This is a genomic window from Sphaerisporangium album, assembly GCF_003323745.1.
Classification (GTDB): Bacteria; Actinomycetota; Actinomycetes; order Streptosporangiales; family Streptosporangiaceae; genus Sphaerisporangium; species Sphaerisporangium album.
Window position 1 is genome coordinate 166,478 of sequence record NZ_QOIL01000003.1, and the last position, 56,231, is coordinate 222,708.

General features: G+C 69.7%; 53 protein-coding genes and 1 tRNA gene (2 of these 54 running past the window's edge). 32 read left to right on the plus strand and 22 right to left on the minus strand.

The window, feature by feature from the left end; genetic code table 11:
- Positions 1-361, minus strand: partial view of an SDR family oxidoreductase gene (locus DQ384_RS05955; protein ID WP_220182817.1) — the beginning only. The gene continues 524 nt to the left of window position 1, outside the view; the window shows 361 of its 885 coding nt (coding positions 1-361); the start codon lies at positions 359-361; the stop codon falls past the left edge of the window.
- A gap of 229 nt (positions 362-590) precedes the next feature.
- Positions 591-664 (minus strand) — tRNA-Lys (locus DQ384_RS05960).
- A 221-nt stretch (positions 665-885) separates the two neighbouring features.
- On the opposite strand from DQ384_RS05960, the gene DQ384_RS05965 reads away from it, so the two are divergent.
- Entirely contained in the window at positions 886-1,254 is a 369-nt protein-coding gene (locus DQ384_RS05965; RefSeq protein ID WP_114027684.1) for a PRC-barrel domain containing protein, read from the plus strand.
- A gap of 250 nt (positions 1,255-1,504) precedes the next feature.
- Here DQ384_RS05965 and DQ384_RS05970 read toward each other — a convergent pair whose 3' ends face one another.
- Positions 1,505-2,107 carry a nucleotidyltransferase family protein gene (locus DQ384_RS05970; RefSeq protein WP_114027685.1) on the minus strand — a complete coding sequence of 201 codons (603 nt, stop codon included), beginning with the start codon at positions 2,105-2,107 and terminating at the stop codon, positions 1,505-1,507.
- Between the two features lie 115 nt (positions 2,108-2,222).
- Between DQ384_RS05970 and DQ384_RS05975 the strand changes: the two genes are divergently transcribed.
- From DQ384_RS05975 to DQ384_RS41035, 4 genes are all read left to right on the plus strand, one after another.
- Positions 2,223-2,738: a DUF1360 domain-containing protein gene (locus DQ384_RS05975; protein ID WP_425451417.1), complete on the plus strand. Its 516-nt coding sequence runs from the start codon at positions 2,223-2,225 to the stop codon at positions 2,736-2,738.
- Entirely contained in the window at positions 2,735-3,070 is a 336-nt protein-coding gene (locus tag DQ384_RS05980) for a hypothetical protein (protein WP_114027687.1), read from the plus strand. The genes DQ384_RS05975 and DQ384_RS05980 overlap by 4 nt, the downstream gene beginning before the upstream one ends.
- Positions 3,067-3,567, plus strand: coding sequence for a DUF6328 family protein (locus DQ384_RS05985; protein ID WP_114027688.1), 501 nt, complete (start codon positions 3,067-3,069; stop codon positions 3,565-3,567). The genes DQ384_RS05980 and DQ384_RS05985 overlap by 4 nt, the downstream gene beginning before the upstream one ends.
- A 242-nt stretch (positions 3,568-3,809) precedes the next feature.
- On the plus strand, positions 3,810-3,959 hold the full coding sequence (locus DQ384_RS41035; RefSeq protein WP_181871055.1) for a GPGG-motif small membrane protein: 150 nt from the start codon (positions 3,810-3,812) through the stop codon (positions 3,957-3,959).
- 259 nt (positions 3,960-4,218) lie between these two features.
- On the opposite strand, the gene DQ384_RS05990 is transcribed toward DQ384_RS41035, so the two are convergent.
- Together DQ384_RS05990 and DQ384_RS05995 are read right to left on the minus strand one after the other, a co-directional pair.
- A complete protein-coding gene (locus tag DQ384_RS05990) occupies positions 4,219-4,953 on the minus strand; it encodes a metallophosphoesterase family protein (RefSeq protein ID WP_114027689.1) in 735 nt (244 codons plus the stop codon).
- A complete protein-coding gene (locus tag DQ384_RS05995; protein ID WP_114027690.1) occupies positions 4,950-5,231 on the minus strand; it encodes a BON domain-containing protein in 282 nt (93 codons plus the stop codon). The genes DQ384_RS05990 and DQ384_RS05995 overlap by 4 nt, the downstream gene beginning before the upstream one ends.
- A 460-nt stretch (positions 5,232-5,691) precedes the next feature.
- Here DQ384_RS05995 and DQ384_RS06000 point away from each other — a divergent pair, with 460 nt between their 5' ends.
- The 4 genes from DQ384_RS06000 (at position 5,692) to DQ384_RS06015 (ending at position 9,442) form a co-directional block, all read left to right on the plus strand.
- On the plus strand, positions 5,692-6,921 hold the full coding sequence (locus DQ384_RS06000; protein WP_114027691.1) for a glycosyltransferase: 1,230 nt from the start codon (positions 5,692-5,694) through the stop codon (positions 6,919-6,921).
- 112 nt (positions 6,922-7,033) lie between these two features.
- A complete protein-coding gene (locus DQ384_RS06005; protein WP_114027692.1) occupies positions 7,034-7,930 on the plus strand; it encodes a glycosyltransferase family 9 protein in 897 nt (298 codons plus the stop codon).
- A 238-nt stretch (positions 7,931-8,168) separates the two neighbouring features.
- The gene (locus DQ384_RS06010) at positions 8,169-8,423 is read left to right on the plus strand and encodes a hypothetical protein (RefSeq protein ID WP_147268666.1); all 255 of its coding nucleotides are present in this window, start codon (positions 8,169-8,171) and stop codon (positions 8,421-8,423) included.
- Positions 8,424-8,434: 11 nt separating this feature from the next.
- Entirely contained in the window at positions 8,435-9,442 is a 1,008-nt protein-coding gene (locus DQ384_RS06015; protein WP_114027694.1) for an SDR family oxidoreductase, read from the plus strand.
- Between the two features lie 365 nt (positions 9,443-9,807).
- Here the strand turns inward: DQ384_RS06015 and DQ384_RS06020 are convergent, their stop codons facing one another.
- The 4 genes from DQ384_RS06020 to DQ384_RS06035 form a co-directional block, all read right to left on the minus strand.
- Entirely contained in the window at positions 9,808-10,071 is a 264-nt protein-coding gene (locus tag DQ384_RS06020) for a DUF4235 domain-containing protein (RefSeq protein ID WP_114027695.1), read from the minus strand.
- Entirely contained in the window at positions 10,068-10,505 is a 438-nt protein-coding gene (locus DQ384_RS06025) for a hypothetical protein (protein WP_114027696.1), read from the minus strand. Before DQ384_RS06025 ends, DQ384_RS06020 begins: the two co-directional genes overlap by 4 nt.
- 234 nt (positions 10,506-10,739) lie before the next feature.
- Positions 10,740-11,132 (minus strand): ChaB family protein, encoded by a 393-nt coding sequence (locus DQ384_RS06030; RefSeq protein WP_114027697.1) that lies wholly within the window; start codon positions 11,130-11,132, stop codon positions 10,740-10,742.
- Between the two features lie 265 nt (positions 11,133-11,397).
- Positions 11,398-11,667 carry a DUF6458 family protein gene (locus DQ384_RS06035; protein ID WP_114027698.1) on the minus strand — a complete coding sequence of 90 codons (270 nt, stop codon included), beginning with the start codon at positions 11,665-11,667 and terminating at the stop codon, positions 11,398-11,400.
- 116 nt (positions 11,668-11,783) lie between these two features.
- Between DQ384_RS06035 and DQ384_RS06040 the strand changes: the two genes are divergently transcribed.
- From DQ384_RS06040 to DQ384_RS06065, 6 genes are all read left to right on the plus strand, one after another.
- Positions 11,784-12,347 carry a GNAT family N-acetyltransferase gene (locus DQ384_RS06040; RefSeq protein WP_114027699.1) on the plus strand — a complete coding sequence of 188 codons (564 nt, stop codon included), beginning with the start codon at positions 11,784-11,786 and terminating at the stop codon, positions 12,345-12,347.
- Positions 12,348-12,415: 68 nt separating this feature from the next.
- A complete protein-coding gene (locus DQ384_RS06045; RefSeq protein WP_425451418.1) occupies positions 12,416-13,645 on the plus strand; it encodes an ROK family protein in 1,230 nt (409 codons plus the stop codon).
- 152 nt (positions 13,646-13,797) lie between these two features.
- Positions 13,798-14,589 carry an AzlC family ABC transporter permease gene (locus DQ384_RS06050; RefSeq protein WP_114027701.1) on the plus strand — a complete coding sequence of 264 codons (792 nt, stop codon included), beginning with the start codon at positions 13,798-13,800 and terminating at the stop codon, positions 14,587-14,589.
- Complete coding sequence (locus DQ384_RS06055) at positions 14,586-14,888, plus strand: AzlD domain-containing protein (protein ID WP_114027702.1); 303 nt, start codon at positions 14,586-14,588, stop codon at positions 14,886-14,888. The genes DQ384_RS06050 and DQ384_RS06055 overlap by 4 nt, the downstream gene beginning before the upstream one ends.
- 75 nt (positions 14,889-14,963) lie before the next feature.
- Positions 14,964-16,151, plus strand: a complete 1,188-nt coding sequence (gene macS, locus DQ384_RS06060; protein ID WP_114027703.1) for a MacS family sensor histidine kinase — start codon at positions 14,964-14,966, stop codon at positions 16,149-16,151.
- A 225-nt stretch (positions 16,152-16,376) separates the two neighbouring features.
- Entirely contained in the window at positions 16,377-17,009 is a 633-nt protein-coding gene (locus tag DQ384_RS06065) for a response regulator (protein ID WP_114027704.1), read from the plus strand.
- Between the two features lie 39 nt (positions 17,010-17,048).
- Here DQ384_RS06065 and DQ384_RS06070 read toward each other — a convergent pair whose 3' ends face one another.
- The 3 genes from DQ384_RS06070 to DQ384_RS06080 all read right to left on the minus strand — a co-directional run bounded on the left by DQ384_RS06070 (position 17,049) and on the right by DQ384_RS06080 (position 19,243).
- Positions 17,049-17,339, minus strand: coding sequence for a YiaA/YiaB family inner membrane protein (locus tag DQ384_RS06070; protein ID WP_114027705.1), 291 nt, complete (start codon positions 17,337-17,339; stop codon positions 17,049-17,051).
- A 289-nt stretch (positions 17,340-17,628) separates the two neighbouring features.
- Entirely contained in the window at positions 17,629-17,841 is a 213-nt protein-coding gene (locus DQ384_RS06075; RefSeq protein ID WP_114027706.1) for a hypothetical protein, read from the minus strand.
- A gap of 109 nt (positions 17,842-17,950) precedes the next feature.
- Positions 17,951-19,243, minus strand: a complete 1,293-nt coding sequence (locus DQ384_RS06080; protein WP_220182799.1) for a PP2C family protein-serine/threonine phosphatase — start codon at positions 19,241-19,243, stop codon at positions 17,951-17,953.
- Between the two features lie 252 nt (positions 19,244-19,495).
- On the opposite strand from DQ384_RS06080, the gene DQ384_RS06085 reads away from it, so the two are divergent.
- Together DQ384_RS06085 and DQ384_RS06095 are read left to right on the plus strand one after the other, a co-directional pair.
- Positions 19,496-20,206, plus strand: a complete 711-nt coding sequence (locus DQ384_RS06085; RefSeq protein WP_114027707.1) for an MBL fold metallo-hydrolase — start codon at positions 19,496-19,498, stop codon at positions 20,204-20,206.
- Between the two features lie 312 nt (positions 20,207-20,518).
- Complete coding sequence (locus DQ384_RS06095; protein WP_114027708.1) at positions 20,519-21,859, plus strand: helix-turn-helix domain-containing protein; 1,341 nt, start codon at positions 20,519-20,521, stop codon at positions 21,857-21,859.
- A gap of 146 nt (positions 21,860-22,005) precedes the next feature.
- On the opposite strand, the gene DQ384_RS06100 is transcribed toward DQ384_RS06095, so the two are convergent.
- Positions 22,006-22,260: an NlpC/P60 family protein gene (locus tag DQ384_RS06100; RefSeq protein ID WP_147268667.1), complete on the minus strand. Its 255-nt coding sequence runs from the start codon at positions 22,258-22,260 to the stop codon at positions 22,006-22,008.
- 281 nt (positions 22,261-22,541) lie between these two features.
- Here DQ384_RS06100 and hsdR point away from each other — a divergent pair, with 281 nt between their 5' ends.
- From hsdR to DQ384_RS40285, 5 genes are all read left to right on the plus strand, one after another.
- Positions 22,542-24,983 carry an EcoAI/FtnUII family type I restriction enzme subunit R gene (gene hsdR, locus DQ384_RS06110; protein WP_114028011.1) on the plus strand — a complete coding sequence of 814 codons (2,442 nt, stop codon included), beginning with the start codon at positions 22,542-22,544 and terminating at the stop codon, positions 24,981-24,983.
- Between the two features lie 85 nt (positions 24,984-25,068).
- Positions 25,069-25,671, plus strand: a complete 603-nt coding sequence (locus DQ384_RS06115) for a type IV toxin-antitoxin system AbiEi family antitoxin domain-containing protein (RefSeq protein WP_114027711.1) — start codon at positions 25,069-25,071, stop codon at positions 25,669-25,671.
- Positions 25,668-26,537: a nucleotidyl transferase AbiEii/AbiGii toxin family protein gene (locus DQ384_RS06120; RefSeq protein ID WP_114027712.1), complete on the plus strand. Its 870-nt coding sequence runs from the start codon at positions 25,668-25,670 to the stop codon at positions 26,535-26,537. The genes DQ384_RS06115 and DQ384_RS06120 overlap by 4 nt, the downstream gene beginning before the upstream one ends.
- 6 nt (positions 26,538-26,543) lie before the next feature.
- The gene (locus DQ384_RS06125; protein ID WP_114027713.1) at positions 26,544-28,019 is read left to right on the plus strand and encodes a class I SAM-dependent DNA methyltransferase; all 1,476 of its coding nucleotides are present in this window, start codon (positions 26,544-26,546) and stop codon (positions 28,017-28,019) included.
- A complete protein-coding gene (locus DQ384_RS40285) occupies positions 28,016-29,164 on the plus strand; it encodes a hypothetical protein (protein WP_147268668.1) in 1,149 nt (382 codons plus the stop codon). The genes DQ384_RS06125 and DQ384_RS40285 overlap by 4 nt, the downstream gene beginning before the upstream one ends.
- A 7-nt stretch (positions 29,165-29,171) precedes the next feature.
- On the opposite strand, the gene DQ384_RS06130 is transcribed toward DQ384_RS40285, so the two are convergent.
- The 3 genes from DQ384_RS06130 to DQ384_RS06140 all read right to left on the minus strand — a co-directional run bounded on the left by DQ384_RS06130 (position 29,172) and on the right by DQ384_RS06140 (position 33,928).
- Positions 29,172-30,800, minus strand: coding sequence for a DUF262 domain-containing protein (locus DQ384_RS06130; RefSeq protein ID WP_181871056.1), 1,629 nt, complete (start codon positions 30,798-30,800; stop codon positions 29,172-29,174).
- A 384-nt stretch (positions 30,801-31,184) separates the two neighbouring features.
- Entirely contained in the window at positions 31,185-32,174 is a 990-nt protein-coding gene (locus DQ384_RS06135) for a C40 family peptidase (RefSeq protein WP_245966272.1), read from the minus strand.
- Between the two features lie 113 nt (positions 32,175-32,287).
- Positions 32,288-33,928, minus strand: coding sequence for an ABC-F family ATP-binding cassette domain-containing protein (locus tag DQ384_RS06140; RefSeq protein ID WP_114027715.1), 1,641 nt, complete (start codon positions 33,926-33,928; stop codon positions 32,288-32,290).
- Positions 33,929-34,188: 260 nt separating this feature from the next.
- Between DQ384_RS06140 and DQ384_RS06145 the strand changes: the two genes are divergently transcribed.
- The 3 genes from DQ384_RS06145 to DQ384_RS06155 all read left to right on the plus strand — a co-directional run bounded on the left by DQ384_RS06145 (position 34,189) and on the right by DQ384_RS06155 (position 36,271).
- Positions 34,189-35,040, plus strand: a complete 852-nt coding sequence (locus DQ384_RS06145) for a metallophosphoesterase family protein (RefSeq protein WP_220182820.1) — start codon at positions 34,189-34,191, stop codon at positions 35,038-35,040.
- Positions 35,037-35,708: a 4'-phosphopantetheinyl transferase family protein gene (locus tag DQ384_RS06150; RefSeq protein ID WP_114027716.1), complete on the plus strand. Its 672-nt coding sequence runs from the start codon at positions 35,037-35,039 to the stop codon at positions 35,706-35,708. Before DQ384_RS06145 ends, DQ384_RS06150 begins: the two co-directional genes overlap by 4 nt.
- A gap of 221 nt (positions 35,709-35,929) precedes the next feature.
- A complete protein-coding gene (locus tag DQ384_RS06155; RefSeq protein ID WP_114027717.1) occupies positions 35,930-36,271 on the plus strand; it encodes an antibiotic biosynthesis monooxygenase in 342 nt (113 codons plus the stop codon).
- Positions 36,272-36,309: 38 nt separating this feature from the next.
- On the opposite strand, the gene DQ384_RS06160 is transcribed toward DQ384_RS06155, so the two are convergent.
- The 4 genes from DQ384_RS06160 to DQ384_RS06175 all read right to left on the minus strand — a co-directional run bounded on the left by DQ384_RS06160 (position 36,310) and on the right by DQ384_RS06175 (position 40,546).
- The gene (locus DQ384_RS06160; RefSeq protein WP_114028014.1) at positions 36,310-37,347 is read right to left on the minus strand and encodes an alpha/beta hydrolase-fold protein; all 1,038 of its coding nucleotides are present in this window, start codon (positions 37,345-37,347) and stop codon (positions 36,310-36,312) included.
- 539 nt (positions 37,348-37,886) lie between these two features.
- The gene (locus DQ384_RS06165; protein WP_114027718.1) at positions 37,887-38,930 is read right to left on the minus strand and encodes a TRM11 family SAM-dependent methyltransferase; all 1,044 of its coding nucleotides are present in this window, start codon (positions 38,928-38,930) and stop codon (positions 37,887-37,889) included.
- A 65-nt stretch (positions 38,931-38,995) separates the two neighbouring features.
- Complete coding sequence (locus DQ384_RS06170) at positions 38,996-39,595, minus strand: DUF305 domain-containing protein (RefSeq protein WP_114027719.1); 600 nt, start codon at positions 39,593-39,595, stop codon at positions 38,996-38,998.
- A 207-nt stretch (positions 39,596-39,802) separates the two neighbouring features.
- A complete protein-coding gene (locus tag DQ384_RS06175) occupies positions 39,803-40,546 on the minus strand; it encodes a lytic polysaccharide monooxygenase (RefSeq protein WP_114027720.1) in 744 nt (247 codons plus the stop codon).
- Between the two features lie 759 nt (positions 40,547-41,305).
- On the opposite strand from DQ384_RS06175, the gene DQ384_RS06180 reads away from it, so the two are divergent.
- From DQ384_RS06180 to DQ384_RS06190, 4 genes are all read left to right on the plus strand, one after another.
- Positions 41,306-44,446 (plus strand): glycosyl hydrolase family 95 catalytic domain-containing protein, encoded by a 3,141-nt coding sequence (locus DQ384_RS06180; protein ID WP_220182801.1) that lies wholly within the window; start codon positions 41,306-41,308, stop codon positions 44,444-44,446.
- 127 nt (positions 44,447-44,573) lie between these two features.
- Positions 44,574-45,770, plus strand: coding sequence for a hypothetical protein (locus tag DQ384_RS41040; RefSeq protein ID WP_181871057.1), 1,197 nt, complete (start codon positions 44,574-44,576; stop codon positions 45,768-45,770).
- The gene (locus DQ384_RS41045; RefSeq protein ID WP_181871058.1) at positions 45,767-46,990 is read left to right on the plus strand and encodes a M16 family metallopeptidase; all 1,224 of its coding nucleotides are present in this window, start codon (positions 45,767-45,769) and stop codon (positions 46,988-46,990) included. The genes DQ384_RS41040 and DQ384_RS41045 overlap by 4 nt, the downstream gene beginning before the upstream one ends.
- 765 nt (positions 46,991-47,755) lie before the next feature.
- Positions 47,756-48,622: a nucleoside-diphosphate kinase gene (locus tag DQ384_RS06190; protein WP_114027721.1), complete on the plus strand. Its 867-nt coding sequence runs from the start codon at positions 47,756-47,758 to the stop codon at positions 48,620-48,622.
- A 66-nt stretch (positions 48,623-48,688) separates the two neighbouring features.
- On the opposite strand, the gene DQ384_RS06195 is transcribed toward DQ384_RS06190, so the two are convergent.
- A complete protein-coding gene (locus DQ384_RS06195) occupies positions 48,689-49,858 on the minus strand; it encodes a peptidogalycan biosysnthesis protein (RefSeq protein ID WP_114027722.1) in 1,170 nt (389 codons plus the stop codon).
- Positions 49,858-50,781 (minus strand): GNAT family N-acetyltransferase, encoded by a 924-nt coding sequence (locus tag DQ384_RS06200; RefSeq protein WP_147268669.1) that lies wholly within the window; start codon positions 50,779-50,781, stop codon positions 49,858-49,860. The genes DQ384_RS06195 and DQ384_RS06200 overlap by 1 nt, the downstream gene beginning before the upstream one ends.
- 310 nt (positions 50,782-51,091) lie before the next feature.
- On the opposite strand from DQ384_RS06200, the gene DQ384_RS06205 reads away from it, so the two are divergent.
- From DQ384_RS06205 to DQ384_RS40290, 3 genes are all read left to right on the plus strand, one after another.
- Positions 51,092-52,186 carry a tRNA lysidine(34) synthetase gene (locus tag DQ384_RS06205; RefSeq protein ID WP_147268670.1) on the plus strand — a complete coding sequence of 365 codons (1,095 nt, stop codon included), beginning with the start codon at positions 51,092-51,094 and terminating at the stop codon, positions 52,184-52,186.
- Positions 52,183-54,090 (plus strand): aminotransferase class I/II-fold pyridoxal phosphate-dependent enzyme, encoded by a 1,908-nt coding sequence (locus tag DQ384_RS06210; RefSeq protein WP_114027725.1) that lies wholly within the window; start codon positions 52,183-52,185, stop codon positions 54,088-54,090. Before DQ384_RS06205 ends, DQ384_RS06210 begins: the two co-directional genes overlap by 4 nt.
- Positions 54,091-54,194: 104 nt before the next feature.
- Positions 54,195-56,231 carry the 5' portion of a DUF4910 domain-containing protein gene (locus tag DQ384_RS40290; protein WP_147268671.1) on the plus strand. Its footprint extends 222 nt past the window's final position, so only the first 2,037 of its 2,259 coding nucleotides appear in the window; it begins with the start codon at positions 54,195-54,197; its stop codon lies off the right edge, out of view.

Consider the following 56,231-nt stretch of genomic DNA (forward strand, 5'->3'; position numbering starts at 1 on the left):
GCCGAAGCCCGGTTTCCAGGTCCTGTTCCCAGAGGGGGTGCTCCCAGTCGGTCAGCGGATCGCCACCCCATACGGAGTTGACCAGGATGTCGAGCCGTCCGTCCTGCTCGGTCGCGATCCTGTCGACGAGCGCCCGGACCTCGTTCGGGCGGCTGTGATCGATGCGGACCGGGATGCCCTTCCCGGCGGTCTCCTCGATGGTCTCCGGGCGGTCCAGATCGGAGCGCCCGGCGCCGCTGCTGCGGCCGGTGACGTACACCGTGGCACCGGCGGCACCGAGTTCGACCGCGATGCCCCGCCCGCCACCGCGGGTGCCGCCGGCAACCAGCGCCACCTTTCCGGCCAGCGGCCGCTTCTCCATGGTCATGGTTCCTCCATGTCGTGGTCGTGTCCGGGTGGCAGGTGCGGGGCCAGCACAGCGTCGAGTTCGTGCCGTAGCCGCTGGGCGAGGGGTCCTCGACGCTCCAGCGCCCAGACCAGGCCCATCGAGCAACTAACGGCGCGCCTCGGGCTGTCCAGAGAGAGGCGGAGGTCCCTCCAAGAAAGAGAGAAACCCGAGCTCGTCGTGCCGAGCTCGGGTTTCTGTGCGGTGCGCCGCCAGGGACTCGAACCCCGGACCCGCTGATTAAGAGTCAGCTGCTCTAACCAACTGAGCTAGCGGCGCGTGACTCCATCTAGGGTAGCGGCACAAAGGGGGTGCCTGTGACATTGTTCCGGCATGTCCTGTGACCTGGGCTGTCGGCGGGGTGAGCGGGCGGGCCATAGGGCGGGGCCGTAGGGCGGGGTGGCGTGGAGGTAAGGCGGTCGTCGTGGCGGGCCGATGTTTGGCGGCGTGAAGACGGGTAGTCGATGGGTCCCGACGAAGTCGATCGAAGGGAGACGCAAGTGCAGCAGGACCTTTGGAGCTACAGCCCGACCGTCACCGGCGCGCACCAGAGCTTCGACGTGGTGGGATATCACGTCGAGGCGACGGACGGCCGGATCGGTTCCGTGGACGAGGCCACGTACGAGGTCGGCGAGAGCTACCTGATCGTGGACACCGGGCCGTGGATCTTCGGAAAGAAGGTCATGCTCCCGGCCAGCACGGTCACGCAGATCGACCCGCAGGAGAAGAAGGTCTTCCTGAGCCGCACCAAGCAGGAGATCAAGGACTCTCCGGAGTTCGACGAGGCCGCGTTCAAGGAGCCGGAGTACCGCAACCGGGTCGGCGACTATTACGGACGCTTCCCCTACGGAGGGACCGGCACCTTCTAGTCCCGCCCATCGACGGGTTCGATTCCCCGGCCGCCGGACGGGAACCTTCACGTCCTGAACCGGCCTTCCGGGTCTGATCGGATAAAGGCCGCGCCTGCCAGGCGCGGCCTTCGTCGCGTCGTGGGAGCGGGAACCGGTGGAGCTGATCGCGAGCCTGGAGCCTTGCGGTCCGCGCCGGGTGGGTGCTGTTCCCGGGCCGCTGTATCAGAGACCCCCGGTCAGAGGTGTCCGGGTCTCAGAGGTGTCCGGGTCAGGGCCAGCGGGTGTCGGCGTCGTCGGCGGGGGGCTTGGGGCAGGCGACGCCGAGGCGGTCCAGCAGGGTGAGGAAGGTGGAGGCGTACGGGGAGACCGAGACGACCTCGGCGACCCGGTCCCAGTTCACCTGCTCGCGCAGGGCGCGGACCTGCGGCAGCATCGAGCCGTAGTCGCAACTGTGCTCCGACATCGGCATGATCCACGAGATGACCAGGTCGGTGGCGTCCAGGACGGGCAGGCTCAGGGCCGCCGTGTTGATCATGTGGGCGCGGGAGATCATCTCGGCGGTGATCGGCCGCTCCTCGATCCTGAAGATGAGGTCGACGAGCCTGTCCTCCTCGTCGAAGGCCTTGACCAGCCAGTCCTCCGGCGGCTTGGCCGTACGGAAGCCGACCTGTCTCAGGGTCTCCAGCGCGCGGGGCACGTCCTCCTCGACGAGCACGAAGTCGACGTCGTGCAGCGACGGCGCCGCGCCGCGCGCGTAGGCCGCGCACCCACCCGCCAGCGCGAACCGGATGCCCTCGGCCTTGAGCGCCGAGCCGGCCCGCTTGAGCGTGTCGATGATCGCGTCGGTGACCTCATGCGTGTGGCTTCCCAAAGCTCACCCCCCATGTAGAGCGATGGTGGAAGATCATGACTACCCCCCGTTCTCCAGCCCAAACACGGGGCATGGTCGTGCCCCGTGGGGGTACTCGGCGCCTATGACCCTTTCTGTGAAGAACACGCTTCGTAAGGAGGAACGGGCCTACGAGAACGGGACCGATCGTCCGCTCGGTTCCTACCTGCGCATTCTCACCGTCTACGGCGGTGCGGTCGCGGGCCTGGTGGGACTGGGCAGGTTGATGGGCGTCAAGGCGCCGGAGCGGATCGCCCCGCTGGACCTCGTGCTGATGGGGCTGACCACGCACCGCGTGTCCCGCACCCTCAGCAAGGACCCCGTCACGAGCCCGCTTCGTGCCCCCTTCACACGGTACGCCGGAGTGAGCGGTCCTGCGGAACTGAGGGAGGAGGTCCGGGGCCACGGCGTCCGGCACGCCGTCGGCGAGCTGGTGACCTGCCCCTTCTGCCTCGCGCAGTGGGTCGCGACCGCGTACGCCGCCGGCATGGTGTTCGCGCCCCGCTTCACCAGGCTCGCCGGGGCGACGATGTCCGCCGTCGCCGTCTCCGACTGGCTGCAGCTCGCGTACACGCGGCTGACACAGGTGGCCGAGGGGGAATCCGACTCATGACCGATGCCTCCCGGAACACCGCCATCAGGAACACCGCCACCACCTCGTACACTACGAACCCCCGAGCCGCCGCCGACGCTGCCCGCACGGCGTTACCGGGGACCACGGCGCTGAGGGCGCTGCACGACAACCGCTACGGCAAGCTGCTGGAGATCGCCGTCCTGGGCCTGGTCGCATGCACGTTGCTCGCCGTGGTCGCGGGCGTGTCGGGGGCGCTGTGGCTGACGTTGCTGATGGGCCTGCTGGCCTATGTCGCGCTGGCGGGCGCGTTGTTCGCCGCGCGGCGGATCGTCCGTTCGAACAGGCGGGAAAGAGCCGGGTACCACCGATGACGATGAGCGACATGGCCGGGCCCGAGTCCGACGAGACCCACAAGGAGCGGGTCGACCGTGAGCTCGGGGAGTTACTCCAGGGGTTGCGCGTGGCCGCGACGGGTGTGCAGGTGTTGTTCGCTTTCCTGCTCACCCTTCCTTTTTCCACAGGGTTCGGGAAAGTCGACCAGTCGGGGCGGTGGTTGTTCTACGTCGCCATGCTGAGCGCGGCCATCGCCTCCATCTGCTTCATCGCCCCGGCGACCCAGCACCGCATCCTGTTCCGCACGACGTTGAAGGAGACCATGCTCCACCGGGCCAACCGGCTCAGCGTGGTCGGCGGCATCGCCCTGGCGATCTCGATGACCTGCTCGACCGGCCTGGTGGTGGAGTCGTACCTCGGCGTGCTGCCGGCGGCGCTCCTCGCGGGCGGGGTCGCGGGGCTGAGCGGCTGGCTGTGGTTCGTCCAGCCGATCGTCACGCGGTACCGGCGGGGGCAGCCGTTCGAGGAGTTCTGAGCGAGGGGCGCCGAGAGGCGCGTACGGACGGCCGAAAGGGCGCTCCCCGGGCTACGGGGAGCGCCCTTTCCTCGTGTCACCCGGCCGCCTTCCGGGGCACCGGGCGGACGACGCAGCGGAGCCATGCGTTGTTTGCGCAGTTCAGGGCGTCGGTTGGGTGTTACTTGCCCATGAACCGAGCGAGGGGAAGAGTTGATCCGCAAAGACGTTAAGGTCTGATTTGTCAGGGCAGTTGGATGCCCATGGGAACACTTCTCTGGATCATCGCAGTCGTACTGGTCATCGCCGGGATCTACGTCATCCTGGCTCGTCGCGATCTCCTCTGGGGGATCGTCCTGATCGTCCTCGGCTTCCTCGTCGGCCCGGGCGGTGTCAGCATCTTTCACCCATAGCGGTACCACGACGACCAGCCCCGGATCCGGGGCTGTGAGAACGCGGAAACGGCGGACCGGCGCACCCGGTCCGCCGTCCGCGGTCGTGGTACGCCAGGCACACTCCGATTCACACCTACGACAGGCGGCGGCCCGGCCCGGCCTCTGTGACGCGGCCGCCGGCCTGTCCAACGCGACCGGCCCGTGAGGACGGGCCCGCACACGACAGGAACGGGCCCCGCCAAGAATCCTCGGCGGGGCCGGTGAACCCGTGCGGGAGTCAGCAGCTCTCGGGATCCTCGCCGCCGAGGCAGTACACCGCGTAGGCCCGGCGCAGCACCGGCAGGGCCACGTTGCGGACGCGGACGCCGCCCGGCGTCACGCCCTTCTCGACCCCGGCGTGCGCGTGGCCGTGGACGAACAGATCGGCGCCCTCGGCGTCGACCGCCTCGGCCAGCAGGTAGCTGCCGAGGAACGGATAGATCTCCGGCGGCTCGCCCGCCAGGGTGTCCTTCACCGGCGAGTAGTGGCTCAGCACGACCCGATGGTCGACGTCGAGGCCCTTCAGCGCCTTGTGCCACAGGTCGGCGATCTCGCGGGTGTGCCGGACGAACGCCTTCATCTCCGGCTCGCCGAACTCGCTCGCGCACTTGCCGGCGAACCCGCCGCAGAACCCCTTGCCCCCGACGACGCCGAGACGGGCCTCCCCGCAGGGGATGACCATGGAGTCGTCCTCCAGCACGTGGATGCCCGCGTCGCGGAGCAGGGCGATGATCTCGTCTTCCGCGTCGGACTGGTAGTCGTGGTTGCCGAGCACGGCGACCACCGGGACGCGCAGGTCGCGGAACTCCTCCGCCACGATGCGCCCCTCCTCGGGCGTGCCGTGGCGGGTCAGGTCCCCCGCGAGCAGGAGCACGTCCGCGCGCTGCTCGATGCCCTCCAGCCGGGGGCGGTATCTGCCACGGATGTCCTCGCCCAGATGGACGTCGCCGACGGCGGCGACTCTCACCTTCACAGGGTCTCCTCCTCCCCCGGTTCCCGTACTTCGACGACGGTCACCTCGTTGTGCACCGTGAGCCCCGGCGCGTTCTCGACGGCGACGGCCGCCACATGCGCACGCCGCTCGGCGCCCTCCACCTGGCCGCGCAGGAAGAGCTGGTCGCCGCGGATGTCGACGCGGATGCCCAGCTCGTAGGTGCGCTCGTCCTCCGCGAGGGCCCGTTGCACACGCGCGGCGACGTAGTGGGGAGCGTCGTGGTGCGAGGCGACGGAATGCGGAGCCTCGTGGGACATGTCTACCCCCTCCGATCGAGTCCTGGTCTCGCCGTGCCCGTGATGACGTGGGCGAAACCGGGGATAGGTTTGGTCCTTGCTTTTCAGGATAGAACGGTGCCTTAGCAAAGTGTCCAGGACGTGCGCGCCTCGGGACGCCGGCGGCGCGTGCGGGTCATCCGATCTTCACGCCTGATGGCGCGAGCGCTCACGTCACCCGGTCCGGGCGCCCGGACGGCCGCACGCACCCGTGCGACGGGCCCACCGGCGCCGGGCATCGTGCACCCTGCGTCCCGTGCACCTCGCGACCCGCGTTCGCCGCCGGAGCGGTGCCGTCACGCCGCCGTCACGGTTCCGTGGTCCGCTCTCTTGAGGGTGGCGCGCCAGGCGTGGTCCCGCCCGGCCCGCCGGGCATCCCCCTGAGCTCCGTGACCCCGAGCCAGGTAACCGGCCAAGGATTGGCCAACCTGGAGGAGAGCCGTTGAAGGTAGCAATGGTGTCCGAGCACGCGAGCCCGCTGGCCATGCCGGGCAGTGTGGACTCCGGCGGTCAGAACGTCCACGTCGCCGCCCTGGCGAGGGCGCTGGCCGCCATGGGGCACGAGGTCACCGTCCACACGCGCAGGGATGATCCCGATCTGCCCGAGACGGTGGAGTACGCGCCCGGCGTGTCCGTGGTGCACGTCCCGGCCGGACCGCCTGCCCGCATCGCGAAGGACGAGATCCTCGCGCACGTCCCCGACTTCGCGCACTGGCTGCGTCAGCGGTGGCTGTTCCGCCCGCCGGACGTCGTGCACAGCCACTTCTGGATGAGCGGCCTCGCCGCGCTGGCGGCCGCCCGCGACCCCGGCGTGCCGGTCGTCCACACCTTCCACGCCCTCGGCGTGGTCAAGCGGCGCCACCAGGGACCGGAGGACACCAGCCCCGAGCAGCGCCTGAAGGCCGAGACCGTCGTCGCGCGGGGGGTGGCCAAGATCGTGGCGACCTGCGGCGACGAGGTGGACGAGCTGACGCGCATGGACGTGCCGCGCCGCGCGGTCACGGTCGTGCCATGCGGCGTCGACAGCGCGGGGTTCGGCCCCTCCGGCCCGGCAGCGCCGCGTCCGCACGGCCTGCGCCTGCTGTCGATCGGGCGGCTGGTGCCCCGCAAGGGCGTCCTCACGATCATCGAGGCCATGCGGCTGATCCCGGACGCCGAGCTGATCGTCGCCGGAGGCCCTCCGGCGGAGGAACTGGACGGCGATCCGGAGGTGGCGAGGCTGCGGCGCGCCGCGTCGGAGGCCGGGGTCGCGGCCCGGGTCCGTTTCATCGGGCAGGTCGCGCACGAGGACGTCCCGGCGCTGATGCGCGCGGCCGACGTGGCCGTGTGCGTGCCGTGGTACGAGCCGTTCGGCATGGTCGCGCTGGAGGCGATGGCGTGCGGGCTGCCCGTGGTCGCCTCCGCCGTGGGCGGCCAGCGCGAGACGGTCGTCGACGGCCGCACCGGCACGCTGGTGCCGCCCCGCGACCCGCGTGCGCTCGCCGCCGCCGTCAACAGCCTTCTGGCCGACCCCAGCCTGCGCGCGGCGTACGGGAAGGCGGGTGCGCGGCGGGCCAGGACCCGCTACGCGTGGCCGAGGATCGCCGCCGCGACCGCCGCCGTGTACGAGGACGTCGTCGCGGACGCGGCCGAGGCGCACGACCCCCTCCGGCCGGGAAGGAAGGCGTCGTGACGCGCGACCGCCTCCGCCCGCCGGAGGAAGGCGCCGGGAACGGCCCGCCGGAGGAAGACCTGGTGAGCGGCCCCGCTCGCGATCCGCGGACCCCGCCGGGGGCGCGAGAACGATGAGCGTCGCCCTGGTGCTGCGCGCGCTCGGCGTCGGTGAGCTGCTCACCGCCGTACCGGCCCTGCGGGCGCTGCACCGGGGCGGGCTGAGCGTCGTGCTGGCAGCGCCGGGCGGGCTGCGGGACCTGGCCCTGCTGTCCGGCGCGGTGGGCGGCGTGATCCCCACCCGCGGGCCTGAGGAACTGGTCTGGGACGGCAGGCGGCTCGACCTGGCCGTCAACATGCAGGGCCGGGGCCCGAGGAGCCACCACCTGGTGATGGACCTGCACCCGCGCCGGCTGTGGGCGTTCGCGCACCCGTCCCTGCCCCGCCTGAAGGGGCCGACCTGGCGCGAGCACGAGCACGAGGTGGCGCGCTGGTGCCGGCTCGTCACGTGGTACGGCTCGCGCGCGGACCCCGGCGACCTCGGGCTCGCGGTGCCGCACTGCCCGAACCCCGCGCCCGGCGCGGTGGTGATCCACCCGGGGCGCGGGCGGGCGGCGGGGCGGTGGCCGCACGAGCGGTTCGCCGAGGTGGCGCGGACGATGGCCGCCGACGGGCTGCCGGTGGTCGTCACCGGGAGCCGCCGTGAGCGTCCCCTGGCACTGCTCGTCGCGGCGCAGGCCCGGCTGTCCCCGCGCGACGTCCTGGCGGGCCGCGTGAGCCTGCTGGAGCTGTGCGCGCTGGTGGCCGGGGCGCGGCTGGTGGTCAGCGCGGACGCCGGGGTCGCGCAGGTGGCGACGGCGTACGGCACCCCGTCGGTGGTGGTCTTCGCGCCGGAGTCGCCCGCCCGGTGGGGGCCGCCCGCCGGGCGTCCGTGGCACCGGGCGCTCGCGGGCGGGACCGATCCCGCGGCGGTGAGCGTGGCACAGGTCGTGACGGCCGCGCGCGAGGTGCTTTCGGCGTCCGTGCCCTGATCACCGGGGTCCGTCCCCCTGACCACGGGGGTGCGCGCCGCCCAGGGTGAGGTTTGGAGAGGCCTGGGCGCGGTAGCGGGACCGGATCGGCGTCCGGTCGCTGATCGGCGCGCCGGCGTCGGGAAGGCAGGAAGGACGACGTGCTTGACCTGCGAAGATGCGCGAGCGAAGACCCGGAGCAGACATGACGTCAGATTTGTCGGGTATGGGGAGTGTCCACCGGGAAGGGGGACGCAAAGTGCACGAGACTCCTGAACAGCGGTCCGAGACCGGCAAGCCGATGGTGGCCGCGACGCCCCGGGATGTCATCCACATACGCCTCGCGTCGTTCGTACTGTTCGTCGCGATCGCGCTCGGCGCGCTCTCGCTGATCGCGGGCGCGACGATTCCCGCCGTGATCCTCGGCGTGGTGGTCGTGGTCGCCGTCGTGGACGTCATCCTGGCCGTACGGCGGCAGCGCCGCCTCGGCACCGGCCCCCGATCCACCGGCTGAAGGGCGCGGACATGTCGAGCTTGAGCGGAAAGGTGGTCGTGGTGACCGGCGCCAGCGGTGGCGTCGGTCGCGCGGTCGTACGCATTCTCGGACAGAAGGGCGCCAAGGTCGCGCTCATCGCGCGGGGAGAGACCGGTCTCGCGACCGCCGCGGCCGAGGTCGGCGGCGAGGGCGGGACGGCCAAGGTCTTCCCCGCAGACGTCGCCGACCACGAGCAGGTCGAGGCGGCGGCCGACGCCGTCGAGAGGGATCTGGGTCCCATCGACGTGTGGATCAACGTCGCGTTCTCCTCGGTCTTCGCACGGTTCCTGGAGATCGAGCCCGAGGAGTTCGAGCGGACGACCGCCGTCACCTACCTCGGGTACGTCTGGGGCACCCGTGCCGCGCTGCGGCGGATGCGGCCCAGGAACCAGGGCGTCATCGTCCAGACCGGGTCGGCACTGGCGTACCGCGGCATTCCCCTGCAGTCGGCGTACTGCGGGGCCAAGCACGCGATCAAGGGCTTCACCGAGTCGATCCGCACCGAGCTGCTGAACGACCACAGCGACGTGAAGATCACCATGGTGCAGTTGCCGGCCGTGAACACCCCGCAGTTCGACTGGGTGCTGTCCCGGCTGCGCCGGCACCCCCAGCCCGTTCCCCCGATCTTCCAGCCGGAGGTCGCCGCGCGGGCCATCGTGTACGCCGCCGAGCACCCGTCACGGCGGGAGTACTGGGTGGGCGGCAGCACCGCCGCCACGATCATCGGCGAGCGGCTCGTGCCGGGGCTGATCGACCGCTACCTCGGCAGGACGGGCGTCCGCTCCCAGCAGACCGACGAGAAGAAGCCGACCGGGGTCGCCAACCTGTGGGAGCCCGCGGACGAGAACCGCGACTACGGCGCCCACGGCAGCTTCGACGCCCGCTCCAAGGACCGCAGCGTCCAGGTGTGGCTCTCCCAGAACCGCAACCGGCTGGCGGCCGCCCTGGGCGGCGCCGCCGCGACGGCCCTCGCCGTCCGCACGCTACTCCGCCGCTGACCGCCCCACGACACTCGGCCCCCGTGCATGACCGGCCCGCCTCCTTGCCGGCCGCGTACGGGGGCTGATCGCCGTTCACGGGGGCTTTCGCCTCGGCTCCGAGCCCTGGCTTCGAGGGGCCCTGGCTTCGAGCCCGAGCCTTGGCTCCGAACACGTGAGGCCGTTCACTGGACGTTCGCCTTGGCTCCGGGCTTTGGCTCCGGGCACATGAGAAGGCCCTGCGGGCACGTGAGAAGGCCCTGCCCCGCGAGCGTCCCCGGCGGTGCGGGCCGGGGACGGGTCGAGAGGCAGGGCCTTGGCTCAGCGTTGTCCGATGAGGAGCGCTTCGCCGGGGGCCGGTGGCGGGCCATGAGGCCTGGTGCGCGTCAGTCGCCGGGCCAGGTTCCGGTGGCGTTGGCGATGCCTTCGGCGGTCGCGCGGTCGATCGCGGCCTTCACGACCCCGAAGACGGCGCCCTGGATGGCGGAGGCGATCAGGACCTCCGTCCAGCCGTACTGCGAGGAGGTGGCCTGCGGCGCGTCGTCCTTGCCCGCCGCCAGCTTCCAGAGCTGCTTGAAGATCACCCCGGAGACGTAGCCGCCGACCATTCCGGAGAGCGCGCCGACGGACCTGTAGGCCAGCTTCTTCACGACCGCTTCTTCCTCCTCGCCGCCCGCCAGAGCACCAGGACGCCGGCGGCAGCGGCGGCGACCAGCCAGGGACGGTTCCTCGCCTGGGCGACGACCTTGTCGGCCGCGTCCTTCACCTCGGGGGGCATCGCGTCCCGGGCCTTGCCCGCGAGCTCGCCCGCCTTGACCGAGAGGTCCCCGGCCTTCTCCCCGGCGAACGTGGCCAGGTCGCCCGCCTTGTCGTTGGCCTTGGCGGCCAGCACGCCCGCCTTGTCGCCCGCCTTGGCGGCGAGCTCCCCCGCCTTGTCGCCGGCTTTGGAGGCCAGCTCCGCGGCCTTCTCGCCGGCCGCGGAGGCCACCACTCCGGCCTGGTCTCCCGCCTTGGAGGCGAGGTCGTTCGCGTTGTTCTTGACTCCGGTCAGCGCGCCCTGCGCACGATCCGTGATATCCGCCATCGTGTCCTCCTTTGCCATGGACCCCCGCTACCCCCGGAAGGGGCGCTCTAACTGGCTTTTCCGCCAGGTGAGCGCCTCGGAAGCGGATGCGCGGCCGGGATCACGAACAGGACCGGGTTCGCGAACCGGGGGGCGGGACATACGAACGGGACGAACGGCGCGAGCCACGCGAAACGGCCCGAGCGCGCCCGGGACGAACCGGGCGTGCGGGAGACCGGGGCGGATCCCCCGAGGTCAGCGGGCCTTCGCGGTGGCCCTGCGGTTGGCCTTCTTGATGGCCTCGACGAGTTCGGCCTTGCTCATCTTCGAACGGCCCTCGACGCCGAGGCGGGCGGCGACCTTGTACAGGTGCTGTTTGCTGGCGTTGGCGTCGACGCCCTCGGCCGTGTGGCCGGGCTCGGGCGTGCTGCGCGCCGCCTGCTCGTCGGACGGGCCCTTCCTTCCCTTCGGCTCCCAGTGGTCGCCGATCTTCTCGAACGAGTGCTTCAGCGCGGCGAAGGCCGTGCGGTGGGCGCGCTCGCCCTCACCGTAGGTCTCGACGGCGGAGTCGTGCGCCTTGATCCACGTCTCCTGCGCCTTCTTCGGCGACCGTTCGAGTGTCGACGGGAGTTCCTTCTTGCCAGGCATGACGTCTTCCTCCTCGGATCTACTCGCCTGGTCCGCCGAGGCGGGTGCCGGGTCCGTACCTACGGCGACCCGGAGGCCGGGCATGCCGGACGTGCGCGGCGACGCTGCGGCGATGACCTACGACTTCATTCCCGCACCGGCGGTTCGGCGACGCGAACCGCCGGATTCTTGGGAGAAGCCATCCGTGAGGCCAACCGTGGCATGACATTTCGCAGTTTCACCGCGCCCACCGAACCGGTCTCGCCGTCCCGGCGTCCTCGCCGGGTCAGACCATCGGGTCGTCGTAGCGCCGCTCCTCGTAGACGGTGGTCCGGGGGTCGACGGTGCCGACGGGGCTCACCGGGGTGGTGCGGGTCGTCACGGCGGTCCGGCGCACGTTGTTCAGCCGCCAGATACCGAAGACCAGCCCGACGATGCCGCCCAGCATGAGGATCACGCCGACGACGTTGATGTCGATCCCCGCGAGGTCGAACTCGACGGCCCAGGTGAGTATGGCGCCGAGCATGATCAAAATGATGCTTCCGGCGATGGTCATGGAAAGCCTCCTTCGCTCTACGCCCCCTGTACTTTCCCTCCTGCGAGTCTCAAACGTCGGCATGCGCCGGCGCGTTGCCCGCGCACGAGGAACGTGTGGTACCCACTGGAACCGTGATGTTCAGCAAGAAGCCGACCCTGACCGGCACGCGCGTGGTGCTCCGCCCCGTCGGTCCCGAGTACGCCGACGGCCTGTGGGAGCTCGTGCGCGACCCCGAGACCCGCCGCCTCACCGGCTCGCACGCCCCTTTCACCTACGAGGCGGTGGCCCGGTGGTACGCCGGGCGCCGCGACCACGACGACCGGCTCGACCTCGCGATCTGCGACGCCGCCGACGGCCGCTACGTCGGCGAGATCGTCCTCAACGATCTCGACACCGACAACCTGTCGTGCAACATGCGGATCGCGCTGGTCGGCCCGGCCGCGTACGGCAAGGGGTACGGGACCGAGGCCATCCGGCTGACGCTGGCCCACGCGTTCGAGACGGCCGGCGTCCACCGGATCGGCCTTGAGGTCTTCGCGTTCAACGCCCGCGCCCACCACGTCTACGAGAAGGTCGGCTTCGTGAAGGAGGGCGTGCTGCGGGACGCGCTCCGCTGGAAGGGCGAGTGGCACGACGCGATCGTCATGTCCGTCCTCGCCACGGACTGGGCGGCCCACCGGGGGTATCCGGTCCGCTGAGCCGTGACGGCGTCGTATTGAATGGGAGGGCCGGTGCGGTCGAAGAACACCCCCGTGCGCGGAAAGTGGTGGGACGACCAGCTTTGACGTTCGCGAAGGGATCCGTGTTGACTGCGGGCATGTCGAGTGAGCCGAGTGGAGCGGTCTACGGCGCGGGGGCACTGCTGTCGATCCTGCGGGACGGCCAGGCCCGCACCCGTGCCGAGCTGGTGCAGATGACCGGCCTGGCCCGATCCACGGTCTCCCAGCGTCTCGACGCGCTCATGCACCACCGCCTGATCATGCCCGCCGGGGACGCCATCTTCTCCGGCGGCAGGCCCGCCACGGCGTTCGCCTTCAACAGCGGCGCGCGCGTCGTCCTCGGCGCCGACCTCGGCGCCACCCACGCCCGGGTCGCCGTCACCGACCTCGGGACCGAGATCATCGCCGAACGGACGGCGGACCTGCCCATCGACCGGGGCCCCGAGCCCACGCTGAGCTGGCTCGTCGAGGCCTTCACCGAGCTGCTCGCCACCCACGACCTCACCTCCGACCAGATCGCCGGGGTGGGCGTCGGCCTACCCGGCCCGGTGGAGCACTCGTCGGGACGGCCGGTCAACCCGCCGATCATGCCCGGCTGGGACGGCTTCCCGGTGCCCGAGTGGCTCGGCTCGCGGCTGGGCGCGCCGGTGCTGGTCGACAACGACGTGAACATCATGGCGCTCGGCGAGCACTGGGCGGGGCAGCCGGAGGTGGACCACCTCATCTTCGTCAAGATCGGCACGGGCATCGGCTGCGGCATCGTCTCCGAGCGCCGCCTGCACCGGGGCGCCCAGGGCGCGGCGGGGGACATCGGCCACATTCGGGTCACCACGGCCGACGACGTCGTCTGCCGCTGCGGGAACATCGGGTGCCTCGAAGCGCTCGCCAGCGGCTCCGCCCTCGCCGGGCAACTGCGCGCGGCCGGGCTGCGGGCCGAGGGCAGCCGGGACGTGATCGAGCTGGTGCGCGCGGGCAACGTCCAGGCGGTGCGGCTCGTCCGGCAGGCGGGACGCGAGATCGGCGACGTGCTCGCCTCGATCGTCAACTTCTTCAACCCCGCGGTGATCGTCGTCGGGGGCGACGTCTCCGAGGCGGGCGAGCACGTGCTGGCCGGGGTGCGCGAGGTCATCTACAGCCGGTCGCTGCCCCTGGCCACGCACGATCTCAGCATCCGTTCGAGCCGGCTCGGCGACCGCGCCGGCGTCGTGGGGGCGGCCGTGATGGTGATCGAGCACGTCCTGGCGCCCCACACGGTCGACCGGGCGATCGCGGGCTGAGCCCGGCGTTCGGCGAAGCCCGGTAAGCGCACGGTAGTTAGGAAGATCCCCTGAACGCGAACGTCCCCGATCCCTCACGCTCTCCCGGCAGGGCCGACGACACCACCGTTCACCCCGCCGAGGACGCCGGGTGGCGCGCCCAGCGGGCGTCCGTGCTCCGCGACGCCGGCGGGATCGCCCTGACCAGCGGCGCGTACGCCGTGTCCTGCGGCGCCATCTGCACGGCGGCCGGGCTCACCGTCCCGCAGACCCTCGCCCTGTCCCTGCTCATGTTCACCGGCGCCTCGCAGTTCGCCATCGCGGGCGTGATCGGCGTCGGCGGCGCGCCGTTCGCGGGCGCGGCGGTGGCCATCCTGCTCGGCGGCCGCAACGCCCTGTACGGGCTGCGCCTCGCCTCCCTGCTGAACGTCCGGGGCGCCCGCAAGGCGTTCGCGGCGCAGTTCGTCATCGATGAGACCACCGCGATGGCCGTGGGCAGGGAGCCCGAGCGGGCCGGGCGGCTCGGCTTCTGGGCCACGGGCTTCGCGATGTACGCGCTGTGGGGGCTCGGCAACCTGCTCGGCGCGCTCGGCGCGCAGGTCCTGCCCGATCCGGAGGTGCTCGGCATGGACGTCGCCGCGCCCGCCGCGTTCCTCGCCCTGCTGGCCCCGCGCATGCGGTCCGGCCGTCCGTGGCTGGTCGCCCTGGTGGCCGCCGCGACCGCGCTGGCGGCGACGCCGCTGCTGCCCGCCGGGGTTCCCGTCCTGCTCGCCGCCGCGGCCGTCGCGGTCCTGGCCCTGCGCCTGCGGGACACCGGGGACGCCGAGCACCCCGGCGACGGTTCCCGGCCCGACGACTCCCCGCCCGAGGAACCCGCGCCGGAGGAATCGGCGTCCCACCACGCCGAGCCGCGGAACTCCCGGCGCCCCGGCGGCGGCTCCCCCTCCGAGGAGGAAGTCCGATGATCTGGTACGCCGTGATCGCCGCCAGCGTGGGCTGCTACCTGTTCAAGCTGGCAGGGCTGTCCGTCCCCGAGCGGATCCTGCGCGACCCCCGCACCCGCCGGATCGCCGCGCTCCTCCCCGTGGGCCTGCTCAGCGCCCTGATCGCCACGCAGACGTTCTCGTCGGGCCACCACCTCACCCTCGACCCGCGCGCCGCCGGGCTGGGCGTGGCCGTGATCGCCCTGCTGCTGCGGGCCCCGTTCCTGATCGTGGTCGGGTCCGCGGTCGCCGCCACCGCGCTCCTCCGGCTGCTGATGTGACCCCGGCATAGGAGGACATGTCTCCTTATAGTCGGGTCCACCGGTGTCCACGCCGTACGAGCGTGATGAGGGTGAATGGGAATCGAGTCCTCGTTCTGGCGGGCCATCGCGGTCTACCGCGTCGCCTCGCTCGTGTACGCGGCGCTGTTGCTGGCGAGCGCCGGAGGCTACGCGCGTCCCGTGGCGGGATGGCTGGTCATCGGCCTCATGGCGCTCTGGACGGCGATCACGTCCCTCGCCTACTCGACCGCCAGGTCCCGCGCGCTCCTGCTGACCGACGTGCTCGTCACGCTGGGCTTCCTGCTCTCCTCCCCCTACATCCAGGGCCCGGAGGCCGGCCCGGCCGGGGTCATGCCGATCACCGCGACCTGGATCGGCGGCCCGGTGCTGGCATGGGCGGTGCACGCGGGACGCCGGGCGGGCCTGGTGACCGCGATCGTGCTGTCCCTCGGCGACATGTGGCTGCGGGGCTCGGGCGGGTTTGACCACCTTTCCGTGCCGATCAATGGTTCCGTCCTGCTCATCCTGTCCGGCGCCGTGGTGGGGCACGTCGCCCGGCTCACCAAGCAGGCCGAGGAACGCCTGCAACGCGCCACCGAGATGGAGGCGGCGGGCCGGGAGCGGGACCGGCTGGCCCGGGGCATCCATGACTCCGTCCTGCAGGTACTGGCCCTGGTGCGACGGCGCGGGCTGGAGATCGGCGGGGAGGCGGCCGAGCTCGGACGGCTCGCGGGCGAGCAGGAGGCGGCGCTGCGCGAGATGGTCCGCGGCGGGCCCGCGACGGCCGGGCATGACCGCACGGGCGACCACGGGCCGGGGCGCGAGGGGGGCGGGTTCGCCGACGCGGGCGCGCTGCTGCGCCGCTATGGCTCGCCGACCGTGACCGTCTCCACCCCGGCGACCCCGATCCCGCTGCCGTCCGGATGGGCGCGCGAGCTGACGGCGGCCGTCGGCGCGGCGCTGGACAACGTCCGGGCGCACTGCGGGGACGACGCCCGCGCGTGGGTGTTCGCCGAGGTGGACGACGCGCGCGTCACCGTGACCGTGCGCGACGAGGGCCCCGGCATCCCCGCGGGACGGCTCGCGGAGGCGGAGGCCGAAGGGCGCCTCGGCGTCGCGCAGTCGATCCGGGGGCGGATCGCCGGGCTGGGCGGCGAGGTCGGCATCGTGTCGGTCCCGGGCCAGGGCACCGAGGTCGAGATGACCGTCCCCGTGCCAGCCCCCGCTCCTCCCCGCCGCCTCCTCCCGAAGCTCCGCCGGTGAGCGCCCGTACGGCGGCGCGGGATTCCCCGCGCCACGTCCCACCGCCCCGGCGCCGGGGAGGAAGGAGCGTGGCGGGCGGGAGTGCGAGGTGATCCGGCGACCGGCTCGCCGACGCGGTGAAAAGGCCCCTCGGCCCTGAGCATCGTGAGGGGCCACCGTGGCTCTGCGCGCTAGGCCCGGTTCGGTGGTGGCCGTACAGTTACGGTGGTGAAGACGCTTCGGGTGATGGTGGTGGACGACCATCCGATGTGGCGCGACGCCGTCGCCCGAGACCTCGGCGAGGCCGACTACGACGTGGTGGCGACCACCGGCGAGGGCCGTCAGGCGCTGCGCGTCGCCGCCGCCGTCCGTCCCGACGTGGTGATCCTCGACCTGCGGCTGCCCGACCTGCCCGGGGTGGAGGTCGCCCGGGGCCTCGCGGCCTGCGACCCGCCCCCGCGCGTGCTCGTCCTGTCGGCCAGCGCCGAGCAGGAGGACGTCCTGGAGGCCGTCAAGGCGGGCGCCTCCGGCTACCTGGTCAAGTCGGCCGGCCGGGAGGAGTTCCTGGACGCCGTCCGGCGCACCGCCGAGGGGGAGCCGGTGTTCACGCCGGGCCTGGCCGGCCTGGTGCTCGGCGAGTACCGCCGCCTGGCCGGGCGTACCGGCCCGGACTCGGGCGGGCCGCGCCTGACCGACCGCGAGACCGAGGTGCTGCGGCTGGTCGCCAAGGGCCTGTCGTACAAGCAGATCGCCGAACGCCTCGTGCTCTCCCACCGCACGGTGCAGAACCACGTACAGAACACGCTGAACAAGCTGCAACTGCACAACCGCGTCGAGCTGGTCCGCTACGCGATCGAGCGCGGCCTCGACGAGGAGTGACCTGCCGGGCCCCCGTTCGGTCCGGCAGGTGTCCCCGCGTCAGAGGCTGTCGACCTTGTAGGGGTCGTGCTCGGAGAGCAGCTTGTCGAGCCGCGCCTGGTCGACGCGGCTGGCCATGGCGACGAGTTCCTGCCGGTCGCGCACGCATTTGGCGAGCACGAAGGCCGAGGTGACGGTGTAGAGCACGGCGATCGCGAGGAACGCGCGCACCCAGGCGTCCACCGGAAGGTAGGCGACCCCGATCGCGACGCTGCCCAGCGCGACCCCGAAGGAGATCACGCACTGGGCGTAGTAGGCCGAGGTCATAGTGGGGTGAATCGGCTTGCTCATGCCATCGATGGTCCCGCTCCCCCGGCGCCCCGTGCCTGAGTACACGTACCCGGAGTGCCTGAGTACGGTGCCCGGCCACGCTGGGGAACCGGCTCGGCGGACCGGCTCCAGGTCGGCCGGCGCCCCGCGGATGCCGGGTGTTCCGGATATGGCGGACGGGCGTTCGGGCCGGGGCCGCGCGGGTGCCCCGGCGGGCACGCCCCGGCCGTCTCGGCGAGGCATCGCCTCATCTCGGCGCGCGCCCGAGGCGGCGACGCCTTTTCCTCCCGCCCCCGGCGACGGCGTTCTCTCAGCCGCGTTTGACCTTGGGGGTGCTGTCCTCGCGTTCGGTCTTCCACTTCTCGCCCGTGACCATCACGTACGCCATACAGCCGACGGCCAGCAGCAGGCCCGCGAAGAACAGCAGCCATGCCTGCGAGATGCCCCCGTAGAGGGCGAGGGCCAGGAAGACGATGAGTCCCGCGGCACCTGTGATCGTGCGGACGTTGTACCGACGTTTCATACCACCAGCCCTACCCATGAGGGCCGTCTCAACCGTGCTCGGCCGTGCTTACCGTGCTCGGCCGTGTGCTCGACCGTGTGCTCGGCCGTGCTCGACGGTGGCCCCGGGGTCACGCGGGGCGGTTGTCCCCCGCGCAAGACGCTCGCGCCCGGACGTCCTCCGGCGTGACGATGTCCCCCAGCCCCCGGTGCGCGGAGTCCCCGTGCCACTCGGCCACCAGAACGGTCGCGTCGTCCTGCAGCCCGCCGTGGTGGTACTCCAGCACGCTGCGGATCAGCCGGCGCAGCGTCTCGGGGATCGGCAGGCCATCGGCGCTGCGGCGGATGATGAAGTCGACGAACCGGGCCAGGCCGAACTCCTGGCCGTGCGGGTTGCGGGCCTCGGTGATGCCGTCGGTGTAGAGGAGCACCCGGTCGCCCGGCTCCAGTTGCTGCTCGCACACCGTGATGGGCATGCCGAGGTCGAGACCCAGCGGGTGGGACGGCGGGCAGCGCAGGGTGAGCGTGTGGCGTCCGCCCCGGATCAGCACCGGAGGATGGTGGCCGCGGTTGACCCAGCTCAGCATGCCCGTGGACGCGTCGATGTCGGCGAGGATCGCGGTGACGAAGCGGGTGTCCCTGCCGAACTCCTCCAGCAGCGTCCGCTCGGCCGCCCTGCTGCTCTCGGCGAGGCCGTCGCCCTCGACGCGGCGGTTGCGGCAGACGGCCACGGCGAGGTTCGCGGTGAGGCCGGCGGAGACGTCGTGGCCCATGGCGTCGAAGATCGCCAGGTGCGCGGTGTTCCCCTCTATGGAGTAGTCGAAGGCGTCGCCGCCGATCTCGTAGGCCGGTTCCAGCGCCCCGGCGATCACGACGTCCGCGTTCGCGAAGGTCAGCGGGGGCATCAGGTTCCAGAGCATCTCGGCGGCCACGTTCATCGACCGGGTGCGCACGAGGCGGGCGTGGGAGTCGCTGTACCGGCGGGTGCAGACGATCATCAGCGCGACCAGCGCCGACAGCGACCGCATCGCCTCCTGGTAGCGCTCGCCGGCATCGGGGGTGGTGACCCGTATGACGCCGAGGCGTTCGGTGCCGTTCAGCAGCGGCACCCACCACGAGATCGCACCGCCCTCCCCGCTCGCGACGGACAGGATCCGCACCTCCTGGAAGGCCCGCCCGGCCAGCGTGGCGTCGATCTTGAGCTCGCTGAGCTCCTCGGGCGTCCGCCCGCTCGTGGCCGGCCCGGTGCCGATCATCGGGCGCAGGACGTCCTGCTGCAGGTCGGCGAGGAAGATCACCACGTCCCGCAGCCCGGCGCACGCGGCGTGCTCGGCCACCATCGCCGGCATCTCGTCGAACCCGGCCAGATGGCTCGCGTCCAGCAGGCCGGTCAGCATGCGTTCCATGCCGCAGTGGTCGTCCATCGAGCTCACCCCCGCCCGGGACCTTCAATGGACCTTCGGGACAATCTTGTCACCGGCCCCACACGCTGGCGAGACATGCACCAAACCAAGGACGCCGTTTTACCTGGTAGTGGCAATTACGCCCCCGTCCGCCCACCTTCGACCGTCCCTACCGATCCGGACGAACCCGGAAGCCCCCTCGACCAGCTCACGCGCTGCGCTCGCGGCGAAACCCCTGCCTCCCCTTCCGATCGGCGTTCTAGTGTGCCGTCCATGGAGATCACCCGGCTTCGCCCCGACCTCTTCATGCTGGAGCCCGAATTCGGCCAGGCGTACCTGTGGCGGGACGCCGGCTCGCTGACCCTCGTCGACACCGGTCGCGCCGGCTCCGGCGAGGACATCGCCAGGGCCATCGGCGAGCTGGGGTTCGCGCGCGGCGACCTGACCCGCGTGGTGCTGACCCACTTCCACGAGGACCACACCGGCTCGGCGGCCGAGATCAGGGTGTGGGGCGGGGTGACCGTCATGGCCCACCGCGTCGAGGCCCCCGTGATCCGGGGCGACGTCCCCGGGCCGCCGCCCGTCTACGCCTCCGACTGGGAGCGCGGCCTGCACGCCCAGGTAGCGGCCGACCTTCCCCCGGCCCCGCCGTGCCCGGTCGACCACGAGCTGGAGGACGGCGAGGTCATCGACTTCGGCGGCGGCGCCCACGTGATCTTCACCCCCGGCCACACCCACGGCAGCATCGCGATCCACCTCCCCGAGGCGGGCGTCCTCTTCACCGGCGACACCGTGGCCCACCATGAGGGCCAGGTAATCCTCGGCGTCTTCAACCACGACCGCGCGGAAACCATCCGCTCCTTCCAAACCCTCGCCACCCTCCGAACAACCCTCGCCTGCGTAGGCCACGGCCCCCCGATAACCGGCGACGTCGCCAAAACCCTCACCGCGACAGCGGCATCCTTCACCTCAGCCAGCTCTTGACCGCTTCCCCGCAAGCGGCGCCTGAAGAGGAACTGGTCGCCCGGCATCGCCCCCTCCCGCAGGTGGACTACCAGCAGATGCGCCAGGAAGCCGACGAACTCTTCGGCTCCGAGGACCGCGTCGGTGACGACGACCCCTGGGAGCGCCCCGGTACCTGACCGCGACCGCTTCGCCCGCCCTCGTCGCCGGGTCCCGGCTTTTCGGAGGCGCTACGCCCTGTAGCAGTGACATCATGGAAAGTGATCGCCGATGGTGTAAGGGCAACGGTGTGGTCGGATTCGGCCGCGCCGGACCACTATCCCGAGGGGTGTCATGGCCGCAGACCCGATCGACCCGCACGCCTCCGCATGGCATTTGTTCGGCGCGGTCATGCGCCGCTGCAGGGAGAGCGAACCCAGGGTCGCCCTGCGCCGCGCGGCGGCCGACCTCTACGTCGACCATTCCAACCTGGCCAAATGGGAGCGCGGTGAGCGCACACCCCCGCCTGAGATGGTCTCCCGCCTGGACGAGGTGTACGGCGCGGGCGGCATTCTCACCGCGCTGTACGGCACGTTGGTGCGCCTCAACGCCGCCGCCGAGTCAGACCGGCTGCGCGCGGGTAGATATTTGGAAAACCCCGCATATCGCAATGGAGATGACGATATGGAACGCCGGGCCGCCCTCCAGTTCCTCGCCGGACTCACCGGGCTCGGCGCGCTCGACACCCTCGGTATCTCGGGTGAACCTCTCCGCCGGTTCCTGGAGCTGTCCCCTGACCAGGCCAATCGCGCCATCGAAGAATGGGAGCTGGCCTGCGCCGACCACCTGCACGCGCTGCGCACCCGGCCCCCCGCACAAGTCGCCGCCGACCTCCTCATCGACCTGCTCGCGGTACGGCGCCAGTTGGACACCTCGACCCCCGCAGACGTGATCGAACTCCAGCGGGTCATGGCGGCGCTCTCCACTCTCCACGCCAACGTACTGACCCGCCTGGGCGATCACGGTGCCGCCATCCGCTGGTGGCGCACCGCGCGGCAGGCCTCCGACGCCTCAGGAGATCTCGAACTACGGCTGTCAGTGCGCGCCACCGAGACGGGACACGGGCTCTTCGGGCAACGCGATCCTGCGACCGTCCTGAGGCTGACGCAGAGTGCTCAGCAGATCGCGGGAGATCGCCCGTCCCTGGGGCTGGCACTGATCCTCTGCTCTCAGGCCAAGGCACTCATGCTCCTCGGAAGGCATGCGGAAGCCCAGCAGACTCTGAACACCTTCCGTGAGCTTGTCACGGCCGATCCACCAGCGGTGGACATCATGCCCGGCTACTGGAACGGCGGGCAACTACCCAACGCCGAGAACACGATCTACGCGGGTGCGGGCAACGAGGCCGAAGCGAACAGCGCAGGCGAGCGCCTACTCACCCTCAACAGTGACTATCAGACGGCGGCCCGTGTTCGCCTGAACGAGGCCCTCTGCACGGTGGTCAACGGAGGTATCGACCAAGGGATGCAACTGGCGGCCTCGGTGATCGATGCCCTGCCACAGGTCTATAACGACAGGATGGTGCTCGAAACCGGACGAAGGGTGCTCAGCGCCGTCCCCAAGGACCAGCCGGACCGCCCATCCGTTGCAGAGTTCCGCGAGATGCTGGCCCTTGAACCCGCTAGAAGCGCCTGACGACAGTCCTTCCCTACCCAGGCCGACCGATGTGCGGCCGCGCGCAGGCGGCTGTCCGGGTTCGAGGGCGTTCAGGGAGACGCGGCGGGCGGAGCCCCACGCCCACTGCTGGTAGGTCGTGCGCGGAGCCTGACGCCCGCCCTTGCTCAGGCGGCTTGGGCGAAGCCGGAGCAGTCGAAGGCGTTCGGGCCGGTGGCGCCGTAGCGGTACGGCTTCCCCACCTGCGCGTACGCGAACTGGAGCACCGTCTTGGCGCTCCCGGAGGCCGGGCCGTCGTAGGTGATGCCGCGGCTGCCGGGGTTGCCGGGGTTGAACTGGTCGAGCCGCCGCAGCAGGCGCTCATGCTCGCCGACGAGCCTTGCGACCCGCTTCCTCTCCCTCAATACGGCCCGCCCGTCCAAGGCGGCGAGGCTAGAACTACTTGGCCGGAGCCTCCGGTGACCGCCCCGCCTGCACGCACACGAGTTCCACCATCTGCCGGCCCCTGGACCAGTGGGCTCCCACCGATAGCAGGATCCCCACAGGCAGGTGTCTACCAAGCGTGGGCAAGTCCACTTCGAAGAAAGTTTCCGCCTTCACCGACTCGTTGAACCACCAAACCTGCACGGGAATGTCAGTGCTTGTGGACATAATGTCCCAATTGGATGTTGTGCACAGTAGCATTCCTAGAGTGGCCCCTGACATGTTTGATCTTGACGAGGACGACACCTGCCGCCGGTTCGTGCTCCCCGCGCTCAAAGAAGTCGCGGGGTGGCCGGACGAGCGAATCCGCAGAGAGTTCCAGATCAACGATGGACGGATCCGTGCAACTACGCGGCTATTCCGGAGAGATCCACCCCTTCGTGCGGACTACATCTTGGAGTACGCCAGCGACCTGCCCGTTGCTGTGGTAGAAGCCAAACGCTGGCACAAGGACGCTGCCGATGGGCTAGAACAGGCGAAACGCTATGCTCGGCTGCTCGATCTTCCGTTCGCGTACGCCACCAACGGCAGGGAGATCATCGAGTTCGATTTCTCCACGGGGGCCGAGACCGTCGTCGCCTGCTTTCCTACCCCCGAGCACCTGTGGCAGCGATACCGAGCTGCCAAGGGCTTGTCCAGCGAGACGGAGTTGGCGACCGCGCTCGCCCCATTCGACCAGACTCTGCGGAACTGGGACAACAGCGCCAAGCGTCCTCGTTACTATCAGCAGGTCGCGATCAACAGGGCTGTTAGGGCACTGTCCCGAGGCGATCGGAAGGTCCTGCTGGTCATGGCCACAGGTACTGGCAAGACGATGGTCGCGGCCCAGATCGTCTCGAAGTTATGGACCGCCCGCTGGCCGGACACTCGCCGTAGGCCACGAGTGCTGTATCTGGCCGATCGCAACATCTTGGTGGACCAGCCCAAGGACGACTACTTCTCCCCCATGTTCGGGGACGCTGTGCACAAGCTCAGCGGGGGCGATCCGAAGACGGGTCGGAACATCTACTTCGGGCTCTACCAGTCCCTAGACAGTGGAGAGGGCGCCGAACTGTTCTACAAGCAGTTCGCTCCCGACTTCTTCGATCTGGTCATCGTCGACGAGTGCCATCGGGGCAGCGCCCGGGACGACTCCCAGTGGCGCCAGATTCTTAAGTACTTCGAACCCGCTGCCCAGCTCGGCCTGACCGCGACGCCTGTCGACGAGGGCAATGCTGACACATATGCCTACTTCGGCAAGCCAATCTTCGAGTACTCGCTGGCCAACGGCATCGAAGACGGCTTCCTCGCGCCCTACCGGGTGCGAAAGATCCGGTTCAACGTCGATCTGACCGGGTGGCGACCGGCGGAAGGCCAGACCGACATCTATGGCAACGAGATCCCGGACAACCTGTACGGTCCCAAGGAGTACGAGAAGGTCCTCGCTATCCTCGAGCGCACCGAGGAAGCAGCCCGCTATCTGACAGAGTGCCTCCAGCAGAACGACCGTATGGGCAAGACCATCGTGTTCTGCGAGAACAATGATCATGCGGCACGGATGCGGGCCGCGCTCACCAACGCCAACAGAGACATGGTCCAGCGGTACCCGAACTACGTCTGCCGGATCACTAGCAGCGACGGGCCGCACGGCCGAGTGCTCCTAGACGACTTCCGTCAGGTCGACACCGATGAGCCGGTGATAGCCGTCACCTCAAGACTCCTGTCGACGGGCGTGGACATCCCTACGGTGAAGAACATCGTCCTGTTCCGTCGGATCGCCTCCATGCCGGAGTTTAAACAGATCGTCGGCCGGGGCACCCGCCTGTTCCCTGCTGCCGAGAAACTGACGTTTGACATCATCGACTTCGTGGATGCGACCCGGCTCTTCAACGACCCCAAGTTCGACGGTCCTCCGCTGCGGGTGGTACGCGACGATACCGACGAGACCGGGCACATCGTCGACACGACTTCAGAGGATCTTCCCGAAGAAGAGGTCGTGGCCGAACCCCTGGCCGACTATGAGCCCCAGGACTCCTGGAGACTCGACGGCGAGTCGCCCGATGCTCCCCAGATCACTGACCCGGACGAGATCGACCGGATCCGGGCCCGTAGCCGCCGCCTGTATGTCAATGGTGTCGATGTGTTCATCGACGGGAGCGCCCACTACATCTCGGCTGGGGACGGCCGACGGCTACGGCTGGTGGAGCTGCGTCAGTACGTGAGAGACCGGGTGATCGAGCTTGATCTCCAGCCAGACGAGCTACGTGCGCAATGGGCGCAGGCCAGGAGCCGCAGGGCGCTGCGAGAGCGACTCACCAAGCACGGCGTGGAACTTGAGGAGCTGGCCGAGCGGGTTGGCCAACCCGCAGCCGACACTATGGATCTCCTGCTGCACGTGACGTGGCAGACGCCACTCATCACTCGCCGGGAGCGGGTACATCGGCTTGAACGCGAGCATCGGCACTTCCTGGAGTCGTTCGCGCCGGAGGCCCGCGAGATCCTAGAGACGATTCTCGATCAGTACGCAACCCATGGCGAGGAAGAGCTGAACCTAACGGTGCTGCGCGCGCCGGCGCTCGCCCAGCTGGGTACCCCCACCGAGCTGGCCGACCGGTTCGGCGGCCGGGAGGAACTCCGGGAAGCGGTGGATCAACTCAGCGAAAAGATCTACGCGTCCGCGTAGACATATATGGGACTTTTAGTTTCATGTCGCGCTCATCCATGAAACTAAAAGTGGCTATGAGTTGTCCATGCGATACGCTGCTGCCATGCTGGTAGAGCCCCGGAGTGCACGTGACAGACTGTGGCGTGTCGCGTCGGGTCAGCGTGGCTACTTCACCGCGGCCCAGGCCCTACACGAGGGCTACTCCTACCAGGCACAGCGATTTCATGCCCAGCGAGGAAACTGGATCCGGATCGATCGGGGCATCTACCGGTTCCGCGAGTTCCTCGACCTGGGCACCAGCGACACCGACTCCCTCGTTCGCTGGAACCTGTGGAGCAAAGACCGTGCGGTCGTCTCACATCAAACGGCGCTCGCCGTCCATGATCTGGGCGTCGCCAACCCCCAAACCGTCCACCTAACCGTGCCACCCGGGTTCAGACAGGCCGCCTCAGCCGTGATCCTTCACCATGACCTCCTTGAGGAGCACGACATCGTCCAGCGTGAGGGGTTCAGGGTGACCGCACCGCTTCGCGCGGTAGCTGAGTGCGCGGCGATGTCCGTGGATCAGGATGTCATCGACTCAGCGGTGTCGGATCTGCTGGCCCGCGGCGAAGCCACCCGGCGACAGATCCTCCACGCCGCGCAGCGGCTGGGTCCCCAGGCCTCGCTCAGTGTGGAACGGGCACTTCGAGAGGGTCCCTCTTGACCTCATACAAGACGCCGGCCGACCTGCGAAAGGCCCTGGAAAGCAGGCTCAAGCAACAGGCCGAGGTCAACGGAACCGACCTTGGGAGACTCCGCCGCCGCGCCCTCTTCGACCGACTCGCCGCCCGCCTAGCGGCTGAAGCGTCCGATAGATGGGTTTTGAAGGGAGGCGCGGCGCTGGAGTTTCGGCTCCTCAATCGAGCTCGGGCCACCAAGGACCTGGATCTCGCGCTCCGGGACCAGACCCTAACCGGCAACGCACTCCGGGACGAACTGATCGAGGTTCTGGCCGAGGACGTCGACGGAGATCGTTTCGTCTTCCGGGTAGGGCCGCCACAGGAACTGGACTCCGACTCTGCGGGACGTCCTGCCTGGCGGTTCTCCGTCGAGGGGCATCTCGCGGGTAAGGTGTTCGCCGCGATTCGCCTGGATGTGGTGCAGCGGTCGGAAGAGCTTGCAGCAACCGAGCAGATCGAACTGCCAGGCGTCCTTGCCTTCGCCGACATCGCCCCTCGAAAGATTGAAGCTGTCCATCGCCGCCAACACTTCGCAGAGAAGTTGCACGCTTTCACACGCGACTACGGCGTCCGTCCCAACACCAGGGTGAAAGACCTCGTCGATCTGGTACTCCTCCTCGAAGATGGTCTACGCCCAGACCGCGAGTTACTGGCGGTTGCGGAGCATGTCTTCGCTGTACGTGCCACACATCCACTTCCCCTGTCCATCCCTGATCCTCCTCCTTCCTGGGCTGGCACGTACCCGGATCAGGCGGCAAACCTCACCGAGGCCTCCACAGACCTACATACCGCAATGTTGATCGTCCGTGGCTTCTGGGCCACTGCTCTTGCCACCCGAACGGAATCCTGATCTCCCATGCCACCACGCGGAAACTCTGAACAGACCTCCCGAGCACGGCTCAGCTCGGTCATCAAGTCGGCCCGTGACACCATGCGCAAAGACGCCGGGCTCAATGGCGACCTTGACCGACTCCCACAGCTCTCCTGGCTCCTCTTCCTGCGAGCCTTCGATGCTATGGAGGCTAACCGGGAGGTCTGGGACGACGACTTCCGGCCGGCGATCATCGAGAAGTACCGTTGGCGCGCATGGGCGGGCAATCCATTCCTCACAGGCGACGACCTGCTGACCTTTGTAAACGATGAGCTCCTCCCACATCTTCGGGGCCTCAAGGCCGACCGGCCGGGAGACCCTCGCAACGTGTTGTCCGCCCTCTTCAAAGACATCCGCAACCAGATGATGTCCGGATACCTGCTTCGCGATCTCCTTGATGGTCTCCAGAAGATCGACTTCACCTCGTCGGACGACATCCACACGATGGCGTTCCTGTACGAGTCGATCCTCAAGGAGGTACGGGATGCCGCAGGCGACTCCGGTGAGTTCTACACGCCTCGCCCGGTCATCCGGTTCATGGTCGAGCAGAGCTTCCTCAGGCTTGGCGAGTCCATTCTGGACCCGGCCTGCGGCACCGGAGGCTTCCTTGTCGAAGCCCTTGAGAACCTCCAGGGCGGAACCGGCAGCACCCACGAACGGCAGCAGCTCTGGCGGAACCTACGTGGCATCGAGAAGAAACCTCTGCCCTATCTGCTTTGCATGATGAACCTGATTTTGCACGGCGTGGAGTCTCCGTCGGTCATCCGCGACAACGCCTTGACCCGGATGCTCGACGAGCAGGGACAGAAGGTCCACGTCATCCTCACCAATCCGCCGTTCGGGGGCGAGGAAGAGAACTCCGTCGCGGCACGCTTCCCGACCGCTGTACGCACCAAGGAGACCGCCTGGCTGTTCCTTCACTCCGTCCTTACCAAGCTCAGACCCGGCGGCCGCTGCGCAATCGTGCTCCCTAACGGAGTGCTCTTCGGGGACGGAGCAGGGACTGCCATCAAGGAAAAGTTGCTGAGGGAGTGCGACCTTCACACCATTGTCCGACTACCACAAGGCATCTTTGCCCCCTACACTCAGATCCCGGCGAATTTGCTGTTCTTCGACAAAACCGGCCCAACTAAAGAGGTCTGGTTCTACCAGATCGATCCGCCAGAGGGGCGTAAGAACTACAGCAAAACTAAGCCTCTACGCTACGAGGAGTTTGCCGACTGCGCAGCGTGGTGGGGCGGCACGGATCGCGCCAGCCGCACCACCACCAACCATGCCTGGTCTGTCCCCATCTCTGACATAATACGGGCCGGTTACAACCTCGACCTATCCAATCCCACGGTCAGCAACGACCTAGCCCATCGTCCACCGGCAGAACTCCTCGCCGATCTCCTCACCACTGAACGGGGTATTCTTAATCTCCTGGAGTCCCTTCAGCGAGACCTGAAGGTAGGGAAATGAGACTACCCGAACGTCCGCTTGGAGAAGTATTGTCCCTAGAGCTTGACGAAGTGTCTGTCGAGCAAGATGGCACTTATCTCACCTCAGGCGTCTACGGATTTGGGCGTGGACTTTTCGCCCGAGGGCCTATCCTGGGAAATGAGACGAGCTATGCTAAACTGAACCGCCTGCACAAAAACAGACTGGTGATGAGCCGCCTCAAGGCCTTCGAAGGGGCCCTCGCTGTTATCCCTAGCCATTTCGATGGCTGGCATCTCTCTCATGAATTTCCAACATTCAAGGTTGACGAGGAAAAGGCGAGTGTCGACTATATCGCTAACCTATGCGCTTGGCCAGGGCTTTGGGAACGCCTAAGCATAGAATCAAGAGGGCTCGGTGCCCGTAAGGAACGTGTTAGCGCCGACCGCCTGCTCTCGATCCAGGTACCGATGCCTGAGCTACCGGAGCAGCGTCGCATCGCAGCTAGGGTTAACTCCGCTCTTGTGCAGGTTGAACAAATCGAAAATCTCAGGAGTCGGCGTGATGGTCTGATGGCGGCACACCAGGAATCCTTGGTTTCGATGACGAGCAGCACTGCAACCGACAGCGAGATTCTTAGCGAGCTCCTACGACCCGCACGTTCACCAATAAATATTGATGAGTCTGCAACATATCGAGCGCTTGGGATGCGATCTTTCGGTAAGGGGACAATCCGATATCCCGAGGTCACAGGTAGCCAACTCAGCAAGCTAAGGTACTTCACCTTTCCTGCTGGAGCGCTCGCTCTAAGCAACATCAAGGCATGGGAAGGTGCAATCGGAGTTACAACGGTAGAGGACCTTGCCTGTGTAGCTTCCAGCCGCTTCCTATTGTACGTGGCACGGGATGATCGGATCAACATAAGCTACCTTCGATACTATCTACTCAGCAGGCAAGGCCGGGCTCAAATCTCCGCCTATTCGCCAGGATCCGCAGATCGCAATCGCACATTGAGTATCAAATCATTTGAAGGCATAAAGGTTCCGCTGCCCCCCCGCCTCGAGCAGGACAGGGTAGCGTTGCTCCTGGATTCACTGACACGCCATCTCGACCCGCGCCTCACCGCAGCGGTCGTAGCGTCTCTCCGTCCATCGCTGCTCAATGCAGCGTTCAGCGGGGAGCTGTGATCGGTCGTCAGTCGGCGGTGTCTTCATCGCGGGGTTCTTGATCGAAGGGAACGAGTGCGTCGGGGTCGTCGGGACGAGGCGGGGTGACGCGGTCCTGGTGCGGGAGGTTTCCGGCGGCCAGGTCGCTCATCCAGTTGACGATAGTCTGGGAGCGGTCTTCAAGAAACTGCTCATAATTCTGGGCGAGGGCGTGCTGCAGAGCCGACGGTTGAATGAGGCTCGTCTCAAGGCGTGTGATCAGTTCGCGTTCACCGCGCATGTCAATCTCGTCTTGGAGGTAGAGGCCGGGAGCCTGATCTGACACCGCCTTGTTGCTAAGAGAGGTCAGCATGATGATGTTGGCAAGGACGTTGGCCTGGTCATCGCGATAGCCCTGAGTCTTGAGCCAAGCCCGGGAAAAGAAGTGATGGAACTCCATCTCGTTGGACTGGGCCAAGGCTTTACCCACATCAATGCGTACTCCGCTGCGGAAGTCGACGGGTTCCGCAGCGGCGAGCATGAGTGCGAACGCCTTCGTCGCAGCGCTACCCCGGTGGTATGCGGTGCGACGCCAGAATTGCGCCCCCGGCAGTGAGGCCGCGACGTCGATGCCGGACGTCCGTCCGTGTGCGAATGCACTGATGGCCTTCATATCGGCAACCATTTGATCGCTCCGCCAGCCCTTGAAGTAAGAGCTCAACACCGTCCGCCAGAACCACGCGCGGATCGCCTTGAACTGGAGGTCGGTGGGCTTGGGGACCTGCCGGAAGATCTCGGTGAGTACGGCGAATTGGTTCATGTAGGGCAGGGCATCCGCGGTCGGGGTCCGAATCTGCGTGGTCAGGAAATCGACCGCATGCCGAGTCGCTGCTGCAACGGCCTCGACGGCCTCGTCGAGCTGCTCAGGGGTTCGGTTCCGTAGCTGCTCAATGTTCTCCGTCGAAAATCCGAACCCGCACGCGGCGGAGATGGCTCGCAGCAACACCTTGCGATCGACCTGGCCGTAATGCTTGCGCGCCAGCACCATACGGATCCGGTCGATCGCCTCGACAAGGTCGAACTGTTCACTCCAGGTTGCCGCCCGCATGAACTCGACAATCGTGAGCGGAGTCCCCGTCGTGTTGGTTCGCTCGAAGATCTTGCCAATCTCGGCAATGGGCATGTCATCCAGCGTCACCACGGCCACTGTGTAGTCGGTGAACCGATCGAACAGCAGCTTGCGCGCGTCGAGATGTTCGGAGGCGGCCGGGCGGTTGAAGTAGTCCGATGGCGAGCCCACCAGTCGCACCGGGATCTGATGGAGTGGCGGCTCGTCCAGGTCCTCTCGATGCAGGAACCGCTCTTCTTGAAGGTCGTAGACGATATTCCAGAAGCTGAGCGGGTCCGGGTCATATTCAGGATCCCAGTAGAGAGCACCGCAGATTGTCGACAGGCGCTGCTGACCATCCAGCAGGTAGTCGACTTTGTCGTCAGCGCGATCGATTTCTACCTCCAAGCCGGCGATGGTTCGCGAACTGTCGAGCTCGAGAGTGCTGCTCCAGAGCAGGACACTGCCGATGGGATAGTTACGGGCCACAGAGTCCAACAGGTCGAGAACCTGCCTGCGGGTCCAGACGAAGTCACGTTGGAACGTCGGGAGACGGACTTCCCCTTCCATGACGCGTTCCGCGAGCTTGACGAGTCGTGGGGTCGTTGGCTGCGTGTCGTGCCGCGGGATCCTGATTCGGGGGGACCGACCTAAGTGCAACGACGCCTCACCTTCACTCAGCGCGGATACCGCATCCAGCATGACAGTCAGGCCGGGACCACACGCACATTTAGCCCGAAGTGGACCTATGGTGTCGCAGTGCCGTTATGGGACGCTCGAGAGTGCGAATCAGGTTGCAGACAATCGAGAGCTGCCCTCGCCAGTACAGGTCCTACAGCTATCTGTGCACCGTCTCAGCGGCTCGGGCGGATCACTCGGCAGTGATCGGACCAAGGCGGGTCAGGCTCATTGGTCTGGACGGAGGCGAGCGCCGCCGGCCCGCTGGAAGGTGGGTCAGGGGCGGACGGCGCCTACCAGGCGGGAGCGCCAGTAGGAGTCGAGGGTTACTACCTTGACGACGTCGCCGGTGTGGGGGGCGTGGACCATTTTGTTGTCGCCCGCGTAGATGCCCATGTGGCCGAGGCCGTTGCTGAAGACCAGGTCGCCGGGTTCGAGGGCGTTCAGGGAGACGCGGCGGGCGGAGCCCCAGGCCCACTGCTGGTAGGTCGTGCGCGGGAGCTTGATGCCCGCCTTGGACCAGGCCGCCTGGGCGAAGCCGGAGCAGTCGAAGGCGTTCGGGCCGGTGGCGCCGTAGCGGTACGGCTTGCCCACCTGCGCGTACGCGAACTGGAGCACCGTCCTGGCGCTGCCCGAGGCCGGGCCGTCGTAGGTGATGCCCCGGCTGTTGGGGTTGCCGGGGTTGAACTGGTCGAGCCGCCGCAGCAGGCGCTCCTGCTCGCCGACGAGCCTCTCGACCCGCTTGCGCTCCTTACGCACCTCGGTGAAGAGCTTGGCGGCGTCGTCGAAGGCGGCCTTGGCCTTGCCGCGGCGGATGGCCAGGCCCCGGGTGGCGCGGTCGAAGGCGGACAGGGTGCGCGCCTGGCCCGCCGACACCTGGTCCGCCACGGCGAGGCCGGACAACGTCGCCGCCGGGTCGTCCTGCGCGATCAGGCCGGAGACGCTCATGAGGCCGCCGTACTGGTACATCGCGGACGCGGTCGAGACGACGTCCTCGCGGAGGCCGTCCACGGTGCTCCGCTCGCGGCCGTACTCCCGGTCGAGCCTGTCGTACTTCTTCCTGGCCGACGTGTACCGCTCGGAGACGGTGTTGAAGCGCTCGACCATCGCGTCGGCCTGGTCCTGGAGTTTGGCCAGCCTGGCCCTGGCCTGGGCGACGGTCGGGCGCGGCTCGGCCACCGCGCTCGCCTGCGTGGTAACGACCAGCGCCGCAACCAGCCCGGCGACCGCCGGAACGAGTTTCCTCCGGACGTCGCGCACGGGCACGCCTGCCCCTTCCTCCCGATCGGCCTGTGATGGCGCGGAAGGCCGGGGAGGCGGGGCCCCGGCGATCCGCACCAGGAGGTACGCGCGGGAGTGAGGCCCGGTTCAGGTGATTATCAGGCGGTTTCCTCCACGCGGCCGTCCAGGACGGCGAGGTGGCGGGTCGTGTCGACGGCCTTCAGCATGCGGCGGTCGTGCGTGACCAGCAGCAGGGTGCCGGGATAGGTCGCCAGCGCCGACTCCAGCTGCTCGATGGCGGGCAGGTCGAGGTGGTTGGTCGGCTCGTCCAGCACGAGCAGGTTGACGCCGCGCCCCTGGAGCAGGGCGAGCGCCGCGCGCGTCCGCTCGCCCGGGGACAGCGTGGCGGCGGGCCGCAGCACGTGGGCCGCCCTCAGCCCGAACTTGGCGAGCAGCGTGCGCACCTCGGCGGGGGGAAGGGCGGGGACGGCGGCGCCGAAGGCGTCCAGCAGCGGCTCGTCGCCGAGGAAGAGGGCGCGGGCCTGGTCGACCTCGCCGACGACGACGCCGGGCCCGAGCGCGGCGTGCCCCTCGTCCAGGGGGACGCGGCCGAGGATCGCGGCCAGCAGCGTGGACTTGCCCGACCCGTTGGGCCCGGTGATCGCCACCCGCTCGGCCCAGCCGATCTGCAGGTCGACGGGGCCGAGGACGAACGCGCCGCGCCGGACCACCGCGCCGCGCAGCGTGGAGACGACCGCGCCCGCCCGGGGGGCGACGGCGATCTCCATGCGCAGCTCCCACTCCTTGCGGGGCTCCTCCACGACCTCCATGCGCTCGATGAGCCGCTCGGTCTGGCGGGCCTTGGCGGCCTGTTTCTCGGTCGCCTCGCTGCGGAACTTGCGCCCGATCTTGTCGTTGTCCGGGGCCTTGCGGCGGGCGTTCTTGACGCCCTTCTCCATCCAGGCGCGCTGGGTCCTGGCCCGCGACTCGAGCGAGGCCCGCGTGTCGGCGTACTCCTCGTACTCCTCGCGGGCGTGGCGCCGGGCGACCTCGCGCTCGTCGAGGTACGCCTCGTAGCCGCCGCCGTAGACGTTGACCTGCTGCTGGGCCAGGTCCAGCTCGACGACCTTGGTGACGGTCCTGGCGAGGAACTCGCGGTCGTGGCTGACGACGACCGTGCCGGCCCGCAGGCCGGTGACGAACCGCTCCAGCCGGTCCAGGCCGTCCAGGTCGAGGTCGTTGGTCGGCTCGTCGAGCAGGAAGACGTCGTAGCGGCTGAGCAGCAGGGACGCGAGCCCGGCCCGCGCCGCCTGGCCACCCGACAGCGCGGTCATGGGCCGGGCGAGGTCGACGTCGAGGCCGAGGTCGGCGGCGACCTCCTCGGCGCGCTCGGCGAGGTCGGCGCCGCCGAGGTCGAGCCAGCGCTCCAGCCCGGCGGAGTACGCGTCGTCGGCGCCGGGGCGGCCCTCGACCAGGCCCTCGGTGGCGGCGTCCAGGTGGCGCTGCGCGGCGGCGACGCCCGTGCGGCGGGCCAGGAACTCGGCGATGGTCTCGCCCGGCCTGCGCTCGGGCTCCTGCGGGAGGTAGCCGATGGCCGCGGTCGGAGGGCTCGCCTGGACGGAGCCGCGCTCGGGGGCCGCGAGCCCGGCGAGGATGCGCAGCAGCGTGGACTTGCCCGCGCCGTTGACGCCGACCAGGCCGATGACGTCCTCGGGGGCGACGACGAGGTCCAGCCCGGAGAACAGCACGCGCTCCCCGTGCCCGGCGGAGAGGTCCTTGGCGACGATCGTGGCGCTCATGCCCAAACGGTATCCGCCCTGGCGGGTCCGGGCACGCACACCTGAGCGTCCGTCCGGGACGGCCGGGCACGTACGCCCTGAGCGTCCGTCCACGGCGGCCGGGGGCGTACGCCTTGAAGCGTCCGTCCAGAGCGGCCGGGCGGCGTACGCCTTGAAGCGTCCGTGCAGGGCGGCCGGGCGTGTACGCCCTGAGCGTCCGTCTGGCGCAGCCCCGGATACGACCCTGGGCGGGTGGCGCCGGTTACGATCTCTTTGTGACGATGAGCGGCATGGCCAACGGCAAGCTCATGGCGATCAGCGATCTGCACGTCGCCTATCCGGAGAACCGGGAGATCGTCGAGAAGCTGCGGCCGGAATCGGACTCCGACTGGCTGCTGGTGCCCGGCGACGTCGGCGAGTTCGTCGCCGACGTCGAGTGGGCGCTCGGCCTTCTCAAGGAGCGTTTCGCCACCGTCGTGTGGGCGCCGGGCAACCACGAGCTGTGGACGCCCAAGGACGACCCGGTCAAGCTGCGCGGCGAGGCGCGGTACCGCCACCTGGTGGAGATCTGCCGCGGCCTCGGGGTTCTCACCCCCGAGGACCCGTACGCGGTCTGGGAGGGGCCGGGCGGGCCGGTGACGATCGCCCCGCTGTTCGTGCTGTACGACTACACGTTCCGCCCGCCGAACACCACCAAGGAGGAGGCGATGGCGTGGGCGCACGAGACCGGGGTGGTCTGCACCGACGAGTTCCTGCTCCACCCCGACCCGTACCCGAGCAGGGACGCCTGGTGCCGGGCCCGGCTGCGCGAGACGAGGGCCCGGCTGGACGCGCGTGACCCCGCCATCCCCACCGTCCTCGTCAACCACTTCCCGCTCGTCCGGCAGCCGACCGACATCCTGCGCTACCCGCAGTTCGCGCAGTGGTGCGGCACGGTCGAGACCGCCGACTGGCACCTGAAGTACAACGCGGCCACGGTGGTGTACGGCCACCTGCACATCCCGCGCACGACCTGGTACGACGGCGTCCGGTTCCAGGAGGTCTCGCTCGGCTACCCGCGCGAGCGGCGCATGTACGGCCGCGACGACTCCCCGCCGCTGCGCGAGGTCTTCCCTTCCGAGGACGCCACGTGATCGAGCGCATCCTCCCCTCGTACGTGTCGTACGCGGAGCTGTTCCACGACCCCCCGGACGTGACGCTGTTCCCGGAGGAGGAGCTGGTCATCAGCCAGGCGGTCGACAAGCGCCGCAGGGAGTTCACGACGGCGCGGGCGTGCGTGCGGCAGGCCCTGGCCGGGCTCGGACTGCCCCCGGTGCCGGTGGTCCCCGGCGAGCGCGGGCAGCCCGGGTGGCCGAGCGGTGTCGTCGGCAGCATCACCCACTGCGCGGGCTACCGTGGCGCGGTCCTCGGCAGGGCCGGGGAGGTCACGACGATCGGCATCGACGCCGAGCCGAACGGCCCGCTGCCGGAGGGCGTCCTGGAGGTGATCTCCCTGCCGGAGGAGCGTGCGCACCTTCGCGATCTCTCCCGGCACGGGGGCACGGCCGGCTGGGAGCGGGCGCTGTTCTGCGCCAAGGAGTCGGTCTACAAGGCGTGGTTCCCCCTGACCGGGAAGTGGCTGGACTTCGAGGAGGCGTCGGTCGAGTTCGACCCGGAGCGCGGGACGTTCGCGGCGCGGCTGCTCGTCCCCGGTCCCGTGGTGGACGGGGTGGAGGTCAAAGGGTTCTCCGGGCGCGTGCTGGTCGAGGACGGGCTGATCATCACCGCGATCGTCGTCCCTGGGCCGGAGGCGCCGGAGTAGGCCCTGCCCTGCCGGAGTAGTACCTGCCCTGCCGGAGTACGACGTCCCCGCCCCTTCGGCGCCGCGCCCGTACGTATCGCCGCGACCCCGCCGATCCCCGAGTCCCGATCCCTTCAAGGCCGCGTAACTTCGGATCCATCCCAGTTCGCGCACGTCGGAGCCCGGGTAGGGATGGCTGATGGCGTTCCGCGTCACCGGGTCGCCAAGGGGAGGGATCAGCGATGATCAGCGTCGGTCTGCTGGTGCGCGTGCACGCCCGGCCGGGCAGGGAGCACGACGTCGAGGACTTCCTGCGGGACGGGCTGGCCCTGATCGAGGACGAGGAGCAGTGCACCGCCTGGGTGGCGCTGCGGATCAACTGCACGACCTTCGGGGTCTTCAACGCCTTCGGCGAGGAGTGCGGCCGGCGGGCCCACCTCGCGGGACGGCTGGCGGAGGCGTTGCTGGACCGGTCGGACGAGCTGTTCACCCGGCCGCCGACGATCGAACGGGTGGAGGTGCTCGCCGCCAAGCTGCCGGGCGAGCGGGAGCCGACCTCAGCGGTGGGGTCAGGGGACTTCTAGCTGTACGCGCGGCCCGAGCGACTCGCTCGTCTGCACGATCATCCGCTGACGCGCCGGGCCAGCCAGGCGAGCGAGAGCGGATAGCGGTAGTCGATGGCGCCGTGGCCGGCCTCGAACAGCTCGAAGTGGACGACGTCCGGGGAGACCCCGCTGTCGAGAAGTGCCTGGCGGAACGCCTCGGCGCCGAGATCCAGGTAGAACTCGTCCTTGGTCCCCGCGTCGATCCAGATCGCGCGCATGCTCCGCATGGCGTCGGCGTACTCCGGCACCGTGCGGACCATGCGGACCGGGTCCCAGTCCAGCCAGCGCCGCCAGAGCTCGGGACGGACCTCCCCGGTGCGCGGGTCGAAGGGCGGCTCCGGCGTCCCGTCGGGGCGGGCGGAAAACGCGGCCGAGCAGCCGAGGACCGTCAGCAGCACGCCGTCCGCCGGGTCGGTGAAGGCGGGGCGGGTCTGGAACTCCTTCCACCAGCGCTGGATGTCGCCGTCGAAGGCGCGAAGGTGGCGGGTCGCCTCCGCGAACCCCGGCAGGTAGCAGTGCTCGTACAGGCTGTCGCCCGCGTGGGTGGCGAGCGCGCCGAACAGGTCGGGGCGGAGCATGGGCGTGATCATCGCGCCGAACCCGCCGCTGGACTTGCCCATGATCGCGCGGTGCTCGCGGCCGGGCAGCGTGCGGTAGTGCGCGTCGACCCACGGGACGACCTCGTCGCACAGGTAGGTGTGGTAGCGGCCGGTGCCGGGCGAGTCGACGAACTGGCTGCCGCCGTAGGCCGTCCAGGCGTCCACGTAGACGACGATCGCCGGCGGCGCCTCGCCCCGGGCGAACACCTGGTCGGCGGTCTCGACGAACGGCTGCCGGAACGGGGTGCGGTTGCGCCACATGGCGAGGTGCCCGGTGTAGCCCTGGATCACGTAGACGGAGGGGTACGCGCGGGCGGGGTCGTCGTCGTACCCCGGCGGCACGTACACCCACAGCGGGCGCCGGTGCGGGTCGTTCAGGGGGTTGCCTCGCAGCGACTCGCTGTCGATCACATGCTCGTCGACACGTCCGTCGAGATCGGCCTGCCAGGGCAGCATGGTCATCCTCCTCGTGGTGGGCGCGGCCTTCCCATCCGTATCACGGATCCGGCGCCCGGGCCCCTCGTCGCCCGTCGCGCAAATGCCACTTAATCAGCATTGAGTGGCCGACACCAGACAAACGCCACCGCAACCGCATTAATGACCACGGCCGAACAGGACGAGAAATGGCTTCGGAATTCTCCCCCATGGCCGGTGAACCTATTTACCAGCGTTGGCCGAATTGACGCCTTGGCGCGCGGTCCGCCGGGTATATCCTCCTTGCAACCGCCAGAACGTCTCCCCATTCCGGCCGTGGGCGGGTTCTTCGCCTCGGGCTCCCCGCTCGGGCCCCCGGCGTATCGGCGAACTGCAGCGTGTACCCGATATCACCCCGCCGCCGCAGCCGCGTGCCGCCGATTCCGATCGGACTCCCATAAGAGTCTGACCGGAAAAGCATAATGAGCCGCACCCGGTTGCCGACCGGGCGCGGCACAACGCTTTCCGGACCCCGATGCCCATTCAGGACGGCGAAAAGAAGACCGCGGTTCGGGAGGGTTTCACGGCTTCCGTGCGACGATGACGTCCCGGATGATCGCCTGGTCGACGCGGTGCCGGAAACGGCGGTACGGCCCCTCGTCCAGGACCTCCAGGCCGTTCTTGGCGAAGACCTCGGCGACGTCGTCGCGGCCCGCGACGTAGGTGTTCCACGAGATGCCGACGGCCCCGCCCGGGCGCAGCAGGCCCGTCCACTCGGGGAGCGCCGCCGCGAGCAGGTCCAGCGGGCGGCGGCTCAGGTGCTGTTGCCTGTCGCGGCTGCCGTGCTGCACCCCGTACGGCGCGTCGGCGACGATCACGTCGAAGGACTCCCGGGGGAAGAACGCCCCGGCGGAGGTGGTGTCGGCGTTGACGACGGTCAGCCTGCGCTTCTCGCCGGACTTGTACTCCTCCTTCGACAGCCCGATCGAGACCTCCAGCCTGCGGGCGACCAGCTTGCGGTCGCGCCGGACCGGGACGATCTCGGCGGAGTGCTTCATGCGCTTGCGCTTGAGGTAGGTGCGGATGAACGCCGCGTACGCCTCGAAGTCCTTGCCGTCGATGTCCACCCCCGCCGCGTCGTAGCCGTACATCAGGGCCTGGTTGAGGGTGGTGCCCCGGCCGCACAGCGGGTCGAGGACGGCGAGCGGCCTGTCGACCATCTCGGCGGCGAAGCGCGTGGACAGGATCGTCGCGTTCAGCAGCATCTTGGTGAAGTGCTCGTTGGTCTTGCCCGCGTACTTCTGGATGGTGATCAGGTCGTCGTCGAAGCGGTCCAGCCTGCGCAGCGGGACGGGCGCGAGCGTGCCGTCCGCATTGAGCCCGAACAGCGCGTAGAGCGACGACAGGTTGGACAGGAACCCGATCTCACGCTCGGACAGCTCCGGCGCGGCGAACGTGATGTACGGGACGCCGCCGATCGTCTCGGGCACGATGTGCTCTAGCCGCCCGCCCAGGACCGCCCGGTCGAAGACCTCCAGCTCGGCCTCCATCAGCTCCACCGAGGCCTCGGCGTAGACCCGGTTGGCGGCCGGCATGATCAGGATCCCGTAGCGGCGTGTCGTCACCGGCCAAGTCTACGGACGGCGCCGCGCCGCCCGCGATTCACGGCGCGACCACCGGCGGGACGGGCTCAGGACGGGTTCAGTTCGCCGAGCATCTGCTTGATCTGCGCCGTGCGGGACAGGTCGATGCGGTGGGCGAGGTTGCGGACGTCGACGTTCCTGCCGTCGCCGTACTCGGCGCGGGCCATCTCGATGGCGTTGTGCTGGTGGCCGATCAGCATGTTGAGGAACGCGGTCTCGAACCGGGCGCCCTCCATCTTGCCGAGCTCGGCGATGTCGGACGGCCGGGTCTCGTGGTGCTCGTCGTGCTCGCTCCTGGTGCGGCGGTCCCAGGTGAGGGGCTGCTTCCACTCCAGCAGCCACGCGGTCATGGTGCGCATCTCGTAGGTCTGGGTGGCCGCGATGGCGTTGGCGAGGTCCTTGACGTCCTGGCGGACGGCCCGGGTCCGCGCGAGCCCGGCCATCTCGATGGCCTGGCGGTGGTGCGGGATCATCATCTGCAGGAATCGCACGTCGACGTCGTTCTTGGCGCCCGTCGCGGGAGGGTACGGCGGCAGGGAGGCAGGTGTGGGGTAGGCGGTCGCCTCGGGGGCCGCCGTGGCGGCGCCGCAGGCGGGGAGCGTCAGCAGGCTCAGAGCGGCGGCGAGGGCGAGTGCGGCGCGTTTCATCGTGACCTGCTTCCCTTGGTGGATCGGCGTGCGGGGACACGTGCGGGAGCGAGGCGCCCGCACCGGCCGGCCGTACCGGCCGGGGAGGGACGGCCTCACTCCCGCGTTACTCCTCGGGGCCCGCTCCGTCAACGCCGTGACGGTCACCCCACGTCGTCAGCGTCGTGAACGGTACGCCGACGGGGGCCGGGCCGTGCGGGGACCGGGTCAGGCGACCGCCCACAGCGCGGGGACGTTCGGCGGCTCCCAGCCCTGGAGGGCGGTGTGCTGCTGGATGCAGCGGTAGCGCACGCCGTTGTACGTCACCTGGTCGCCGACCTTGTACGCCGTGCCCGCCGCCCACGTGCCGCTCGGGGCGGTGACGGTGGGAGTCGGGGTGGGGGTGGGGGTGCGCGTCGGGGTCGGCGTGGGGGTCGGGGTGGGCGTCGGGTTGCCGCCACCACCGCCGATCTGCAGGTCGACGCAGGAGTAGAACGCGTTCACCGTGTCGGCGATGTTCCAGATGGCCAGCACCTTCTGCCGGCCGCTGAAGCCGGACAGGTTCACGTTGTGCGAGACCGTCGCGCCGGGCTGCCTGCCCCCGTCGTTGAACACGGCCACGCGGGTGCCACCGATGTAGTACTCCCACGTGCTGGTGGCGTGCCGGGCGGTGAGCGTCCAGTTGAAGGTCACCGAGGTGCCGACGGACGCGGCGGGCCAGGGCTTGCTCTCGTCGGCGAGCTGGGCGAACCGGGCCACGCCGCCGTTGCAGCTCCGCTGGCCCTTGGGGGCCTCGACGCTCTGCGGCTCGTAGATGATGTCGCCGCAGTTGGGCACCTTGCCCTGGGCGCAGTTCGCCTGGCGGCTCGGCGGGGAGGAGATGTAGCCGTGGGCGAGCGCCGGCGAGGCGGCGAACACCGTGGCGCCGGCGGTGAGCAAGGCCGTCGCAACAAACATGATCGTTCTTCGCATACCACGCTCCTTTGCTGGGGGGATGCCTGGAATATAAAGGAAAGTTTCCTAAGAGTAAATAGAGGGAAGCCGCAGTGAGGCTCACCGTCAAGACCACATCCCGGTACCGCTCACCCGCCGCCACCACCGCCCCTTGAGCCCCTCACCGGGCGGGAAAGGCGGGCGGTGAAGGCGGGCAGCTAGGAACGATCCAATCGATTACTCACAACCCGCCCATAAAGTCGGAAAGATGGGCAATCCACTACTCACAGTGATTTCCACTCATTCGACTCCAGGTACCCCCACACCGCGCCACCCGCCCCCGGACGACCCCTCGCCGGCGCCCCCTCGGGCACCACCGCGTTCAGTGGCGACCACCCTTGGACCGTTCGCATATACATCGGATGTGTCCCCGGTCGCGCCCCCTTTCTCTTGGGCGGCGAATTCGGGCTGGTCGCGGCACCCTTCTGCGGTTTCTGAGTGTTTCTGCGCCATCTCGTGGGAAACTGTTGATTCCCGGCACCATCTCCGCACCTATTGACGTGCGAAAACATCCCATGTTAACTGCGCCTGACAGCCTGAACACGGCGTTGTGCGCGGCGCTCCCGTCACCGTGCCACGCCGTCTCGGGCTACCGCCATGCCCCCCATTCCCCCGATGTTCCTCGCTTCCCGGCGTCACGCTCAGTCGCCGCCGGGGCAAGACCGACATCCGCCACGCGTTCCAGGGTCGCGTCGCGGCGAGAGGTCGCCGTCAGGAAGATCAGAAAGAGAGGAAGACATGCCGAAGAGGCTGTTGTACCGCCTCGCGTCATCGTCGCTGGCACTCGTCCTGCTCGTCGTCGGCCTGGCGACGCCGAGCCACGCCTCGCCCACGGACGCGGCCTTCGACCAGGCCGCCGGCGCGCTCAGCGTGGACTACGCGAGCTACCTGTCCAAGCACGACATCGTGTACAACCGGGCCAACACCAACCCGTTGTACGGCCTGACGGTCGGCAACGGCCGCACCGGCGCCATGGTGTGGAACCAGAACGGCCTGACGATGCAGGTGTCCGGCGTCGACCTGTCCCAGCAGTCGACCTACGCGGCCGGGCTGGTGAACCTGTACTCCAACCCCGGCATGGACACCGGGTACACGAACTACCAGCAGCGGCTCTCGCTGTACGACGGCACGCTGACCACCAAGTGGGACTCCAACCGCACCGTCACCATCCTCGGCTCGCCGAACTCCGAGGTGATGGGCATCCACGTCGACGACACGCGCGGCGGGGTCTCCAGCGTGGCGCTGGACCTGAGCATGTGGGACCCGGCCACCGTCCAGAACATCGCCGACGTGCCCGACCTGAACACCTGGCGGACGATCAACACCTTCGCCGACGCGCAGGTCGCCGGGTTCAGCCGCGGCCAGACCGACGCCAACGGCTTCGGCTACACCTTCGCCGCCACCGTCGAGGGGGCGAGCTACACCACCCAGGTCGTGGACGGCAGGAAGGTGCGGCTGAACATCACGCCGACCTCCAGCTACACGATCTGGCTCACCGCCTCCAGCCGGATCAACGCGCCGAACCGCGACTCGGTCGCCCAGGCCCGTAGCCAGCTGTCGTCGGTCAAGACCACCGGCTACTCCACGACGTTCACCAACTACAAGAACTGGTGGCACAACTTCTGGAGCAAGTCGTTCGTCCAGTACTCCAACGGCAACCGCGACGCCGACTACATGGAGAACGTCTACTACCTCTCCACGTACATGATCGCGGCGGCCGGGTACGGCAACTACCCCGCGCACTTCATCAACGGCGTCTTCCGGGCCACGCAGGACAACTCCAAGTGGAGCAACGCCTACTGGTACTGGAACCAGCGCGACGTCTACCTGTCGTTCCTGGCCTCGAACCATCCCGAGCTGATCGACCGCCACAACAACCTCTACAGCCGTAACTACAACGCGCTGAAGTCGTACACGCAGACGCGGTACGGCGTGGACGGCCTGTGGGTGCCCGAGACGATGGGCTGGGACGGCAACGCCCGCGGCACGGTCGGCAGCGACTACACCAAGAACATCCTGTCGACGGGCTACGAGGCCGCCTACAGCATGTACATGCGCTACAGGTACACCAACGACACGAACTACCTGCAGAACGTGGCGTACCCGTTCATGCGCGAGACCGCGAAGTTCTACTCGGCGATGCTGTCGTACGACGCGGCGAGCAACACCTACTACATGGCCAACTCGAACTCGCACGAGACGTACTGGAACGTCCGCAACGCGATCACCGACCTGGCCGCGGTGCGCAGCATCTTCCCGCTGACGATCCAGGTCAGCCAGCAGCTCGGCCTGGACAGCGGCCTGCGGGCCGGCTGGCAGAACGTCCTGGACCGCCTGACGCCGTACGTGGTGCAGAACGGCGCCTACCAGCCGCACCAGCCGCCGATCTCGCAGACCAGGAACAACGAGAACGTGTCGGCCGAGCTGATCTGGCCGTACGACATCACCGGCATCGGCTACCCGGACTACCAGACCGCGGTCAACACCTGGAACGCGCGGCCGTTCCCCTACGGCAACGTGTGGTCCAACGACGCGGTGCAGGCGGCGCGCCTGGGCCTCGGAGACCAGGCGTACAACGGCATGAAGACCATGCTGCAGAAGTACCAGAACTACGCCAACGGCATGACCAGCAACACCAACGGCGTGTTCGAGTACCTCGGCGTGCATCTGACGGCGATGAACGAAGCGCTGATGCAGAGCTACAACGGCAAGATCCGGGTGTTCCCGGCCGCGCCGGGCGACTCCTCCTTCGTCGGCAAGTTCACGCTGCTCGCCAAGGACGGCTTCCTGGTCAGCTCCGAGCGTGAGGCCGGCGAGGTCAAGTACGTCGGGCTCAGGAGCCTGTACGGCAAGCAGGCCGTGGTCGTGAACCCGTGGGGCACCCAGCAGGTCCGAGTGCGGCGCGCGTCCGACAACGCGATCATCACCACCAGCTCGGCCGCCGAGATCTCCTTCGCCACGGCGGCGAACACGGTGTACGTCGTGGAGCGGACCGCCAAGCTCCTCAGCTCCTACAGCACGACCCGGCTCACCGGCACGGCCAACCAGGGCGTCAAGACCCTGAGCGGGACGGCGTCCGCGCTGGGCATGGGCGCGCAGCCGGGCAACCCGGGCGGCCTGGTCAACGACACCGAGCTGACCTACGACGCCAACTGGTACCACACCACCGCTCGCGGGTACGGCGACTACAACGACGACACCCACCACAGCAACACGGTGAACGCCGCCGCGTCGTACACCTTCACCGGCACCGGCGTGGAGTACCTGTCCGAGCGGTTCAGCGACATGGGCAACGTCGACGTCTACATCGACAACGTCTTCCAGCAGAACGTCAACCTGAACGTCTCGGGCGCGCGCCAGGCCCAGCAGGTCGTCTACAGCAAGACCGGCCTGTCCAACGGCCAGCACACCATCAGGATCGTCAACAAGACGACCTCGGTGGGCATGGTCGACGCCCTGCGCATCCTCACCGGCGGCACGCCGCCGCCCGCCGGGACCATCAGCCTGCGCTCCCGGGCGAACAACATGTTCGTCACCGCCCCCACCGGCGCGCCGCTCATCGCCAACAAGGCGACGGCGGGGACGGCCGAGCAGTTCGACCGGGTGGACCTCGGCGGCGGCAACATCGCCCTGCGGGCGCGGAGCAACAACCAGTTCGTGGCCGCGGAGAACGCCGGGGCCCAGCCCCTCATCGCCAACCGGGCGAGCGCGGGGGCGTGGGAGACCTTCCAGCTCATCAACAACCCCGACGGGACGGTCAGCCTGAGGGCGCAGGTCAACGGCAAGCTGGTGTGCGCGGACGGCGCCGGCGCGCAGCCGCTCATCGCCAACCGCGACGCCGTCGGGCCCTGGGAGTCGTTCGACCTGATCACCGGCTAGTCACCCGTTCAGTCCGTCCTCCGGTGTGGACGCGAGCCCAGGGCGCGTCTTGTCGGGAAGGGTGGGATCTGTAAGAGTCGTTCAAAGATCCTTGACCCTGTCGACGCACACCGGAGGACGGAACCAGGTGATCGGGCTGACGTCGGGCGAGTTGGAGGAGATCCTGGCCACGGTGACGGGCCAGGACATGGAGACCCCGGGCGAGGTGCTGTACGTCGCCCGCACGGACCAGCCGTCCTTCGTCGCCACCCTGCTGAGCGCCTGGGAGCGGGACGGGCGCGAGCTCGGCCCGGGCCTGGCCCACGACCTCGCCCGGTACCGCGGGCGGGTCGCCTTCTACCGGGACCTGCACACGCGGATCGCCGCGACCTTCGGCAACCCGGTCACGTTCAAGGGCCTGGAGGTCGCCGCCCGCTACCCCGAGCCCCTCGTGCGCACGATGAACGACCTGGACTACTGGGTCCCCGACCAGGACCGGCTCTGGACCATCGTCTCCTGGCTGGTCGAGGACGGCTGGGGCGTCCACAGCGCCACGTTCCTGAAGTTCGAGGGCCGGCTGGAGTTCATGGTCAGCATGCGCCGCCTGCCCGACGACCCGTACGGGCTGCCGTACACCGTCGAGCTGAGCACCCTCGCCATGCTGGGCGACCGGGTCGGCATCCCCGCCCGCCGCACGCTGCCTCCCCCGTGCGAGGAGCCGGCGGCCAAGAACCTCGTCGCGCTGCTGCTGGAGCGGTTCGAGCAACCGTTCCGCGCCCGCGACCTGGTCGACGCCGCGCTGCAACTGGGCGACGCGCCCAAGAAGGTGCTGAACGCGTGCGCGCTTGCCGTCCACGAGGTGGGGCTGTGGCCCGAGTACGCCGAGCTGGCGTCGCTGCTGGAGGCCGCCTCGCTGGACGTGCCGCGGCTTCCCGGCGATCTGCGCACGCTCACCCGGATGGGCCGGCTGCGGCGCCGCGCGACGGCGGTGCGCGGCCTGCGGCGCCCGATCGACCTGGCGCTGCTGGAGCTGCAGAACCGCATGATGGCCGGCCGCTCCGGGACGCTCGGGCGGCACGCCTGGCGGCTCACCGAGCGCAAGATGGACAGCAAGAGCGCGCTGGACGCGGGCCTGGTGCTGTTCGCCCTGCCCGTCGCGGGCGACCACTACGCCGAGACCGCCACGTTGCGCGAGCGCGGCGGCACGCTGTGGGCCGACACCCCGGCCGGCGGGTTCGTGCTCGTCCACGGCGACGAGATCGACGAGTCGGCGCTGGAGGGCGCGGAGGCCACGGGCGGGCTGGCCGCCAAGGACGAGGACACCCGGGAAGGGGACGACACGTGAGGGCTCCGGTGCGCGTGGCGCTCGGCAACGGCATCCCCGTCTGGGTCCTGAACCGGCCGGGCGCGACCGCGACCACGGTGTCGCTCTGGCTGCTCACCGGCTCGCGCTACGAGCCGGAGGCCGTGGCGGGCGGCACCCATCTGCTGGAGCACATCCTCATGCAGGCGCCCCTGCCCGGCGGCGGGCGCCCGATCGACCTGCTGGAGGGGCTCGGCGGCGAGGGCAACGCCATCACCAGCCGCGACCACCTCGTGCTGTACGCCCGGGTGCCCTCGCCCGAGGCGCCGGCCGCGCTGGAGATCCTCGCCCGCGCCATGGCCGAGCCGGACCTCGGGGAGGAGATCCTGGAGTCCGAGCGCAAGGTCGTGCAGGAGGAGCTGCGGCTGGCCGCCGGCGACCCGTTCGACATCGTGCACGACGTGTTCTACGACGTCGCGTTCGCGGGTCACCCGCTCGCCCGGCCGGTCGGCGGGACCGCCGAGAGCGTCGGCCGGGTGAACCTGGACGACCTGCGCGCCTTCCACTCCCGGTGGGTGCGCGCCTCGTCCGCCGCCGTGATCGTCTGCGGCGACCTCACCCCCGAGGCCGTGCTGAAGGTCCTGGAGTCCGGGCCGCTGACCGCGCTGCCGCCCGGCGGCGGCGAGCCCGACCACGGCCTGCCGAGCGTCAGCGGCGGGCGGCGCAACCACCCGCTGAACAACGACTCGGCCGGGGTCGTGCTCGGCGGCCCGGCCGTGCCGTACGGCCACCGCCTGCTGCCGGCCTGGCAGGTGCTCATGGACCTGATCGGCGGGGCCAGCTCGGCGCTGCTGTTCGAGGAGATCAGGAACCGGCGGGGGCTGGCGTACGACATGTGGGCGTTCACCAACGCCTACCGCGACACCGGCGTGTGGCGGGCCTTCATCGCCACCGCGCCCGAGCACGTCGGCGAGGTCGTGGAGACGGCCACCGCGCTGCTGACCGAGCGGGCCGAGCGGGGCTGGACGGCGGCCGAGGTCGAGCTGGCCACGCGGCGCACGGCGGGGCTGCTCCAGCTGGAGACCGAGCAGTCCTTCGAGGAGGCGCTGCTGTACGGCCGATATGGGCTCATTCCTGGGCACGACAACTGGACTCTGGCGGGTCAGATCGAGTCGATCCGGGCTGTCACCGCGGAGGACGTGCTGCTCAGCCTGAGGACGGCGCTGGACCCGATGGTGATCACGGTCGCCGGTATTGACTAACCAGTGACACACCCGAAAACTCGGTAAATAGCGATTGTTCGCTGGGAGTGCACCCGGTGTTCGCACTCCTCGGTAGCCGATCGATCGAACGAAGGAGAGCACATGGACCGTCACGCCAAGGCGATGCGCCGCCCCAAGGTGTCCAAGCCCGCCAAGGGCTGAACGTGGATCGCAAGGACAAGGCCGTACGCCGGCCCAGGATCCGCACGACGAGGAGGAGCTGAGCGTGGACCGCAAGTACCAAGCCCTACGCCGGCCCAAGATCCGCAACCCGAAGAAGGGATGACCATGGACCGCAGAGCTATGGCGGCGCGCCGCCCCAAGGTCTCAAAGCCGAAGAAGGGCTGACCATGGACCGCAGAAGGTCGGCGTCACGTCGTCCGAGAATCTCCAGGTCGAAGTAGGGACGAGCCATGGACCGCAGGAAGCTCCAGGCACGTCGTCCCAAGATCCGCAACCCGAAGAAGGGCTGACCATGGACCGCATGCACCACGCGACGCGCCGCCCCAGGATCGCCACGCCGAAGAAGAAGGGGTGACCATGGACCGAGCCATGGTGACGCTGCGCCGTCCGCGCGTGCGTCCGAAGAAAGGCTGATCATGGACCGCCGTAAGAAGACCTTACGCCGTCCGCGCGTCATCGCGACGAAGGACTGAGACATGGACCGCAACCGCAGGGCCGCCCGCCGGCCGCGCGTGACCCGTTCCCGCTAGTCCCGACAGAACCCCCGAACAAACCGGTCGGTAACCTTCCAAGGAGTGATGGGTGACAGCGATCGATTGGCAGCGGACCGTTCTCGTTCTCCTACCACCCGACGCGCTGGAACGTCACCTGTGCTCCTCAGTCCTGGACCTGCTGGAACGTCACGCGTTCACTCCGGTGCGCTATGACGTTCTCTGGCACCGGCCGCCCAACCAGGACTCCTGGCAGGAACGCAACATCTCTTCCGTATGGGAGGCCTACTTCTACCGGCAGGTCGACCTGGTGTTCGACCTCGGACCCACCCTCGCTCTGCTGGTAGAGGACGGGCAGGCGGACGTCTCGCCCGAACCGCCCCACAAACGGCTTCGCGCGCTCAAGGGCGCGAGCCACCCGGCGGAAGCCGCCCCCGGCACGATCCGCCGCGACTTCCGCGCGATCAACGTGATGCTGGACATCATCCACACCTCCGACAGCCCCGAGGACTCCGAGCTGGAGGCGTCGGTCTTCTTCGGCCCCGGCCTCGGACGGCCGCTCGACGGCGGCCAGACCGAGCTGCGCGAGCTCGTCGCCCTGCTGGAGGCGGGCATCCCGCGGGAGACCCGGGAGTACGACGACGTGCGCGCCGGGCTGCGCTCCAAGATCACCGCCGCCGTCTGGAACGACCTGACCGCCGAGGCCCGCAAGCTCGCCCCCGGGCTGGCCACCGACCCGCGTCCCGGCGCGGGCGCCGAGCTGGCCGCGCTGCTCCCCGGCGGCGCGTCGCACCCACTGGCCGAGCTGGTCTCCTGCGAGTTCCTGCCCGACCACCCGCAGGTGGACCTCAAGCGCGGGGCGGCGCAACTGGCGGTCTACGGGCTCACGCTGGACCGCTGGGAACACGCGGTCCTGCGGACGTCCATGACCTTCCCACCCCTACGCCGAGACTCCTGACCCGAGCTGCCGTGCCGAAGGCGCGGCAATAAGCACTGGTCGGGGCGCGGCGGAAGAACACCGACTCTAAGGCGCCCCGAACCGCCGTGCCGGAGGCGCGGCAATAAGCACAGTAGTGCTCGCGCTGTCGGCCACCACGTCGGCCAGTGCGGGGTCCGTCGCGCGTATCCAGCCCGGCGTCGGGACCGCCTCGCAGCCGCGCGACAGCTTGGCGCGCCAGGCCGCGTGGCCGTACTGGAGCCGGCGCGCCCCGGCCTCGGAGGCGACGCGCACGGGCTCGTAGAACACGGTCGCGAAGTAGGCGTGGCGCGCCTCGTGGCGGCCGTAGTCCATGCCCGTGCTCACGCAGACCCAGACGCCGCCGTGCCGGACGAAGAGGCTGTGCCCGACCAGCTCGCCGTCGCCCGGATCGTCCGGCGCGGCCAGCTCGGCGCGGAACAGCAGCGGGGTCGGCACGCCGGCGAACCCCTCCAGGCGGGCGCGCACCTTGTCCCGGTCGGCCGGGCGGCCGCCGTTGTACTTGGCCGAGTGCGCGCACTTCGACGTCACCACGTCCTCGGGGACGGAGGTCATGGGGACCGCGCGCACCCGTACGCCGGCGTCCGCGAGCGCGCGCAGCTCGCGGCGGACCTCGCCACGCCGCTTGCGCGGCAGGGCCGCGAGGTAGCCGTCGAACCCGTCCCCGGGCACCGGCAGCTCGCACGAGTAGGACAGCTCGACACGGGAGAACCCCTGGCCGGCCAGCACGTCCTGGAGCGCCGCGGTGGACGGCGGCGTGTAGAGGCAGGCGACGGCGCGCAGGCCCCGCTCCCCCGCCCAGGCGACGATCGCCTCGACCAGCTCCGCCAGGGCGACGGGGTCGCCGGCCAGCGGGCCGAGCGGGTGGCACTCGTAGCCGGGCAGCATGAGCACGAGGCTGGGGTACCAGCTCTCGGGGGACGGGGGCCGCCACGTGGCGCGGGCCGCGCGCGTCTCCGGGCTCAGCGGCAGCTCGCCGGGGTCTCCCGACAGGATGTACGGCAGGTCGAAGATCTCGCCCTCGGGCACGCCGTGCAGGACGCTGCCGTACAGCGCGAGCCGCGCCTCACCGTCCTCGCGCAGTACGAAGGTGAACAGGTCGCCGGGGATACGGCCGCGCATGGCCTCCAGCCACTTCGCGGTCGCGAACAGCGGGGCGCCCGCCGTCAGCCGGTTCCACTCGTGGGGACGGCCGGGGACGGCCTGGAACTCGCGCATCAGACGTGCAGCAGGCAGGCGTCGAGGGGCAGCGGCGAGAGCCCGTGTTTGAGCTTGAAGGCGTGGTTGCTGCGCCCGCCCTCCAGGACGAGGCGGCCCTCCCGCAGCGCCTGCGCGACCGACTCGGTGTAGAGGATCGGGTAGGGGCTGTAGTTGGCCCGGGTGTCGTAGTCGACGCCGCAGGCCCACGCGTGGAAGCGGGTCTGGTCGCGTAAGCAGACCGCCACGCCGACGAGTTTGGCGTCCTCGCGCACCTCGACGAGGCAGGCGCGGTCGCCGAGCGCGCCGACGAAGTCGGCGAACAGGCCGGGCGGGTAGAACGCGCCGGTTCCGTGCCGGGCGGTGGTGGCGGCGCACAGCTCGGCGACCTCCATCAGGTCGCCCTCCCCGGTGTCCATGACGCGGATCGTCACGCCCGCCTCCAGCGCCCGGCGGCCGTTGCGGCGCAGGTTGGCCCTGCCCCTGGGCCGGGCCCCGGCGATGTAGTCGTCCGCGCTGGTCATGCCGCGCAGGTCGACGGTGAAGCGGTACTCGATGTGCTCGGCGGGGAAGCCCTCGGCGATGAGGGCGTCGCGCAGCGGCGAGGTGTGGGGGACGTTGATGAAGCCGTACCAGTCGGCGCCGAGCTCGGCGGCGAGCGCGCGCATCTCCCCGATGACGGCGCTGGTGACGGCGGCGGTGTGCGGCGCGCCGGGCAGCCAGGCGTCGTAGCAGTGCCAGACGTGGCTGAGCAGGCCGCGGTCGCCGGCGGAGACGGGGTAGCGGGGGCGCAGATGGCCGATGGGGTCGACCCCGCGCAGCAGTGAGACGGGCAGCACGGCGACGGCCCGCCCGTGCTCGCGGACGACGAAATAGAAGAACGCCTCGACGCCGGTCAGCGGAAAGCGCTCGTAGGCACGCAAATACCGCTGGTGATAAAACACCGGCGCGCCTGCCCTCGATACAACATCATCCCATTCACCCTCGTCAACAGCATCGACGGACTTATGTACTTCGACGGTCAATGACGCGCTCACGGCCCCCCCGACATGGATTCACGGTCCATCGACTACGACGCTTGACGCGAATGGCGTAAATGACCCCATACTAAGCGGACACCACAGCAGTGAGGGAGAAAAAGCCGTGGCCCACGTCGTCTTCCATGACAAAGTCGGCGGCTCGGAGACTCTGAGCGCCACCCCCGGACGGCCGCTGACTGAGGTCCTGACGGCGTACGGCATTCCCGTAAACGCCGTGCTTACGACCCAGAACGGGAAAATCGTTCCCGAGGAGACCACGACCGTCGGGGCAGACGACGTGATCGAGATCCGGCAGGTCCGCCACTACGACCTGGACGTCACCCGCAAGCCTCAACGTACCGTTTACGGCACCCCCGATCCCGTTTACGTGAAAACGGTCATGTTCGACGTAAACGGACAACTGGAGCATCGGTCCGAGCAGTTCGACCGCGAGGGCTTCGTCCGGTACGTCGAGGAGACTTTCGTCCAGAGCATCCTCAGCCACTCGGTGCTCCGGCCCGGCGAATCGGTCGTCATCGGCCTTTCCGGGGGACGGGACAGCGTGGCGTTCGTCAAGCTTCTGGAGCGCGTCGGGGACCGCCTGCCCAAGGTCCCCATGACCTCGGTCACGATCACCGGCCTGCCCGACTGGGACGAGCCGGCGACGTTCGAGGCCGCCCGCGCCTCGGCGGCCGGGCTCGGCATCGACCAGGTCATCGTCACCGCCCAGGACATCGAGCGCGTCTTCAAGATGCGCCGCCCGTTCGTCGAGGCCATGAACAGCGTCGTCTCCGGCGAGCACCGGCACTACAACATGGTCGTCGGCCACCACGTGCTGCGCCGCATGCTGGAGAACTACGCCCAGGAGCACGGCGCGAGCACGGTGGCGTTCGGCTTCAACGGCGACGACCTCGTGGCCAGCATGGTCACCTGGATCACCAGCGGCTACCGCATGGGCGGCATCCCGGTCCGGGAGTTCGGCGGCCTGCGCTACATCTTCCCGCTCTACCGCATCACCAAGAAGGAGCTGATGCTCTACCTGGAGCTCGTCGCCCCCGAGCTCAACCGGCAGGGCACGCCGGGCCGCTTCACCACCGGCCCCCAGGACCGCTCGATCGCCTACGCGCTGGCCGACCACCTGTACGGCCTGTGGCCCGGCATCGACTACTACCTGTTCGAGTCGTTCGCCAACATGCAGCGCTACATGTTCCCGTTCGTGGAGCAGAAGTGCCGCATGTGCGAAGGGGTCTACATCCTCCAGGAAGGAGTACAGAACCCGCCGGACCTCTGCGACGTGTGCGAGTTCTTCGGCAAGATGGGCTTCTCATGACGCGGTGGTACGCCGAGTACTTCACCGCCGACTACTGGAGCTTCGCCCGCCACGAGTACACCGCCGCACGCACGGCCGGTGAGGTCGCCTACCTGGTCAAGACGCTGGAGGAGCACGCGCCCGGGCGGCGCGTGCTCGACCTCGGCTGCGGAATCGGCCGGCACGCCGTCGCGCTGGCCGAGCACGGCTTCGAGGTCGTCGGCGTCGACGTCGGCCGGTGGGCGCTCGACCGGGCCGAGGAGTCCGCGCGGCGGGCGGGCGTCCCGCTGACGGTGGTGCTCGCCGACCTGTTCGGACGGGCCGACCTGCCGGAGGCGGACGCGGCGGTCTGCCTGCAGAACTTCGGCTGGGGCACCGACGACGAGCAGCGCCGGTTCCTGCGCCGGGTGCGCGAGCGGCTCGTCCCCGGCGGGGTGCTCGTCCTGGACCACTCCAACGTGACCGGGATCCTGACCAGGTACCAGCCCACGGCGCGGTTCGAGGCCGAGGGCACCGTCTTCGACTTCTTCCGCTCCTATGACCCGGTGACCGGCCGCAACCAGGGCGAGCTGCGCGTCACCCACCCGGACGGCACCGTCGCGCGCCTGCTGGACGACGTGCGGCTCTACCAGCCGCCCGAGGTCGCGGCGATGCTCCGCGACGCGGGCTACGAGATCGTCCGCGTGGACGCCGACTTCGCCGCCGGGTCCGAGGTCCGGATCGACACCCGGTATGTCCAGTTCGTCGCCCGTGCGGCCGCCAGGCCCGAGCCCGCCGTCCTCGACTACACCCGCGTCACGCCCGCGCCGGGCGACCTCGACCTGCGCTGGGCCCCCGACGAGATCGAGTTCGTCCGCGACGTGATCGACGAGGTCTGGGCCGAGGTCGCCCCGCACGGACGCCCCACGCCCGCCGCCGGCGACATCCCCGACCACCGGCCCGATTCCGCGCCCGCCGACCACTCGTACCACAGGCCTAACTCGGCACCGGCCGAGCACCCAGACCACCGGCCCGCCTCAGTGCTCGCCGACCTCGCCCGGCACCTCGCGGTCACCGACCCGTACGGCGGCGTGCGTGCGGCACCCGTACTGAGCGCGCACTTCGGCGCCGATATCACCCCGGAACGGGTGATCGCGGGCGCGGGCACCACCACCCTGTTGCACGCCCTTGGCGCGCTCGCCGCGCCCGGGACGCTGCTGTGCACGCCGTACTCCCACCCGGACCTGCCCGGCTGGGCGGCCCGGCTCGGCGCGACACTGCGCCCGTTCGACCCGGCCGCCGACGACGCGCCCGAAACGATCGCCCGGCTGCGGCCCGCGCTCGTGCTGGTCGAGCGTCCCGGCGTCCTAGGCGAGCTTCTGCCCCCGGACCGCGTCCGCGCCCTCGCCGAGGCGGCCAGGGACGTCGGCGGGCTGCTGGTGCTGGACGAGGCGTGCGCGACGTACGCCGGGCCGGAGGCCAGCGCCGTGCCGCTCACCTCCGAGGCCGAGGGGCTCGTCGTGCTGCGCGGCCTGTCCAAGGGGTACTGCTGCGGCGGCCTGCGCATCGGATTCGCCATCTGCTCGGCCGGCACCGGGGCCACGCTGCGCCGGGCCGCGCCGCCGCTAGCCGCCTCCGCACTCCCGCTGGAGGTGGCGCTGCGCCTCCTCGAACGCGGCGACGTCCTCCAGCCGCTGCGCACGGCCCTCGCCACGGCCAAACCCGAGCTGGTCGCAGGCCTGCGCCGACTCGGCCTCACCGTGGCACCGGGACACCCGACGCTGCCGTGGGTCACGGTCGAGGGCCACGTCCCGCCCGGCCTGCTCGGCAAACCGGTACGCCCGATCTTCGGCGCCCCGCGCACCCGGATCAGCGTGCCGCTGTCGGCCGCGCGCCGGGACGCGTTCCGCGCGCTGGTGGAGCGGGCGGACGCGGCGGGCGGATGAATCTCGTGGTGGTGGCCGGTGGGCGCCGTGCGGGCCGACGAGCGCCGCTGAGCTCGGTGAAGGCCGGGTGAGCATCGTTGCGGGCCGGTGAGCGCGGTGAGCCGGTGAGCGTCCGGACCGTCGTCGAGCGGATGCACGCGTCCTTCGACACGGCGGCCGCCATGGCCGACGTCGCCGCGGTGTGCGGGTTCGACCGCTACCAGGCGTCGTCCGGGGTCATGGCGGCGGCCGAGTACGTCGCCCGCCGGGCTGAGCAGGCGGGTCTCGCGGACGTCCGGCTACTGGAGTTCCCCGCCGACGGAAGCAGCCGCTGGTGGAGCTTCCGCGCCCCCACTTCGTGGACGCCGCTGCGCGCCGAGCTGACCGCAGTAGGGCCGCCGTCGTCCGGAGCCGCCGGGAACGGCTCCGTGGAGGTTCGCCCGGACGAGCCGTTCGCCCCCGCCCTGTCCGAGCCGTTCACCGCCTCCCTGGCCGAGCCGTTCACCGCCTTGGCCGAGCCGTTCGCCTACTCCCTGGGTGAGCCGCCCGCCCCCTCCCTGAACGCGCCGTTCACCGTCGCCGCGTACCCGGACGAGCCGTTCACGCTCGCCGCGCACTCCGCGGCCACCGGCCCGGACGGGGTCGAGGTGCCCGTGGTCCGCGCCGGTTCCGGGGGCGCGTCGCCGCGCGGGGCGCTCGTCGTGCACGACGACCCGGCGATCCCGCTCGCCCGCGCGCTGGCCGAGGCCGAGCGGGAGGGCGCGCTGGGACTCGTCACCGACCAGGTCTCCGGGGACGGCCAGGTGGGGCGGGTCGAGCTGCGCGGCGGCACATCGCTGCTCGCGTTCAGCGTCCGCCCGGGACGGCTGGCCGAGCTGCTCGCCCGAGGACGCGCCCGCGTCACCGTCACCGCGCACGACACCGCGCCCATGCCCCTGGTCACCGGGCTGATCCCCGGCGAGGAGGCCACCGAGACGCTGCTGTACGCGCACCTGTGCCACCCGCGCCCGAGCGCCAACGACAACGCCACGGGAGTGGCCGCCCTCCTCGGCATCGCCCGGGTGCTGGCGAGCGCCGGCGGCGACGCGCGGAGCGGCGCCGGCGCCCGCCCGCGCCGGGGCGTCCGGTTCGTCTGGGGCCCCGAGTTCACCGGCATGGCCGCCTACCTGCACGATGTCGCGGAGTCCGTCCCGATGGCCGCGGTCAACGTGGACATGGCGGGCGAGGACCAGCGGCTGTGCGGTGGGCCGCTCATCGTCGAGCGCGCGCCCGACCACCTGCCCGGGTTCGTCAGCGCGCTCGCCGAGCACGTCGTCACCCTGCTCCCCCAGGCCGCACGTTCCTACACCGGGGCCGTGGCGTGCGACACCTGGGCCTGGCGCGCCACCCCCTTCGTCGGCGCGTCCGACCACAGCCTGCTGGCCGACCGCTCGATCGGCTGCCCCGCCGTCACGCTCGGGCACTGGCCGGACCGGTTCAACCACAGCTCGGCCGACACCCTCGACAAGGTGGACCCGGAGGAACTGCGCCGCATCGCGACGGTCGCCGGAGCCACGATCGCCGTCCTGAGCACCGCCACCCCGGCCGACCACCCCGAACTGGAGGCCATTGCCATCCACTGGGCGGCCGCCCGATTGCTGGAGTGCCTGCCCAGCGGCCGCGCCGTACCCGACATTTACGAAATGTCCGGTAGGGAAGACGGCCACGACGCGAGCGGGACGGAGCGTACGGCGGGGCGTGAGGCTCGGCTTGGAGAAAAGAATGGGGCACGGGCCGGGTCCGCGCTGAACGCGCGTCCGCTGGAGTTGTTGTGGCATCGTACGGACGTGGCTGTCGCGGCGGTGGGGTGGATCGACGAACTTTGCGGGGACCGCGGCGGGTCCGCGTCGCGGCGGTGGGTCGAGGATCTCGCCGCCCACGTCGCCACCCTGCTCCCGGGGGACCACCCCCGACATCGGTCCCCGTCCTCGCCGCCGGGCGAGCGCGCGGGCGGTGGGATTTGCGTGCCGCGTCGCACCTGGGCTGGGCCGTTCAACCTGCGGGGGCTGGTCGAGGCGGCCTCGCCTGGCGGGCGGGAGTGGATCGGGGGGCGACTCGCCGAGGAGCGGGCGCGCGGGTACGCGCTCATGCTGGCGCTGGCCCACGCCGTGGACGGGGTGCGC

What these genes read in the sequence shown, in the direction of transcription:
- DQ384_RS40285 (WP_147268668.1), top strand. Translation starts at nt 28,016, where the DNA reads ATGAGACTACCCGAACGTCCGCTTGGAGAAGTATTGTCCCTAGAGCTT.
- DQ384_RS06085 (WP_114027707.1), top strand. Translation starts at nt 19,496, where the DNA reads ATGGAGATCACCCGGCTTCGCCCCGACCTCTTCATGCTGGAGCCCGAA.
- macS (WP_114027703.1), top strand. Translation starts at nt 14,964, where the DNA reads ATGGGAATCGAGTCCTCGTTCTGGCGGGCCATCGCGGTCTACCGCGTC.
- DQ384_RS06140 (WP_114027715.1), bottom strand. Translation starts at nt 33,928, where the DNA reads ATGAGCGCCACGATCGTCGCCAAGGACCTCTCCGCCGGGCACGGGGAG.
- DQ384_RS06015 (WP_114027694.1), top strand. Translation starts at nt 8,435, where the DNA reads ATGTCGAGCTTGAGCGGAAAGGTGGTCGTGGTGACCGGCGCCAGCGGT.
- DQ384_RS06130 (WP_181871056.1), bottom strand. Translation starts at nt 30,800, where the DNA reads ATGGAAGGGGAAGTCCGTCTCCCGACGTTCCAACGTGACTTCGTCTGG.
- DQ384_RS06095 (WP_114027708.1), top strand. Translation starts at nt 20,519, where the DNA reads ATGGCCGCAGACCCGATCGACCCGCACGCCTCCGCATGGCATTTGTTC.
- DQ384_RS06175 (WP_114027720.1), bottom strand. Translation starts at nt 40,546, where the DNA reads ATGCGAAGAACGATCATGTTTGTTGCGACGGCCTTGCTCACCGCCGGC.
- DQ384_RS06030 (WP_114027697.1), bottom strand. Translation starts at nt 11,132, where the DNA reads ATGCCTGGCAAGAAGGAACTCCCGTCGACACTCGAACGGTCGCCGAAG.
- DQ384_RS06070 (WP_114027705.1), bottom strand. Translation starts at nt 17,339, where the DNA reads ATGAGCAAGCCGATTCACCCCACTATGACCTCGGCCTACTACGCCCAG.
- DQ384_RS06065 (WP_114027704.1), top strand. Translation starts at nt 16,377, where the DNA reads ATGGTGGTGGACGACCATCCGATGTGGCGCGACGCCGTCGCCCGAGAC.
- DQ384_RS06170 (WP_114027719.1), bottom strand. Translation starts at nt 39,595, where the DNA reads ATGAAACGCGCCGCACTCGCCCTCGCCGCCGCTCTGAGCCTGCTGACG.
- DQ384_RS06210 (WP_114027725.1), top strand. Translation starts at nt 52,183, where the DNA reads ATGACGCGGTGGTACGCCGAGTACTTCACCGCCGACTACTGGAGCTTC.
- DQ384_RS06180 (WP_220182801.1), top strand. Translation starts at nt 41,306, where the DNA reads ATGCCGAAGAGGCTGTTGTACCGCCTCGCGTCATCGTCGCTGGCACTC.
- hsdR (WP_114028011.1), top strand. Translation starts at nt 22,542, where the DNA reads ATGTTTGATCTTGACGAGGACGACACCTGCCGCCGGTTCGTGCTCCCC.
- DQ384_RS06155 (WP_114027717.1), top strand. Translation starts at nt 35,930, where the DNA reads ATGATCAGCGTCGGTCTGCTGGTGCGCGTGCACGCCCGGCCGGGCAGG.
- DQ384_RS05985 (WP_114027688.1), top strand. Translation starts at nt 3,067, where the DNA reads ATGACGATGAGCGACATGGCCGGGCCCGAGTCCGACGAGACCCACAAG.
- DQ384_RS06125 (WP_114027713.1), top strand. Translation starts at nt 26,544, where the DNA reads ATGCCACCACGCGGAAACTCTGAACAGACCTCCCGAGCACGGCTCAGC.
- DQ384_RS06005 (WP_114027692.1), top strand. Translation starts at nt 7,034, where the DNA reads ATGAGCGTCGCCCTGGTGCTGCGCGCGCTCGGCGTCGGTGAGCTGCTC.
- DQ384_RS41035 (WP_181871055.1), top strand. Translation starts at nt 3,810, where the DNA reads ATGGGAACACTTCTCTGGATCATCGCAGTCGTACTGGTCATCGCCGGG.
- DQ384_RS06075 (WP_114027706.1), bottom strand. Translation starts at nt 17,841, where the DNA reads ATGAAACGTCGGTACAACGTCCGCACGATCACAGGTGCCGCGGGACTC.
- DQ384_RS06145 (WP_220182820.1), top strand. Translation starts at nt 34,189, where the DNA reads ATGAGCGGCATGGCCAACGGCAAGCTCATGGCGATCAGCGATCTGCAC.
- DQ384_RS06025 (WP_114027696.1), bottom strand. Translation starts at nt 10,505, where the DNA reads ATGGCGGATATCACGGATCGTGCGCAGGGCGCGCTGACCGGAGTCAAG.
- DQ384_RS06035 (WP_114027698.1), bottom strand. Translation starts at nt 11,667, where the DNA reads ATGACCATCGCCGGAAGCATCATTTTGATCATGCTCGGCGCCATACTC.
- DQ384_RS06115 (WP_114027711.1), top strand. Translation starts at nt 25,069, where the DNA reads ATGCTGGTAGAGCCCCGGAGTGCACGTGACAGACTGTGGCGTGTCGCG.
- DQ384_RS05980 (WP_114027687.1), top strand. Translation starts at nt 2,735, where the DNA reads ATGACCGATGCCTCCCGGAACACCGCCATCAGGAACACCGCCACCACC.
- DQ384_RS06080 (WP_220182799.1), bottom strand. Translation starts at nt 19,243, where the DNA reads ATGGACGACCACTGCGGCATGGAACGCATGCTGACCGGCCTGCTGGAC.
- DQ384_RS06195 (WP_114027722.1), bottom strand. Translation starts at nt 49,858, where the DNA reads ATGCGCGAGTTCCAGGCCGTCCCCGGCCGTCCCCACGAGTGGAACCGG.
- DQ384_RS06040 (WP_114027699.1), top strand. Translation starts at nt 11,784, where the DNA reads ATGTTCAGCAAGAAGCCGACCCTGACCGGCACGCGCGTGGTGCTCCGC.
- DQ384_RS06055 (WP_114027702.1), top strand. Translation starts at nt 14,586, where the DNA reads ATGATCTGGTACGCCGTGATCGCCGCCAGCGTGGGCTGCTACCTGTTC.
- DQ384_RS05995 (WP_114027690.1), bottom strand. Translation starts at nt 5,231, where the DNA reads ATGTCCCACGAGGCTCCGCATTCCGTCGCCTCGCACCACGACGCTCCC.
- DQ384_RS06160 (WP_114028014.1), bottom strand. Translation starts at nt 37,347, where the DNA reads ATGCTGCCCTGGCAGGCCGATCTCGACGGACGTGTCGACGAGCATGTG.